The organism is Micromonospora sp. NPDC007230 (assembly GCF_042869115.1).
In the GTDB taxonomy this organism is placed as follows: domain Bacteria; phylum Actinomycetota; class Actinomycetes; order Mycobacteriales; family Micromonosporaceae; genus Micromonospora.
Genome location: NZ_JBIAFE010000009.1, coordinates 1 through 56,683, shown reverse-complemented (window position 1 = coordinate 56,683; position 56,683 = coordinate 1). Strand labels below are relative to the sequence as shown.

Here is a 56,683-nt window from a genome sequence, read left to right as displayed (position 1 = left end):
CGCCCACGCCGCGACCGGCACGAACACCGAGAGCACGACCGCACCAAGGACGGCGACGAGCCGGCGCACCCATTTGTTCCATGCAGACATGCCCTCATCCTCACCGATGGGGACAACCGGGACATGCCAGATGGGTGAGACAAGAAGCCACTGATACGGCGACGAGCGTCGCGGCGGTCCCTGTGCGTTGTCCCAGCCGTCCGACGCCGCCGACCTTGGTCCGCCGCTCAGAAATCCGCTGTTCGTCCGCGCTTGGACCGCGTTCGGCGCCATGCCGGCGGCGCCGCCACGTCCGACCGGGGCCGCCTCGATCAATCCGCGACGCGGCTCCGGCTCTGGTAGACGAGGTCCTGATAGTCGGGGTGGCGGGCGATCCAGCCCGCATAGAACGGGCAGGTCGGCAGCACAGGGAGGCCAACTGCGCGCGCTTCGTCCAAGGAGGTTCGGACGAGTGCGGCGCCGATCCCCCGACCCTCGTACCGGGGGTCCACCTCGGTGTGCACGAATGCGATCAAGTTGTTCGTTCGGATGTACTCCGCGAACCCCGCCAATGCGCCGTCGAGGCGGGCCTCATAGCGCCTCTCGGCAGGATTGTCGGTGACTTCGAGGGTCTCGCTCATCATGCGTCCTTCGGGTCGAGGGTCTCGCTGTTCGCCCCGAACCGAGTTACGCTCGCGGCACGTGCAACGACAACCACCCGTCCGCCGAATTTCATCCCGACTCCGTTTCCGGGGATTAGTGACATCGGCTGGGTCGGGCGACCAACGTCATCCCGCGAATCGCCGCCGGAAACGTCCTCATCGACGCCATCCCGCCCTTGATAGTCAAGACCGACGCCAGGCCGCGATCAACACCATCACCCGCCGGATCGCCCGCCGAGGCCCCGCCGCCCGCCAGCAGCGACGCACCACCACTAGTTGATCTCCTCAGACCCGCCCTTACAAAGCTTTGTCACTCTGTAACTGCACCAGCAGTACTTCGCACGCAATATCAACGGCTATCGGTGCCACAGCACCACAGGTGTGCCGTACGCTACCTCCTGGCCGGCCGACTGCTGGCCCGCTGATCTAGTGTCATGCCAGTTCAGCGGGTCTTGGTGCCTCGAACCGCGTGACCAGAGGAGTCGATGCAGGGATGACGGCAGGGCGACCGATGCCCACACAGGACGACGTGCTCGGGTACTTCAACACGCTGTCGAACTGGGGACGATGGGGCGACGACGACCAGTTGGGGACCCTGAACCACATCACCGACGACGTTCGGCTGGCGGCGGCGCGGGCCGTGCGCCACGGCAGGAGCGTGTCGTGCGCGTGGGAGGTTGCCGTACCGGAAGACATGGAGCGGTCGACGACGACGTACCCGTGCGCCGCCGACATGCCGGGTGCCGAGAACATGCCGGTGCCCGCCTTCCACGCCGACCGGCGCTGGGGCTTTTCGTCCGAGCGGCTCGGCATCACCTTCCACGGCAACACCCTCACCCACATCGACTCGCCGTGCCACATCTTCTGGGACGGCACGATGTACAACGGGCGGTCGCACTCGTTGGTCGACGCCGCAACGGGATCGGCGTGGGCGGCCGTCACGGCGGCGGCGAACGGGATCATCACGCGTGGTGTCCTGCTGGACATCGCGCGGGTCCGCGATGTGCCGTGGTTGGAACCCGGGCAGGGTGTGTTTCCCGACGATCTTGAGGAGGCCGAGCGTCGCCAGGGTGTGCGGGTGCGATCCGGCGATGCGGTACTCCTGCGGACCGGCTATGGCCGCGTCCGGCACGAGGCCGGTGCGGCCAGCGGTTTCACGCAGGCCGGCTGGCACGCGTCCTGCCTGCCGTGGCTGCATGAACGGGAGGTCGCGCTGATCGGCGCGGACACCCCCCAGGAGGTTCAGCCGTCGGGGTTCGAAGACGTGTTGATGCCGGTTCACGCCGTGAGCCTCGTCGCGATGGGTCTGTGGCTGCTCGACAACTGCGACCTGGAGGCGTGCGCGACGACGGCTGCCGAGCTCGGCCAGTGGGACTTCCACCTCGCAGTCGCGCCGGTCCGCTTCGCCGGTACGTCCGGCAGCCCGGTCAACCCGATCGCCACATTCTGACCGCGGGACTCGCGCCCGACGGTGTCGGCACCCTTCGCCGCCTGGGGGTCGATCAGCCCTGCGCTGGACGGGGCCGGGATCGCTGATCCCGACCCCTCGCCCGGCTGACGTCGGCGAAAGATTCTTCCCGCCGCTCTCCCGGCGTTCACGTCGCCGCCGCTAACATCGGTGACCATGAATTCACAGAGCATCACCCGCTCGCGATCCGGGCGGTTGGTCACGGCGTTCGCGCTCGCCGTGGCCCTGGTGATCGGCGTTGCAGTGGCAAGCACCTCCGCGTCGGCCGCGACCGCGCTCACCGTCGCCCAGGCGCTGGCTGCCCAGGACGGCCGCACCGCCACCGTCACCGGTTACGTCATCGGTCAACCGACGGCGACGAACACGGTGATCACCTCCGGCTACACCGCCGACACCGCGATCGCCATCGCCGACACCGCCGGCGAGACCAGTACGGGCAGGATGCTCTACGTCCAGGTCACGGCGCCGTACCGGAGCGCCTTCGGGCTGCTCACCAATCCGGGCCTGCGGGGCAAGCCGGTCACCGCGACCGGCACGCTGACCGCGTACTTCAGCCATGGCGGGCTGAAGGACCCGACCGCGATGACCCTCGGCGGTACCACCCCCAGCCCGACGCCGACCGCCTCACCCACCCCGACCGGCGGGCCGTATGACTCGACCTACTACGCGAGCGCGATCGGCAAGTCCGGTACGTCCCTGCGCGGCGCCCTGCACTCGATCATCAAGACTCAGACGAAGCTGACCTACGACCAGGTGTGGGAGGCGCTGAAGGACACCGACCAGGACCCGGCAAACCCCAACAACGTGATCCTGCTCTACAGCGGCCGCTCGCAGAGCAAGGCCACCAACGGCGGCGGCGTCGACGACTGGAACCGCGAGCACGTCTGGGCCAAGTCGCACGGCGACTTCGGCACCGCCACCGGCCCGGGCACGGACGTGCACCACCTGCGCCCCGAGGACGTCACGGTCAACTCGACGCGCGGCAACAAGGACTTCGACAACGGCGGCAGCGCCGTCGGCCAGTGCCCCGGCTGCTACACCGACGCCGACTCGTTCGAGCCGCGCAACGCGGTCAAGGGCGACGTCGCCCGCATGATCATGTACATGGCGATCCGGTACGAGGGTGACGACGGCTGGCCGAACCTGGAGATGAACAACTCCGTCGCCAACGGCACCACCCCGTACCTGGGCCGACTGTCGGCGCTGCTCGCCTGGCACCAGCTCGACCCGCCGGACGCCTTCGAGAAGCGCCGCAACCAGGTCATCTACGACCGCTGGCAGGGCAACCGCAACCCCTTCATCGACCACCCGGAGTGGGCCACCGCCATCTGGGGCTGACCCCTTCGCCGGGCCGCCCGGCACGTCGCCGGTCACCCGCCGGGGCCGTACGGACCCGGCGGGTGCGGGAACGACAACCGGGTGGCCCGGCCCGGCCCGGCCCCGCCGCGCGGCGGCTGCCTCCCACCGGCGGGCGCCTCGATCCTCGGAGATCCGCAGCGAGCTGGCTCTCTTGCTGCCGGGGCAGTGCGCCCATTGACGACCCGGCGCAGGTCTCATTCTGCTGTCGGCGCGTAGCCTGTCGCACGGTCACACCGGGCTCGACACGATCGCGCCGGAGGCTCCGGCCAGGGTCGACGTTCAGTAGCACACCGCTGCCGCCCGAGCGGACTGCCGGTTGTCATGACTGCTCGAACCGGCGGCGTTCGGCATCGGCATGGTTGCCGAGCCCGGCCGCGTTGACCTCGCCATTCCCGATGTGGCGGTGCCTTATTCGCGGTCAGCCCCTCCGGCCCGCGGATCCGGGTCTGGATTCCCCTGCTGCGGGACAGGTAACGGGACTTCCGCCGCCGACGTGTGACCCGGCGGCGGCGTCAGTGCGGCGGCGCCGCGGGCGCCCGTAGCCGGTGGCGCCTTACGGTAGTTCCCGCGCTGCGGGGGCATTCGTACGCCGCCGGGTCACGAGTGGGGCGGTTTCTGGCGCGGGCCGCGATAGGGCAGGGTGGCGCTGTAGACCACGTTGGTGGTGGTGCTGCCGAACGCGGCAAGTTCGTTGACGACCTGTTCGAGGTGCGCCATCGACGTCGCGGTCACCTTCAGCAGGTAGCAGTCCTCTCCTGTGGTGCGTAGGCACTCCAGAATCTCCGACCGTCGCTCGAGCAGCCGGTGCAGCGGTGCGTGCTGGCTGCCGGGATACTTCAGCCGGACCACCGCGAGTACGGCGAAGCCCGCCTTGGGTAGGTCGACCTCGGCGCGGTAGCCGGTGATCACACCGATCGCCTCCAGTCGCCTGACCCGCTCGCTGGTAGCCGAGGCGCTCAGCTTGACCCGGCGGCTGAGCTCGGTGATCGGCAGGCGGCCGTCGCCCTGCAACTCGGTCAGGATGGACCAATCGACGGCGTCAAGATTCTCGGCCATTACGCCAATCTACCGGCGGATCCACGGCGAAAGCCAGCAAAGGCAGGGAACAAGGTATTCCACGCCGGATCCGCGCTGGCTAGCCTGGGTAGCGTGCAAATCGGCGTGAACGTACCGAACTTCGCCCCGGGTACCGACCCCGGCATGCTGCGACAGTGGGCCCAGACGGTCGAGGATCTCGGCTTCGACCTGCTGATGGTTTCCGACCACATCGCGGTGACCCCAGACGTGGCCGAGAAGTATCCCGCGCCGTTCTACGAGCCGTTCACCACGCTGTCCTGGCTGGCCGGGGTGACCCGCCGGGTCCGGCTAGGCACCACGGTGCTCATCGTCCCGTACCGGCACCCGCTGCTCACCGCCCGGATGGCGGCGAACCTCAACCGGCTCAGCGACGACCGGCTCGTCCTCGGCGTCGGCGTCGGCTGGGCCCAACAGGAGTTCGAGGCGCTCGGCGTGCCGTTCCGGCGGCGCGGCGCGCTGACCGACGAGTACCTGCACGCCATACGCGACGCCTGGCGGAACACCGACGACTACGACACGGGCCCGATCCCGATCTGGGTCGGCGGCAACAGCGACGCTGGCATCCGTCGCGCGGTACGGCTCGGTGACGCCTGGCACCCGCTGCGGGTTACGCCCGGATGGCTGGCGGACGCAGCCGGGCGGCTGAAGGCCACCGCCGATGAACTCGGCCGCCCGGTGCCCGCGTTGACGCCGCGCATCAAACTCCGGGAGACCCGAGAAGCGGTCACCGCCCCGGACCGGCTCGCCGGTGTCGGCACCATCGGCCAGATCATCGCCGACATCGACCAACTTCGTCTGCTCGGCGCGGAGACGGTAGTACTCGACCCGTTCAACGGCGACTTGACCGAGATCCGCCAGCCCGAACGCGCCTGGCAGACCCTTGCGGCCGTGGCCGCGTACCACAAATCCCAGGAGGACCGATGACCCCCGACGACGAGAAGTTTCTCCGCCGAGCCGTTGAACTCGCCAGCAAGGCCGGGGCGTCCGGCGAACGGCCGTTCGGCTCGTTGCTGGTCGATGCGGACGGTAGCGTCCTGATCGAGGACCACAACACCGTTGTCTCCGACTCGGACATCACCGCCCACCCGGAACTGAAGCTGGCCCGCTGGGCCGCTCGCGAACTCGCCCCCGACGTGGCGGCCGCCACCACCATGTACACCAGCTGCCAGCCCTGCCCGATGTGCGCGACCGCGATCGCCCGGTCCGGCCTCGGCCGGGTGGTGTACGCCCTGTCCGCGGAACAGTTCGAGGAGGTCAAGCCCGCCATTCCGCCGCTACCCCCGGTGCGGTACGAGGGGCCGGCCCTGTTCGACGAGGCGCGCCAACCGATCGACAACTATTACTAGACCGCACTTTAACGGCACGGTGCCGTTCGTCCCAGTGTCACGCTCCTGCCCTACAGCGTGTCTCAATAGTCCGTTGAGTCATGAGACACCGCCCTTCTCGGGCGTCCCTGCCGCCGCGAATATTCGTGGCGGCAGGGTTCTTCCGTCATAAGGGCTGGTTTCACCGGCGCGTGGGCGCCGGCCAGGCGACGCGGTGAGGAACTCGTCGAAGGTGCGGATGGCGCATCGGTCGAGCTTGCCCTCGTGCGGTAACAGCCGCGGCTGAGGCGGCGGCCCACCCGCCGCAAGGGTGGGGTGCGGCTGGGCAGGTGTCGTACTCGCATGCGGGCCTCCAGCGACCGTCGTGGGGGCATCGACCTTCTCGAAGGATGATTCCCATTGACAGGAATCTTTATGAAGAGGCGCCGACCCCTTCGTGAAGATCGACCGGTAGTCGGGTCGGCGCGCCAGACGATTCAACGCTGCGGCCCCGCGCGGTCCCGAGCCAAGCGGGCAGGGCGGGTGCCGATGCGACGGCGGCAAGCGGCACGATGTCAGCCATGACCGTGCCAGTCCGTCCGCCGCTTGCCGTACTGGACGCGGTGCTGGAGCGGTTGACATATGTCAACGAGGAGACCGGGTACACCGTTGCCCGCGTGGCCACCAACCGTGGCAGCGATCTGCTGACCGTGGTCGGGGCGCTGCTCGGCGCGCAGCCGGGTGAGACGCTGCGGCTGCACGGGTGGTGGTCGTCGCACCCGAAGTACGGTCGGCAGTTCGAGGTCGACTCCTACTCCACGGTGCTGCCTGCCACGATTCAGGGCATCCAGCGCTATCTCGGCTCGGGCCTCGTGAAGGGTATCGGCCCGGTGTTCGCCGAGCGGATCGTCGCCCATTTCGGCCTGGATACCCTGCGAGTCATCGAGGAGGAACCCGCCCGCCTGGTGGAGGTGCCGGGGCTGGGGCCGAAACGCACGGCGAAGATCACCGCCGCGTGGGAGGAGCAGAAGGCCATCAAGGAGGTAATGGTCTTCCTGCAAGGTGTGGGCGTCTCCACCTCCCTCGCCGTGCGGATCTACAAGCAGTACGGCGATGGCTCCACCGACGTGGTCACCAAGGAGCCGTACCGGCTGGCTGCGGACGTGTGGGGCATCGGCTTCAAGACCGCCGACACTATCGCCCAGGCCGTCGGCATCCCCCACGACAGCCCCCAGCGGGTCATGGCCGGCCTGCAATACACGGTGTCCGAGGCCACCGACTCAGGCCACTGCTACCTACCTGCTCCCGAGTTGGTCGCCGGCGCGACGAAGATCCTCGACGTGCCCGCCGACCTCGTCACCCGCTGCCTCGACGACCTTGTCGCCGACGAGGGAGTCGTCCGCGAGACGCTGCCCGCCGGGGACGGGGAGGCGGTGCAGGCGGTGTACCTGGTGCCGTTCCACCGCGCCGAGCAGTCCCTCGCCAGTTCCCTACACCGTCTGCTGACCACCCCGGCCGACCGGCTGCCTCACTTCACGAATGTCGACTGGGGCAAGGCTCTGGCATGGTTGAAGGCACGCACCGGCAACGACCTCGCTGCCGAGCAGGAGCAGGCGGTCCGTCTCGCCCTGACTGCGAAGGTGGCGGTGCTGACCGGCGGGCCGGGCTGCGGCAAGAGTTTCACCGTCCGCTCGATCGTCGAACTCGCCGCCGCGAAGAGAGCCAAGGTCACCCTTGTCGCCCCGACCGGGCGGGCCGCGAAACGCCTGTCCGAGCTCACCGGGCATCCCGCCGCGACCGTGCACCGCCTGCTCCAGCTACGCCCCGGCGGCGATCCCTCCTACGACCGGGACAATCCCCTCGACGTCGACCTGCTCGTCGTCGACGAGGCCTCCATGCTCGACCTGATCCTGGCCAACAAACTCGTCAAAGCCGTGCCACCCGGCGCCCATCTACTGCTCGTCGGCGACGTCGACCAGCTCCCCTCCGTCGGTGCTGGCGAGGTCCTGCGCGACCTGCTCGCCGCCCCCACTATTCCGCGGGTGCGGCTGACGCAGATCTTCCGCCAAGCCGCCCAGTCCGGTGTCGTGACCAATGCCCACCGCATCAACGCCGGCCGCCCACCCGTGGTTCAGGGCCTGCCGGACTTCTTCCTGTTTGCCTGCGACGACACCGACGCCACCGCCGCCCTCACCGTCGACGTCGCCTGCACCCGCATACCGGCCAAGTTCGGCCTTGACCCGCGCCGGGACGTGCAGGTCCTCACTCCTATGCACCGCGGTCCGGCTGGTGCCGGCGCGCTCAACACGCTGCTGCAACAGCACCTCACCCCGCACCGCGACGGGCTACCGGAGCGGCGCGTGAGTGGGCGGGTGTTCCGGGCCGGTGACAAGGTCACCCAGATCCGCAACAACTACGACAAGGGCCAAGCGGGCGTCTTCAACGGCACCCTCGGAATCGTCACCGCGCTCTCCACGGAGGAGCAGACCCTCACCGTGCGTACCGACGAGGACGAGAGCATCGACTACGACTTCGACGAACTCGACGAACTCGCCCACGCCTACGCCATGACCATCCACCGCTCCCAAGGCTCGGAATATCCCGCCGTCGTCATCCCCCTCACCACCAGCGCCTGGATGATGCTCCAACGCAACCTGCTCTACACCGCCGTCACCCGCGCCAAACAACTCGTTGTCCTCGTCGGCTCCCGCCGGGCCCTCGCCGCAGCCGTCCGCACCGTCAGCGCCGGCCGCCGTCACACTGCACTCGACCACCGCCTCAGTCGCCTGTGACGGGAGTATCTGGGCGATCGAACGGGCCGCTGGGGCCGCACTGCGGGAGCACGACGCGCCGACCGAGTTGCATGACCACATACGGCTACTCGCCATACCTACGTCGACCGGTGGGACCGGTAGTCCCGGTCGGCTTCTGGGCGGTAGGTCGAAGCCCTCAACGACGCCCTCGCCGAGGAGTTGATCGTCGTGTCGGATGGCCTGGCGGGTGCGGGCCGCGTGTGGTGGTCGGCGGTCTGGCGCTCGCCGCGTTGGGCTTGGGAGCGCGTCCGACGGCGGTCGCGGATGCCGTTGGGCGGCCAAGGCCCGGCCAGGGGCTTTGGGGTCGTCTGGGTCAGACGGCTGCGCCGGGGCCTGGCAGCGGGTCGATGTCGTTTGCGTGCATCGGCTCGCCGCAGTGGGTGCAGCGCAGGTCGACACCGCTGACTTCGCCGCACGCGTGGTGGCGGTAGAGCACTGGCGGGCCGGTCTCGCCGGCGAGCCATTTGTCTCCCCAACGGGTCATGACCATGAGCAGGTCGACCAACTCGGTGCCCTTCTCCGTCAGGACGTACTCGTAGCGCGGTCGCCGGTCGTAGGGGCGGCGTTCGAGCACGCCCTGGTCGACGAGGTGGTTCAGTCGCTCGGTCAGGACTTTGCGTGAGATTCCGAGGTCGGCCTGGAGCTGCTCGAACCGGTTGAGCCCGACCCATACGTCGCGCAGGACCAGCGGTGACCAGGGCTCCCCGATGACGTCGAGAGTACGTGCGATCGAGCACGCCATTTTGCTGAAGTCCGTGCGTTGCATGGAACCAGCCTACCAATTGGGGTTTCCTTAGGGAACTGAAGTTGCTATGGTCACAGCGTCTCTTGAAGGAACCCCAGGGAGGATCACGGAGATGAGCAAGGTCATCAGCGCCCACGCGGTGTCGGTCGACGGTTACATCACCGGCCGCGGGCCCGGCGCCGGGCGTGGGCTCGGCGACGGGACGATGCTCTTCGACTGGTACTTCGACGGCGACACACCCAGCCAGGTGTTCGACGGCTTCAGGCTGAGCGAGCCCAGCACACGGGTCTTCGACGCCCTCGCCGGGCGCGTGGGCGCGGTCGTGGCGGGCCGCAACACCTATGAGGACTCCGACCATTTTGGAGGGGGCAGTCCCCACCCGACGGCCCGGCTGTTCGTCCTCAGCCACCGGCCCGCACCGGAGATCAGCGAGCGGCAGACCCTCGTCACCACCGGCATCGAGGACGCGGTCGCCGCGGCCCGCGAGGCCGCCGGCGACAAGGACGTCGGCCTCATGGGCGGCGGCGTCGTAACCGAGGCGTTGATAGCGGGGCTCGTCGACGAGATGGTCCTCCACCAGGTGCCAGTCCTACTCGGCGGCGGCCGGCCCTTCTTCCAGGCGCTGCCCAGGCATGTGCGACTCCGCCTCGTCGACGCCGTTCCGGCGCCCGGCGTCACCCACCTCCACTACAAGGTCGAGCGATGACCCTCGTCACCGGCAACGTCGCGTCGCGCGCCGACAACCACCGCCACAAGCCCACCCAGAACCCACGCCAGGAGATGACCACCATGCTCAACCCCGACGTGCGCCGCGTGCTCGACGGCACCCCGATCGCACACCTCGCCAGCGTCCTGCCCGACGGCGCCCCCCACTGCGTCCCTGTCTGGATCGGCACGCACGGCGACCACATCGCGATCCTCACCGGCCCGAGCACCCGCAAAGCCCGCAACCTACGCCGCGACCCGCGGATCGCGCTCTCCCTGGCACCAGCCGACAACCCGTTCCAACCGGTCATCATCCGCGGCCGCGTCATCGAGTGGCTCGAAGGCGACGCGGCCTGGATGATCGTCGACCAACTGGCCACCAAGTACACCGGCCATCCATACCCGCGAGACGAACAGCGCATCGTTGCCCTCATCGAACCCGAGCGACAGACGATAGGCGTCGCATGAGCCGATACGGGTCCATGGCGACTGCCCATCTCTTCACACGTCCGAGTGAACGCCGGGCATGCGGACGACGTGGAGGGCAGGTCGTGGTCGGCGCCGTTCGGGTCGCCTCCGCCAAGGGCGGCTGGCTCGTCAAACGCCGCAGACTACCCGGCTCCGCCGCCGTGGCGGGCGTCCGGTCGCGAGTAGACCGGCCGCCGTAACGGCGAATCGGATCAGGCGCGGCGCAGCCAGAACGTCAGGCCGAGGTCGGCGTCCTGGTGCGGCGTGGCTGCCCAGTCCGGCTCGCCGGGGCCGAACCGCACCGCGAGCACCTCGTCGGCGACCATGTCGCGGTGCTCGTCGAGCGCCGCGGCGACGTCGTTCTGGGCCGCTGCGTAGCGCAGCTCGATCCGGTCGGAGACTTCCAGCCCGCTGGTCTTGCGGGCCTCCTGGATCAGGCGGATCGCCTCGCGGGCGAGCCCGGCGCGGCGCAGCTCCGGAGTCAGCTGCAGGTCGAGCGCGAGCGTGGCGCCGGCCTCCGAGGCGACCGCCCAGCCTTGGCGCGGCGTCTCGGTGATGATCACGTCGTCGGGGCCGAGGGTCAGCGGCTCGCCACCGACGATCACGGTGGCCTCGCCGGCCGCGAGGCCCCGCTTGATGGCGGCGGCGTCGGCCGCGGCGATGGCCTTGGCCACGTCCTGCACGGCCTTGCCGAACCGCTTGCCGAGGGTCCGGAAGTTCGCCTTGGCGGTAGTGTCGACCAGCGACGCCTCGGAGGCGCTGAGCGGCAGGACCACGGCGACGTTGAGCTCTGCGGCGATCTCTGCGATGAGCTGCGGCTCCAGGTCGGCGAAGCCCTGTGCCGAGGCGAGCGAGCGGGCCAGCGGTTGGCGGGTCTTGACCCCGGACTCGGCGCGGGCCGTGCGACCCAGTTCCACCAGGCGTCGGGCCACCGTCATCTGCTCACCCAGTCGGGGATCGATCAAGCATTCGTCCACCTCCGGATACGCCGCCAGGTGCACCGACGGGGCGGCCGTCGGGTCCACCGCCACCACGATGTCCTGCCAGACCCGCTCGGTGATGAACGGGATGAGCGGCGCGAGCAGCAGGGTCACCGTTCGTAGCGCCTCGTGCAGGGTGGCCAGGGCGGCCGGGTCGCCGCGCCAGAAGCGGCGGCGGCTGCGCCGGACGTACCAGTTCGACAGGTCGTCAACGAACGCGGCGAGCAGCTTGCCTGCCTCCTGGGTGTCGAACGCGGCCATCGCCTCGTCGACCTGACGCACCAGGACGTTGAGCTCAGAGAGCACCCACCGGTCGAGCACCGGCCGGTCCGCCGGCGCCGGGTCCTCAGCGGACGGCACCCAGTTCGCCGTACGGCCGTAGAGCGCCTGGAAGGCGACCGTGTTCCAGTAGGTCAGCAGCGTCTTGCGGACCACTTCCTGCAGGGTCGTGTGACCCACCCGGCGGGATGACCAGGGCGAGCCTGCGGCGGCCATGTACCAGCGCACGGCGTCGGCGCCGTGCTGTTCCATCAGCGGGATGGGCTCGAGGATGTTGCCCAGGTGCTTGGACATCTTGCGGCCGTCTTCGGCGAGGATGTGCCCGAGACAGACCACGTTCTCGTACGAGGACCGGTCGAAGACCAGCGTGCCGACGGCCATGAGGGTGTAGAACCAGCCGCGGGTCTGGTCGATCGCCTCGCAGATGAACTGGGCCGGGTAGCTGCGCTCGAACAGTTGCTGGTTGCGGTGCGGGTAGCCGAACTGGGCGAAGGGCATTGCGCCCGAGTCGTACCAGGCGTCGATGACCTCCGGCACGCGCGTCGCCGTCGCGCCGCAGTGGCAGGTGAGGGTGACGTCGTCGACGAATGGGCGGTGCGGGTCGAGGTTCGACAGCTCCCGCCCGGTCAGCTCGCTGAGTTCGGCGAGCGAGCCGACACAGGTCAGGTGTTGCTGCGGGCAGCGCCAGATCGGCAGCGGGGTGCCCCAGTAGCGGGACCGTGACAGGGCCCAGTCGACGTTGTTGGTCAGCCAGTCACCGTAGCGGCCGTGCTTGATGGTCGCGGGGTGCCAGTTGGTGCGCTCGTTCTCGCGCAGCAGCTGGTCGCGGATCGCCGTGGTGCGCACGTACCAGGACGGCTGGGCGTAGTAGATGAGCGGCGTGTGGCAGCGCCAGCAGTGCGGGTAGCTGTGCTCGTACTGCTGCTCGCGGAACAGCAGGCCGCGGTTCTGCAGGTCGGTGACCAGCGGCGCGTCGGCGTCCTTGAAGAACATCCCGCCGACCAGCGGGATCTGCGTCTCGAACGTGCCGTCGGGGCGCACCGGGTTAACCATCGGCAGCCCGTAGGTCCGGCAGCTGGCGAGGTCGTCGGCGCCGAACGCGGGTGCCTGGTGGACCAGGCCGGTGCCGCTGTCGGTGGTGACGTAGGTCGCGAGTATGACGAGGTGCGCGTCCGGCACGTCGACCAGGTCAAACGGCCGCCGGTAGGTCCAGCGCTCCAGCTCCTTGCCGGTGAAGCTGTCGCCGGTGCGGGTCCAGCCGTCGAGGACCTGCTCCAGCAGCGGCTCGGCGACGACGAGCCGCTCGGTGCCGTCGGTCGCCACCACGTAGGTGACGTCCGGGTGTACCGCCACGGCCGTACTGGACACCAGGGTCCACGGGGTCGTCGTCCACACCAGTAGTGACGCCTGCCCGGCGAGGGGTCCCGAGGTCAGGGGGAATCGCACGAACACTGAGGGATCCGTGTCGTTCTCGTAGCCCTGCGCCAGCTCGTGGTCGCTCAGCGCGGTCTGGTCGCGTGGGCACCACGGTGCCACCCGGAAGTCCTCCACCAGCAGGCCCTGGTCGAAGATCTGCTTGAGCGACCACCAGACGGATTCCACGTAGTGTGGGTCCATGGTGCGGTACGCGTCGTCCATGTCGACCCAGTAGCCCATGCGCTCGGTCAGCTCGGCGAAGGCGTCCGTGTGTCGGGTCACTGATTCCCGGCATTTGGCGTTGAACTCGGCGATGCCGTAGGCCTCGATGTCCTGCTTGCCGGTGAAGCCGAGTTCCTTTTCCACCGCGAGCTCGACCGGCAGGCCGTGGCAGTCCCAGCCCGCTTTGCGGGGGACGTGGAAGCCCTTCATGGTCTTGTAGCGCGGGAAGATGTCCTTGAACACCCGCGCCTCGATGTGGTGCGTTCCCGGCAGCCCGTTGGCGGTCGGTGGGCCTTCGTAGAAGATCCAGTCGGGCCGCCCCTCGGTCTGCTCGAGGCTGCGCTTGAAGACGCTGTTGCTGTGCCAGAAATGCAGCACCTCATGGTCAAGGGTGGCCAAATCGACCTGCGCGGGCACGGTTCTGTACATCCGGTCGGTCCTCCGTCGGGCGCGCTGTCCAACGGAGGGACGAGGCCGGGCCCCGCGGTACCACCCTCCTTGGTCGCGTGAAACGCACGACCCGCTCATTCGGATGCAAGGTCAGTTCTACTCGGCCCGCGGGCCTTTCTTCCGACGGCTCCGGGGTGATCTTCCCGCCGGGCACGCTCCCGGGCTCACACCGCCCCCGAGTCGCTCCGAGCTGCGTCCGGTGGTACTCGTCCCCATCAACGCCTCTTGCGGCCCACACTTTACAACAGGCCGCTCCGCGCGGTCGTAAACGCCACCAGCCCGGCTGCCGTCCGGCGTTGTCCTGGCTCTCATGGCCGTCTGCCGTCACTGTCGAGCTCAGTGGCGGCGGCACGGGCAGCCGGATGCGGAGGCCGGGATCTCGCTGGCCGGTCCTACGGGTGTGGGCTACGCCCGCCGAAGTTCGAGCACAGGAATGGTGCGGACTCCAGCAGTTTGGCGTGCATACTCGCCAAAGCCTGGGTAGCGCCGCGCTTGCTCGGCGTAGATGCGGTCGCGTTCAGCGCCGGTCAGTTCGCGGACGGTCACCTTGTATGTCTCGGTTCCGCGTTCGACACTGCCGACACCGGCGGCGGCCAAGTTGTGGTACCAGTCCGGGTTGGTGGGTGCTCCACCCTTGGTTGCGAAGACGTAGATGACGTCCGGCTCGGTGTCGTGCGGGAGGTACATCGTCGGGTTGACGTGCTCCCGCCCGCTTTTGCGGCCGCGGTGATGCAACAGGACCAGCGGAGCGCCCTCGAAGCTCCCGCCAACCCTGCCCTCGCTTGCTCGGAACTCCGCGATGATCTTCGCGTTCCAGTCGAGCGTGTCGCTCATGTCGAACTCCAGTCGTTCACGATCTCGGGAGATCCGCTGAGACAGGATGATGGAAAGGCCCGGCGGCCGTTCCCGGCGATCAGGCCTTTGACCTGGCACTTCATGGTAGGTAGGCCCTCATCCCGGAACTGGGTGGAGACGAGCAAACCGGCCGGCTACGACACCTTTGCGTGGGCGTTCACTGCTCAGATCGTTCGGCGAGGGGGCGTCGGGCGGCACGGCCGCGCCGGCGATGTTCCCGCCCAAGTGGGCAACCGACGAGGTGCCCGGGATCAGCATAATGCTCGGCGAGTGCTGCTGCAGCCAGGACCGGACGACCGCCATCGAGGTCGCGCCACCCGCTTGGCGACCGACTCCAGCACGTCGACTGCAGCGGGAGAAGCCGCCGGGCGTGAAGTACGGCACGGACGCGATGTGCTGCTCGGGCGTCAACGCCGGCACCGGCTCGTCCGCCCGGTGATCGTGGCCGAGGTGCCGGGCGACGACGCCGGGGATTGCGTGTATCGCGGGCGTATCCAAAGTGCATACGCCACTGCAGCGGCCCTCCGTTTCTAACGGGTGCATGAAGCAGAGTGCATCCGTGTCAGCGCCGCCCCGCCGTACGCGCGGGATCTTGCTCGTCAGCCTGCTCTGCCGCTGACTCGACCAGATGGTCAAGAGCATCTTTGCTGCCCGCATCGGCTAGGTGCCGCAGCAGGCCGAGGTCACCGGTTTCGGCGGCTTGTTCGATCAGCAACGCGATGTCGTCATGGCCAAGCGGCTGATTCATCGGTGTTTTTCCCACGGCGGTTGCGGCGGAGCTGGCGTCGAGGCAGTGCCTCGGTCGCCGACATACCGTGATCCACCAACTACCTTGACAGCCACAGTACCCCGACCTACGGTGTAACCCGGGAGGTGAGGTATGAGCACCAACAAGATCACATCCGATCTGCTACGCGGGAACACCGACACGATGATCTTGCGGCTGCTGACGGAGTCCGACCGCTACGGCTACGAGATCGTCAAGCTGATCGCCGAACGCTCGCAGGGCGAATACGAACTCAAGGAAGCCACTATGTACTCCAGCGTCCGGCGCTTGGAGGCCGAGGGCGACATCACCTGGTACTGGGGCGACGAGTCTCAGGGCGGACGGCGCAAATACTTCCGGATCACCGACAAGGGCCGCGCGACCTACGCGCACAACAAGACCACCTGGGACTACGCCAAGCGCGTACTGGACACGCTGCTGTAAAGGGGACGAACACCAATGAACGACAAACTCAACGAGTACGTAGACGGCGTCTTCGCCCCTTACGAGGGCACCAAAAGCGTTGGCGAGCTGAAGACGGACCTGCTCGCCGATCTGCAGGAGCGATATCGCGAGCTGCTCGCCGAGGGCAAAGATGAGGCGGCGGCGTTCGAGCTGACCGTCGACAGCATCGGCGACATCGAGGAGACGGTGCGGGAGGTGTCGAATCTCTCGCGGGTTCTCGAGCGGCAGGTGGTTACGCGATTCGACGCGAGCGCCCTGGAGGGCAGCGACTTCGCCGGCGTCGCGGCGCGACAGGGAAGGTTCGGAGCGAGCGCGCTGCGCGGCTCCGACTTCTCCAACGCCGACCTCACCGGCAGCAAGTTCAAGAGCAGCGACATGCGAGACGTCAACTTCGACGGCGCCAACCTGACCGACGCGAACTTCACGACGTCCGACCTGTCGAACGCCAGCTTCCGCCGCGCAAAGCTGGTCCGTACCGACCTCAGCATGTCCGGGCTCAACGGCGTCCGGTTCGCCGACGCCGCGCTTACCGAGGTCGCGTTCCGCAAGACCGACCTGCGGAAGACCGTCTTCGAACGCTGCACGTTCACCGGCGTGGACTTCTCTGCGTCCGATCTGCGCGGCCTCAACTTCGACGGGGCGGCCTTCACCAGTGTGAAGTTCGACCGGGCAGGGCTTGAGGGCCTGTCGATGCGCGGGGCGATCCTGCGCGACTGCTCTTTCCGCGGCGGCTGGAGCAAGAGGTACTACAAGGCCCTACGCACCGTGAACTTCGACGGGGCGCGCATGGACAAGCTCACCTTCGCCGCGCTCAAGGGCTTCGGCGTCGAACCGGCCAACGTGACCGTCGAATAAGGAGACCTCACCATATGCAAACCCCACCCCTCGCGATCCAGGTTATGGGATTGCACAAGTCCTACGGCAAGCTCGAGGTCCTCAAGGGCGTGGACTTCGCCGTGGCCAGCGGCAGCATCTTCGCACTGCTCGGCTCCAACGGCGCCGGCAAGACCACCGTCGTGCGCATCCTGTCCACGCTACTCAAACCCGACGGCGGCAGCGCAAGCGTCAACGGATTCGACGCCGTTTCCCAGCCCGAAAAGGTCCGGGAGTCGATCAGCCTGACCGGACAGTTCGCCGCAGTTGACCAGATCCTCACCGGCCGCGAAAACCTGATCATGGTCGCCAAGTTGCGACAGGTGAAGAACCCCGGCCAGGTCGCCGACGGCCTGCTCGAACGATTCGGCCTCTCTGACGCGGGCGGGCGCCGGGTGGCGACCTACTCGGGCGGCATGCGCCGGCGCCTGGACATCGCTATGAGCCTCATCGGCGACCCGCCAGTCATCTTCCTCGACGAGCCGACCACCGGCCTCGACCCGGAAGCCCGCATCGAAGTGTGGAAGGAGATCAAGAGCCTTGCCGGCAAGGGCACGACGGTCCTTCTGACCACCCAGTACCTGGAAGAAGCGGAGAAGCTGGCCGACCGGATCGCGATCCTGCGCCAAGGCACGATCATCGTGTCGGGCACCCTGGCGGACCTGCGCCAGCTGTTGCCGCCCGCGAAGGCGGAACTCGTGGAACGCCAGCCCACCCTGGAGGAGATCTTCCTGTCGATCGTCGGCACCAAGGAGATGCAGCGATGAGCTCGCATGTCGTCAGCAACACCAACGTCATGCTCGGACGATCCATCCGCCACGTTACCCGCAGCATGGACACCATCATCACGGTCACGATCATGCCGATCGCGTTCATGCTGCTGTTCCGCTACGTATTCGGCGGCGCCATCCAGGCCGGTACCGACAACTACACCAATTACCTGATGCCCGGCATCCTGCTCATCGCCATCGCCAGCGGCATCTCCTACACCGGCTTTCGGCTGTTCAACGACATGCAGAGCGGCATATTCGAACGGTTCCACTCGATGCCGATCGCACGTTCTTCCGTCCTTTGGGGACACGTGCTGACCTCGATGGTGTCCAACGCCATCTCCGTCGTGGTCATCATCGGGGTCGGGCTCATCATGGGCTTTCGCACCTCGGCCGGTGTGCTGGCCTGGCTCGCCGTCGTCGGAATCCTAGCGCTGTTCACCCTCGCGCTAACGTGGGTCGCGATGATCGCCGGCCTGGCGGCGTCCTCGCCAGACGGAGCGTCCGCCTTCTCCTACCCTCTTGTCTTCCTACCGTTCATCAGCTCGGCGTTCGTCCCCACCGACACCATGCCCGGGCCGGTGAAAGCCTTCGCCGAACACCAACCGGTCACCTCCATCGTCAACACCATCAGGGCGATGTTCGAGCAGCAGCCGGTCGGCAACGACATCTGGATCGCCCTCGGCTGGTGCGCCGGCATCCTCATCGTCGCCTACGCCTTCGCCATGCGGGCCTACCACCGCAAAATCGCCTGACACCACAGGAAAGATGTCGCCCGCGGCGACCGCCAAGCGGCCGCCGCGGGCCCGGCAACGAGGAGGGGAAGCCGACCATCCAGGCATAACGCACACGGGCCACAACGTCGCCCCGGCGGGCCGCCAGTTCGCCAACTAACGGTAAGCCGTAGCCGAGGCGCTCGGTCCTGTGTGGATGATTGAACCGAACCTCGAAGGTGTCGGTGATCGTGACAAGGTCGACGAGGCCGTCAGTCGGCGACGTGTTCAAACCCTGGAGCTTCGCGCCCGCGATCCGGGCCGCGTTCGTGCTCGAGCGGGTCAACTCCTTGGCCAGCTTGCGGGTCGACGTGCACGGGTGTGTGCGCCATGACCGCATTGGGGAACGCCGTGGAGCGAGATGAAGACCGGGAAACAGCGGCCGGCGACGTCAGCCCGGGGTAGCGGTCTGCCTGGATGGCCACCAGTTTCGCTCGCCGAGCAGCACCGCCAGAGCGGGGACGAGCAGGGCCCGGACGAGGAACGTGTCGGCGAGCAGGCCCAGGGTGATCACGAAGCCGATCTGAAACAGCGCCTCCATCGGAACCGCCATCAAGGTCGCGAAGGTGGCGGCCAGCACGAGGCCAGCGGAGGTGATCACGCCGCCGGTTCGCTCAAGGGCCTCCCTCACTGCGCGGCGGGTCTCGTGCTGCCGGCGCTGTTCGCTGATCCGGCTGAGGAGAAACACGTTGTAGTCGACGCCCAGGGCGACGATGAAGATGAACGTGTACAACGGCAGGTTTGGGTCTGAGGCCGGCTGGCCGAGGATGTGGGTGAAGATAAGGGAACTGACGCCGAGGGCGAAGCCGAAGGAGAGGATCACGGTCGCGATCACGTAGAGCGGCATCACCACCGCGCGCAGGAGCAGAGTGAGGACGAGGAGGATCAGGGCAAGGCCGACCGGGACGATCAGCCTGGTGTCACGCCTGAGTGCCTGGCGGGCATCGTAGTTCTCGGCCACGGTCCCGCCGATCAGGACGGTCCGACCCTCGGCCGCGCGGTCAGCGATCTCGCGCAGCACTGGGACGGCGTCGGTGGCCCGCTCTGAGAACGGATCCATCCGCAGGTCTGCGTCAAAGATGACCAAGTTCGTCGCGGGCCTTCGCTGGCCTTGCGCCGCCGCACCCAGGAGGCCGCTGTCCGCCCCGACCGACCGGGCCACCGCGTGCATGTCGGCGATGGGTGAGTCCGTGCCTTCGGTGAGAGCGCTCTGGACCTTCCCGCTTGCCTCGTCGGCTACGACGATGCGAAGCGGCGCCGCCCGGCCGGGTGTGAAGTGGTTGCGGATCACCTGTTGACCGCGGACCGAGTCCGGCGCCTCGCGGAAGGACGCGGCGAAGTCGAGCGCCGGACGCCCGCCGATGGTGGCCAGCGCGCCCGCGGCGAGGAGAGCGGTGACCGCCGCGGCGATCACTGCGGGGCGTGCGTGAACAAGGCTCGCGACGCGCCCCCAGAACGTGACTGCGGGTGCGGCCTCGGGCTCGCGGCGGGGAATCGCGGGCCAGAATGCCCGTCGTCCGAGGGCGGTGAGCATCGCGGGCAGGAGCGTCAGACCGGCACAAACCATGATCGCGACGCCGAGGGCGAGGATCGGGCCCATCTCGCGCGTGGCGTTGAAGTCGGCAAGGGCGAGGACCAGCATCGCGCCGACGACGATCGCTCCGGCGGAGAGAATCGCCGGGCCGGTGCGCTGGGCGGCGGCGACCATCGCCTCCTCAACGTCCCGCGCCCGTCGCAGTTCGTCGCGAAACCGCGCCACGATCAGCAGACAGTAGTCGGTGCCGGCACCGAACATCAGCACGATCAGGATCGCGGTCGTCTGGCCGCTGACCTCGGTGAGGCCGGCGGCGACGAAAGCGTAGGCAAGGCCGGCGGCGACGAGATAGGCGACGGCGACGACGGCCAGCGGTACCAGAGCAATCAGCGGCGAGCGGTAGGTCGCGAGCAGCAGGAGCAGCAGTATGACGACGGTGACCGCCAAGAGGGTCCCGTTGATGCCTTTGAGCGCAGCACTTCGGTCGGCCTCAAAGCCGGCTCGGCCGGTGACGAAGGCCCGCAATCCGCTCTCGTCGCCGGTGGCCGGCGGGACGACCTCGCGGATTGCCGCGACGGCCTGCTCGCTGGCGGGCGTCGAGCCGTCGGTCATCAGGACTGTGCTCAAGATGACGCTGTTGTCGGGTGAGGTGAGCAGCGAGCCGCCCGGGCTCATGTCGAGCGGATCGGTCTTGCCGCACGCGCGCTGGTACGGGGTGGCGACCATCGTCAACTTCGGGATCGCGCCGGACCGGCACAGCGCGCGGGCGTCGGCGTCGGCGCGCTGCCCGTCGTCCGCTGTGATCCCACCCTCGCGGAAGTAGGCGATTACCGCCGCTGTCTCGCTGCCGCGCCGGAACTGCTCGTTGATGATCCGCTTGGCCTCCGCCGACTCCGACCCCCGGACGAGGAAGGTCTCGCTCTCGTCGGCGGCCCGTTCGCTGAGCTTGGCGTGTAGCGGCACCGCGAGCATCGCGAGCGCAAGCCACACCGCGATTACGACCCACCTTGACCGCCGACCGGTGGCGACTACGGAAGCCCTGGTGAGAGTGCGCATCGGGTCGCCGCCCTAGAGTCCGCCACCGACCCCCTCTATGTGGCTGACGGCGCCCTGCGCGATGTAGACATAGATCCTCGTCGGGTCGACCTCTATCGGCACGGGCTGGCTCTTGTCGTCCTCGCGCGCAACGACGATCTCGCAGCCGTGACGGCCCGCCTTCTCACGGGCCTCAGCGAGCTGCATTCCGAGCAGCTCCGCCGTATCGAAGGCATTCTTCGCGGGCCGGTACTGGCTGACGCCGCTGTTCTGTCCCGTCTCCACCATCGGGCATTGAAGCGCCGTCAAGTCGCGCTCCCGCCCCGTCGCCGTCCCGGAATCGTCGCTACATCCCGCCAGAGGCAGTGCCCCGACGGCGATCGCAACGGTGGCCGCAGCGACGCTGAGAAGTCGCCTGTTAACCCTCTGCCCACCCATAGCAGGGACGCTAGCGGAGCGAACCGTCTCGTTCAAGACAACTAACGTCTCCGATCAACAAAAGCAACGTTTCTAGCGACAGAGCTTTTGCCGCTCACAACCGGAAGTTCTTGACGATCCGCCAAAAGGGGAACATGCTACGTCTTAACCTTCAGGCGGTCGCACCACGTCGCTCCGACCGCGGGGCTGGTAGCCGCCGCATTGGGAGAGGAAGTGAGTGGCATGTGGAACGCCGCGCCGTCTGCGCGGAGTCTGAAGCGTCCTGGAATCGCCCTGATCGCGGTCGCCCTTGGGGCTCAGATGCTCGCCCCGGCGACCGCTGTCCAAGCGAAGAGCACCCGACAGGCTCCGAGTAGCATCCACCCGACGGCTGCTGGCCCATCGACAAGCACCAGGCAAGCTAGCAGCGCCCTCCCTGCGGCTCCTGCCCAGGAGGAGGGCAAGAGGATCCTCATCTACACCGGCACGACCGGGTATCGGCACACCGATGGAATCAACAACGGGCGCCCAGTGGTGCAGGCTGCTCTCACGGCCGCAGGCTACGACGTCGACTGGGAGAACTGCGACAACAACGGTGGCGGCCCGAACAACTGCGATAACCCGGACAAGAACCCCCGGATCTTCACGGACGGGAACCTGGCCCGATACGACGCGATCCTGTTCCTGAACGCGTCGTGGTCGTGGGCCGGCGGCGGGCGGCCCGGACCGCTCCTCGACCATGCCCAGCGCGACGCGTTGATCCGCTTCACCCAGCGCAGCGGCGGGATCGCGGCCGTGCACAACATGACTGACGCCGGCGCCGGCGTATCCGCGTGGGACTGGTGGGACGGCGGGCCGGACAGCGTCGTCGGCACGACGATGCGCGGCCACTCGAGCGGGTCGGCGACCGGCAACGCCGCAACCGTCCAGGTTGCCGACCACAACCACCTCTCCACCAAAGACCTGCCCGACACCTACAAGATCGCCGACGAGCATTACAACTTCGCCCGCAACGTCCGGGGCGACCACCACGTGCTCGCGACCTTCGACGAGCGCACCTACAACACCGGCACCTACTCAATGGGCCAGGACCACCCCACGACGTGGTGCAAGCTCTACGACGGCGGCAACGTCAAGGACGGCACCGGCACCCCGCGGCCCTACAACGATGGGCGGACCTGGCTGACCTCGCAGGGCCACTTCGGCGTGCGTTACACCGAGAACGGCGGCGACAACCCGCTGATCAAGCAGATCGTCGGAGGAGTGCGCTGGGTCGCCGGCGAGGGGAAGAAGACCGACTGCTCCGGCACCGTGTGGTCGAACTTCACCCGCACGACCCTGGTCGACAATGTGAACGGCCCGATGGCTCTCGACGTGGCGCCGGACGGCAAGGTCTACTGGACCGAGATCGGCCCCAAGCAGGGGTACGAGTCCGAGGGCTACGTGAAGATGCACGACCCGAAGGGCCCACCGAACAACTCGACCACAGTCGCGACGATCCCGACCCGCGCCGACCACGGCAACTCCGAGGACGGCGTGCTGGGAATGAGCCTGCAGCCCGGCTTCGACCTGTCGAAGCCGGACAAGAACGACATCTACGTCTACTACTCCCCGCGCAACCCCGGCGACTGGCCGACCACCGGCAACCAGCAGACGGTCGGCTACAACCTGGTCAGCCGCTTCACGCTGAACAAGACCGGCACCGCCTTCGAGCCGGCACCAGGCGGGCCGAAGCACCTGGACCCGGCACATCCATACATGGAGCGGCAGATCCTGCGCGTGCCCAAGGCGAAGATCTCCGGCAAACCCTCGGGCTTCCCGGGTGGCCCCACCGACAACGGCCCCGGCCATGTCGGCGGCGCGAGCCTGGTGTTCGACTCCGAAGGCAACCTCTACGTCGGCGTCGGCGACGACGTTTCCCCGAACGCGCCCGGCCACAACCGCTACACGCCGATGGACCATCGCGCCTCGGAGCGCTGGGACGCGCGCAAGACGGCGGCCAACACCGCCGACCTGCGCGGCAAGATCCTGCGCATCAAACCGCGCGAGGGCCCGCCGCAGACCCCAGGGCGCGCACCCGATCCCGGCCTGGGCAAGACCTATACGGTCCCGAAGGGCAACATGTTCGCGCCGGGAACCCCGAACACCCGACCGGAGATCTACGGCATGGGCTTCCGGCAGCCCTTCACGGTGCACACCGACCCCGCCAACCCGGGTTCGGTCGTCGTCGGCGAGTTCTGCCACGACAACTCGGTGGACCAGCCCGACCGCGCCCCGGCCGGCGTCTGCGAGTGGAACAAGGTCGACGGGCCCGGTTTCTACGGCTGGCCGTTCTGCGTCGGTGACAACTCGAAGATCAACACCACCTGGCGCTGGAACTACGAGGCCAACTCCTCGACCGGTCAGCAGTACGACTGCTCGCTCGACAAGCTCCCGTCCGACCTGAACTGGGCGCCGCCGGGCGGTACAAATTCGCAACCCACATTCCAAGGCCTCGATGCGATCCCAGGTCCCGCGAAACCAGCGACAGTCTGGCGCAAGTACCCCGGCAACCCCGGAAGCCAGGATCCGAAGGACTTCGGCGACCTGGGCGCAGGGGGGATGCAGCCGGTCACCGGCCCGGTCTACCGATACAAGGACAGCCGCGGTCCCGGCGCCTTCCCGGCCTACTACGACGGCTCCTGGCTGATCACTAACCGTGGCACCGACAACGGGTTCTGGAAGGAGGTCCGCCTGCGGCAGGACAACAACCAGATGCTCCGGGTCAACGACTGGCTGCCCGTCAACCACTTCGGCACGCCGAACAACAGCTTCGTGATCCCGACCAGATTCGGGCCCGACGGCGCACTCTACATGGGGCGCTGGACCTTCGGCTGTTGCCGCAACCAGATCAACCCCGAAATAAAGATGCAGCTGATCAAGATCGAGTTCACGCCCGAGGCCGACCAGTGCAAGGAAACCGATGCACCCACGGTCTCGCACCAGATTCAGGGCCAGGCCGATCCCGACCAGCAGAACACCTATATCGACTCGGCCACGCTGAGCCTCACCGCCAACGATGTCGGCTGTGCCGGCGTGGACAAGGTCGAGTACCGCGTCAACGGCGGCGCGTGGACCGCCTACAACGCGCCGGTACCGTTCAAGGACACGGGGAAGTACACAGTCGACTATCGAGCCACCGATCGCCTCGGGAACACCTCCAACCCGCAGAGCACCACCTTCACGGTGCGTGACAGCGGCGGGACGCTCCCCACGACGTGCGACATCAACGCCACGGGCACGCAGTGGAGTCCCGACAACTGCAAGATTGCCCGCGGCGGCACCATCACCTGGCACTTCAACGAGGCGGATGCGCGATTCCCGCACGACGTCTGGCTCGTGCCGCCCGGCGGCAATCCGGACCCGAACGGCGGCGACATCTTCCAGGTCACCAACGGGCCCGTACCGCCGGGAGGTCCGCCGGTCTCGTACACCTTCGATCGGGAAGGTACCTGGACGGTCATCTGCAGGCTCCACGCCGGCTACAGCAGCGGGCAGTGGTTCGGCATGATCGCGACAGTCACGGTCGGAGGAGGATGAGTTAAGGCTAACCGATTTGATTATCGATGATCAGTGATCATAGATTGGCCTGTGTGGAACGTTTTTCGGCTTTCCAGGGCCGGGAAGCGTGTCGGTGTTCACCCTGTGGCGTATCACGTTTGGGTTGGTTCGGGGAGGGTTCCGGTGGCGTGGGCTGGCGGTGAGGGCCGGTTTGTGGATCGGTGTTGAGGCGTTGAGTCGGTGAGCGGGAAGCTGCGGCTGGCTGAGGGTGAGGCCGCCCGCACCGCGTGTGCCCGCGCGTTGCTGCGCACGGGGGTGGACGAGGAGACCGGCGAGGTGCTGTCTCGGGCGGTGCTGGCGCAGCGGGTGGGTTGGTGTGCCGGCCTGGTGGCGGGCATGGTGGCCGCGCTGATCGGCGCGCATTGGAACCGCGTGGATGTGGAGGTGCTGGCGGCCGGGGTGGATGCGGGTGGGCGCAGGTTGCCGTCGAACGCGTGGATGGCGCTGCGGCGGCTGGGCTGGGCGGTGACTGCGCCTGGGGGTGTGAGGGTCAATGACCGGGTCGTGCGGATGGCGCAGGAGCAGGCGGGGCGTGCGCTGCGGTCGGCGGCGTGGCGTGCCGAGGTGACCGCCGGGGTCCTGGCGGCGTGGCCGGCCGATCCGCGCCAGCGCACCCCCACCGAGTGGGATCAGGTTCGGGCCTCGATCCCCGGCGGGCAGCATCTGCCGTCGAATGTCATCAAGGGCCGGACCCGGCAGGTCGTCACGTTCGCCAAGGCCAACGGCCGGCTGCCGGTGGACGTGTTCGAACTCGAAGGCGTCCCGCGGATTCCGCGGATGCTGCTGCTGGCCGCGTGTGATCGGCAGCAGGCCATCATCGAGCGCAGCGACACCGACCCGACGAGAGCGCTGCTGCGCTTGCAACTGCCCACCCGCCCGGATCCGCGGACGTATCGGGACTGGACGTGGGTGGCGTGTCCGATCAGGCTGCCGTCCACGGTTCCCGCGTCGGCGGTGCTGCACCTGCCCACCCTCCGCGTCACCGACGGCAAGGTGCGTGCCGACATGGCATACACGCATGCCGTGCCGAAGTCCCGGGCCACCGGCCACTCCGTGGCGGTCGGCGTGGACTGGGGCCTCAACACCCTCCTCAGCGCCGGTGCCCTACGACTGCACGCCAGCGGGCGGATCACGGCGTTGGGGGCGGGTGGACAGTTCCGGGCCGCCGGTGTCCTGGCCAAGCAGCACCGCCTCCGGCGCCTTTCAGAGCGGCTGCATGCGAAGGCCGACCACTACGCGCGGCTGCTCGGCGGCCGCCCCGACGAGCAGCTGAGAGCGAAACACGAGGTGCTGGCCGGCGAGATCCGCCACGTGTCCACCCGCCGCGCGAACCTGAACGACGCGCTCGCCTGGGCCGCCGCCCGCTGGACCGTCGACCAGGCGATCGCCGCCCGGGCGACCGTCATCTACCTGGAAGACCTGCGGTCGATGGAAGCGCGGGGCATGGGGCACAGCCTGAACACGCGCCTGTCCCAGCAGGTCCGCGGAAAGATCACCGACCGGATGCGGCACCTCGCCGCCGAGACCGGTATCGCCGTGGTCACCGTCCCCGCCCGCAACACCTCCAAACACTGCCCCCAATGTTTGACCCCGCTACAGCACCGTAAAGCCCCCGACCGGCCCACCACACCGGGATGGAAGTGGGCCATCTGCCCCAACACCGGCAGCTGTGGTTGGCAGGGCGACCGCGACCACGGAGCATGGCGGCGTATCGCCGCCCGTGGCCTGACCCATCAGGGCAAGGCCGTCATCGACAAGACCAGCGGGCAGATGGTGATCCGCTCGGTCGTGGACACGCTCGAAGCCGCAGCCGTCGTCACCCCCAGCACCTCCAAGACCAGTCGGAGAGACCGGTCGAAGACCGGCCCCACCCGGCACAAGCCACCACGCCCCGCGCCCAGGCGACGCAGGGCACCCTCCCCCACCCGGCCCCACGGTCAGGCGGGTAAGCGTCCGGAGGGACACGCACCAACGGACCGGAAGCTGCCCCGCGCAGCCCACCGACACCAGGACGTGAACACGATCAGCACACCCACCACCACCGGCCACCGGCCCCGAGGAGCCGCACTGGGCGCAGGATTCCATCTCCACGTCCATGCATCTCCACCACGATGGGAAACGATCCCGGAAACCCCATCCGGCCTAGGATCGCTAAGCTGATCAGGGACGCTTGATGGCCTGGTGGATCGGGCCCGGACACGCCGTCCAGGCCCGACCACCAGGCCCAGGCGGCCAGCAGCACCCGCCGATGTACGGACGACGTCAGCCCGCTGCCACGAATCATGGGCATTGTGATTCGGATAGAGGATCGAGCACGCTGTGAGCCTTCTTCGGATGGGCATGTCATCCGGCCAGGGCGATCTCGGCCCCTCGAGACCCAGCGGCGGACTGGGCAGCTCGGCGGCGCCGGTGGTAGTGAACGGTCAAGATACCGAGCAGCGGTCCCCAGGCGGCCAGCGGCAGGTAGGCGATCCAGAACGCGACGCTCTGCCAGCCCTCGGTGATCGGCGTGTCCGGGCTGCCGTTGAGCATCCGGCCAGAGGCCATCATGGCCAGCGCGTACGGGAAGATCAGCAGGGCGGTCGCACCGAGGCTGGCGGGGATGACGGCGGCAAGGGTCGGTACCCGGCGACCGCGCAGGCCCGGGATCCACCTCGGCCACACCTCGCCCCACTCACACACCAGCCCGAGGGCGAGGAATGCCAGCACCTCGCTGACCAGGCTGAGCGTGATGATGTACCAGACCCCTTCGAACAGGACCGGACCGTGGCCGAGCGGCGGGGCGTCCATGCGCTTCACGAGCGGAGCCTCGAAGACGAAGGCCGTGATCCGCCAGATGGTGGACGGCAGCGTGGTCAGGGCGGCGGCGTATGCGGCCAGCATGGCCCAGCGGGGCACCCCCACCGCCGTCCGGCCATGCAGCTTCCTCAGGACGGTGCGAGCGGTCATAGGGAAATCTCCTTGTCCAAACGCTGATCGTTGCGGATGGCCATGCACACCCCCGTGTGCCAGCGATGCCTAGCGTTGCTGTTTCAAGATCGCAGCCATGCCGAGCCCCACGCATCCCCTCGGGAGGGGACCGGATCACTCGCGCGAGGGAAGATCGACCTGGACCACACGGACGACGGACGAGGCCGATCTACCGTGGACACGAGGCACCGGCATGGCCCGCCTGACGCCAACCGGCTCCCCTGCACAATCGCCTCTCGGAGGATGCGCTCGGCGGGCGAGGCCCAGTCCCGCTGCCCGTGTCCGGCGCCGATCGCCTCGGTCAGCAGGGCCGAGAGCAGATCGCCCACCGGCAGGTGCAGCCCCGTGGTCGCGGCTCGATGTGACGCTTGCGAAACCGGTGCCGCCGCGCCGTCGCCTTGGTGGGCCGTCGCCTGTACGGTTCATGATCGCGCCAGTCACATCCCCGCAACGAGCCAGTGCTGGACGGCGACGGGCTATCGGTACCGCAGGCCAGCATGGCAGCGTGAACCGACCCAGCCCCGGCTTCCCCCGCAGCCGGCCTCGCGGCCGCCATCGGAGTACTGGTCCCGTTCGACCGGTTTATCGATGGCGTTGCTGGAACAATGGAAGGCGTGGGAACCACAAAAACTGCTATGCCTGCTATCTCGCCACTTGCTGGCGAGCCGATTAAGCGCGCCGATGCGGAGCGCCTCGCGGGAGTGCTGAAGGCATTCGCCGATCCTGCCCGACTGCGGCTGCTCAGTCTGATCCAGTCCGCTCCAGAGGGCGAGGCGTCCGTGAGTGACCTCACGGCGCCGCTGAAGCTCTCCCAGCCGACCGTGAGTCATCACCTTCGGATCCTCACCGAGGCCGGCCTGCTCAAGCGCGAGAAGCGCGGCGTCTGGGCGTACTACCGCCTCGTGCCGTCCGCGATCACGACGATCGCCGACTTGTTGACGCCACCCCGCAAGCGGGCGACGAAGAGGGCCCGCTGAGCGGCACGGTCGAGGACCGCGCCGCCGCGTGTGGTCCACCAGCGCTGCGGGCAGCGGTCAGGGTTCGGGCACCCTGATCCGCGCCGCTTCGACTTTGCACCGGCAACTGCGCCAGCTGGCCGGAATCGGACACTGCCGAGCCCAGGGCCACCATCCGAGCGCCAGCGGCGAGGAATCGCGGTGCGGTGGCCACCGTGACCCCGCCGGGGCCACACAGGACATGTCGCGAAATGGCCCGTGCAAAGCGGAGAACCAGCCCACGCCAAGCGACTCGGCTGGAAAAGCCTTGACCCAGCCGCAACCGGCGCCGCGCACTCGTTGCACTTCTGTCGCCTCTGACCAGCCACCTGACCCCGGGCCAGGATGCCGATACCCGCCAGCTGGTGCGGCTGCTCGACGACGTGGCCGTGGCCTGTCCCGGCGGGGTCGGCCGTCCGCGTAAGCGGTTGGACTCCCTGTCGGCAGACAAGGCGTACAGCTCTCGCGGCACCGCCCGCACCGCTACCGGCAGCGCAACACCATCGAACGGCTGATGAAGCGACGCAAGCAGTTCCGCGCTGTGGCTACCAGGTACGACAAGCTCGCCTGCCGCTACCGGGCCACCGGGCAGAACGTCGACATCCTCATCTGGCTACGAGCGAAACCAGACCGCCTCCCATGATCACGATTTGTACGGCAGCCCGGGTTCGTTATGTAGGTGGCCGGCGATGAGTTCTGGTGGCTTCGGGCTGGCCGGCGTGTCTGCGGGCATGGAGACGGCCGCCGGTTGATCATGCACTGTTTGTGAGGACAAGTGAAGATCGTGCGGCGGCCGCTGGACACAGCGTAGACGCCGACGGATGGCTGGCGGAGTTTGACACTGGGTTCGCACGAATCGCAGGCCGGTTCGCTCGGGTGGAGCCGCGCCGGCAGGCGCGGGCGTTCCTGCTCGGGTTGTTGTCGGATGTGGACAGCCGTTCCTGCTGGCAGTTGGCTGAGCAGGCTGGGGATGCCTCGCCGCACGCGATGCAGCGTCTGTTGGGTGAGGCCGTGTGGGACGCCGACGCGGTGCGCGATGATGTGCGGGGCTATGTGGTGGACGCGCTCGGCGATGCGGACGCCGTGTTGATCCTGGACGACACCGGTGACCTCAAGAAGGGCGTATACACCGTTGGCACCCAGAGGCAGTACACCGGCACGGCGGGCAGGATCGAGAATGCGCAGGTCGCGGTCAATCTGGCCTACGCCACCCCGGGTGGGTACACGCTGATCGACCGGGAGGTGTACCTGCCCAAGGCGTGGACCGACGACGCGGACCGGTGCGCCGCGGCCGGTGTGCCCACCGGGGTCGGCTTCGCCACGAAGCTCACCCTGGCCCGGCGGATGCTCGCCCGCGCCCTCGATGCCGGTGTGCCGGCCGCGTGGGCCACTGCCGACGAGGCCTACGGAGGTGACCGGCATCTGCGCCGGGATCTGCAACGCCGCGGGGTGGGCTACGTCCTCGCTGTGGCGAAAAGTCACCGGGTCACCGCCCGTGCCGTGGACGGGCCGCAGCGCGCTGACCGGCTCGCCGCCGGCCTGCCCCCATGGGCCTGGGACCGTCTGTCCGCCGGCGCCGGGTCCAAGGGCGAGCGACACTACGACTGGGCGTGGATCACCATCACACCCCCGGACGGCGAGGCCGCCGGGCAGCACACCCTGCTGGTCCGCCGCCGTATCAGCGACGGGGAGTTGGCGTTCTACCGCTGCTGGTCACCACGCCCGGTCCCGTTGCGGAGGCTGGTCGAGGTGGCTGGCACCCGCTGGCGCATCGAAACCTGTTTCCAGACTGGCAAGAGCATCGGCTTGGACGAGCCGCAGGTCCGCCGCTGGCACTCCTGGTACCGGCACATCACCCTGGTCATGCTCGCCCACGCCATCCTCACGGTGATCGCCGCCCGCGAACGCAACCAGCCGGCCACCAGCCAGGCGCTGATCCCGCTGACCCTCAACGAAATCCGCCGCCTGTTCACCAAGCTGATCACGAACACCGTCCGCCCGATCAGTCACTGGCTGGCCTGGTCACAATGGCGACGCCAACATCAGACACGCGCCAAGACCAGCCACTACCGGCGACGCGCAGCGATCCACCAGCCACATTAGCTGCCGACCAGCAGCGGATCCGCGGTCCTTCGCATCAGCCGAGACCGGCCGACCTCCTCAGTGAAGCCCCAACGCCGATAGAACGGCATCAGCTCCGGCTGGCAGACCAGCTCAATGCTACGCACGGCGGCCAGACGAGGATGCCCGACGACGGCATCCATCAGCATCGCACCCAGACCCGATCCCCTCGAACCAGGCGCAACAATCACGTCGAGCACGACCGCCAAGTACACCTCGTCGGTGATCACGCGGGCGAAGCCCACCAACCGCCCTGACGGCCCGCAAATCAGGGCAACGACGAGGTCGGACGCCGCCAACATCCGCGTGACGTCGCTGGTGGTCCGACCGGCCGTCCACCATGCAGAAGCGAACAAATCCATCAGATATGGCAGGCAGTCGACTCCGACCTCGTCCCGCACCTCGATCTCGGAGACGTCCACGACCACAGCATGCCAGGGCAGAACGGCAGCCGGACACCCACGACTCCCGGGCAGGGCGCCAACCACCGCCCCCTACATCGCCGGTCATCTACATAACGAACCCGGGCTGCCGTATTTGCCGCAGCCCTGGTCCTGATGGCGCTTTCCTACCGGCGGTAACGCCACTTTTGTGCGCCAATCAATGCCCGCAGGAACAGGACCCCGCCCGCCACGATCAGCCATTTCGCGAACTCGAAGAGCCGATCCGGGAACACCACGAAGATGAGCACAATCGTAAGTCCCATTTGCAGGACTGCTGCTAGCACTTCGGCGGTGTCCTGCCCGGCGTCCAGGGTTGCGGGCGCATCTGCACCGGTCCCTCAGTTGGCGCGGCTTGCGCAGTTGGCTGCGGCGGCGGCTTCAGGCTGGGAAGTCTCGGCCCGGAGGCAGACGTACACCCCCGTGCCGCTGTTGCCGAGTTCCTTGGCCAGCACCGAATTTCGCTCACCGGTAGCGGCGCGCTGGCGCAGCCCCTGAGCTGCGGCGGTGACGGCTGGTTTGCGGCCGGTGTAGACGTCGCGCTGCTTGTCACCGTGGGGTGCTCAGGTTTCGGTATCCGGGGTGCACGTGCGGGACGAGTCCCTGCTGGTCGGCGATTCGCTGCAGTAGGTTGGCGAGTTGGGACCGCTCGTCGGTGCTGAGGGCGGCGCAGAGGTCGTCTTCGTGGGCGGTGGCGATGGGCCGCATCCGCATCAGCACCTGCTCGCCATCGGTGGTGAGGTGCAGCGCGTGGTGACGGCGGTCGGTCTCGCCGGACCGCCGCTCGACAAGCCCCTTGCGCTCGAGTCCGTCGACGAGCGCGACGACCCGGCTCGGTACGACGCCGAGGTCCGTCGCGAGTGACCGCTGGCTTCGCCCGGGCTGGCTGGCGATCATGCGCAGCAGCCCGACGTCTGCCGGGGTCAACCCGAGTTCCTTCACCCGCTGGGCGAAGCGCTCGGCTGCGTGTGCGCCGAGCTGAGCCAGTAGGAACGCCGCTCCGTTGGGGCCGGCTTGCCGTCGTGAGGTCACCCAGATATGTTACACACAGGTGAACCGTTCAGTCTGGTGAACTGTTCACTTGCGAGAAGGGAGATCTGGAATGCCAGCCATCCGTTATCCCGATCTGGCCGGCAGGGTTGCGCTCGTCACCGGCGGTTCACGCGGCATCGGCGCGGCGACCTGCCGCGCCTTGGCCGCCAACGGCGTGCGGGTCGCCATCAACGGCCGGGACGAGGCGGCGCTCGCCGGCGTCGTGGCCGGCATCGCCTCCGACGGCGGCCAGGCCGTCGCCGTGCCCGGTGACGTCACCGACGCCACCACCGTGCGCCGCATCCGTGAGAAGGTGGAGGCCGCCTTCGGTCCGGTCGACATCCTCGCCACCATCGCCGGTGGGCAGGGCCGACCCGTACCTACCGTCGCCCTCGACGCCCAGCAGTGGCGCGCGACGGTGGAGTCGGAACTGACCTCGATGTTTCTCGCCGTGCACGAGGTGCTGCCCGGCATGGTGCGCCAACGAGGCGGCGCGATCATCACCATGGCCTCCAGCGCTGGACGCCAACCAAGCCAGGCCAACGCCGCGTACGCCGCCGCGAAGGCCGGTGTCGTCATGTTCACCCGACACCTGGCCAACGAGGTCGCCCAGCATGCCGTCCGGGTCAACTGCCTGGCCCCGTCCGCTGTCCGCAACGACCGCATGGAGCAAGCAATGAGCACTGAACAGCTCGACGAACTGGCCCGGCAATTCCCGCTGGGACGCATCGGCGAGCCCGACGACGTCGCCGAGGCGGTGCTGTTCCTGGCATCCGACGCGTCGTCCTGGATCACCGGCGTCACCCTCGACCTGACCGGCGGGCGGGTGATCGCATGACCACCACAAACGCAACCCAGCGCCGCCGCCACCAGACCGGGCCACCGCTCGGCGTCCTCGCCGTCGTGTTCGCGGGCCTGTTCATCGCCAGCCTCGTCCTCGGCACCCTGCTCGCCGGCGGCAAGCCCTACCCATCGCCGTTCGGCCCCGCAGCCGACATCCTGGCGTACTTCCGCGATCATCAGCGCGCAGTGCAGGTCAGCGGGGCGCTACAGTTCGCCGCCGCCATCCCGCTGGCCATCTACACCGCGACCGCATCCGCGCGCCTGCACCAACTCGGCGTCCGGGCACCCGGCGCGACCATCGCGCTCATCGGCGGGACTCTCTCCGCCGGATTCCTCGCCCTCTGCGGCCTGCTCGGCTGGGTCACCTCCCAACCCGAGGTGCTCGACGATCCGGCCCTCGTGCGCGGCCTGCAATACCTCACCTTCGCCACCGGCGGTGTCGGGCACGTGGTGCCGCTGGGTCTGCTGATCGCCGGCGTGGCCGTGCCCGGCCTCCTCGCTCGGCTATTGCCACGCTGGCTTGCCTGGTCAGGCCTGATCATCGCCGCCGTCGCCGAAATTGCCACCCTGAGCCTGCTCATCGACAACGCGGCCATTCTCCTCCCGATCGCCCGCTTCACCGGCCTCGCCTGGCTGATCACCGCAGGCATCCGCCTACCCCGGCAACGACCACCCAGAGCCGAGAACGTCGGAAACTGAGACTTGCCGGCTCTTGGAAAGGCCCAGCGGCTGCCAGCCTTACCGCCGTCGGGCCTTCCGCCTCGGCGGTGGAGTCAGCCCTCCTCGTACGCTGTCTCGCCGTGGCCGGTCGCCCGCCGTTTGGCTCTTGGCGGGCGGCTGGCCATGTGCTGGGGCTAGCTACCACACGAGCTGATCAGCCCGGTGATCGCGGTGGCGGCCGTAGCGAGGGCCGCGATGAGCGCGGCCAGCTCGCCGATCGTCGGTGCGCAGCGAGCCGAATCGCTGAAATTCCCCTCGCGGGAACTACCGGACCTCCAAACGGTCGTTAGTCTCATCGTCTTGCGTCTCTCCCTCCGCTGAGGCTGGGCGCAGGCCAGGGGCGGCACTCGCGGATCAGGCAGGGTGCCGCCCCTTCTGCACGGGCTGTCGTCGCCCGGGATCGTTGTGCGCCTGCCCTCAGCCCGGAAGCCCAGCCGTGCCGCTGGAGAAGGTCTGTCGAAAAAATCCTGCGGCCGATGTCGAACGGGCGCCGCCAGGTTCGACCCCTGGGCGGAGACGGGCCGGCCGGGTCATCGGCGGGCCGACGGAGACCAGGGAGTGGATCGATGACGAAGGTTACGACCGGGGCGACCATGTCGTTGGACGGCTACATCGCCGACGCGTCGCACGGTGGGTTCGAGTACCTCTTCCAGTGGTACAACAACGGCGACGTCGAGACGCCGACGGCGACGCCCGGCATGACGCTGCGGACCTCGGCGGCGAGCGCGAAGCACCTGCGCGACCTGACCGAACGGACGGGTGCGCTGGTGGTCGGCCGGCGGCTGTTCGACATGACCCAAGGCTGGGGCGGCCGGCATCCGATGGACGTGCCCGTGGTCGTCGTCACGCACACCGTGCCCGACGGGTGGGAGCGGGAGAGCGACTCGTTCGTGTTCGTCACCGACGGCATCGAGCACGCGATCGACAAGGCCAAGGCCATCGCCGGCAGCAAGGAGGTCGGAGTCAACGGCGGCACCATCGCGGCGCAGGTCCTCGAGGCCGGCCTGCTCGACGAGGTCCATGTCGACCTCGTCCCGGTCGTGCTCGGCGAGGGCATCCCCTTCTTCGCCGGTCTGAAGATCACCCCGGTCCAGTTGGATGGGCCCACGAGTGTCGTCGAGGGCAACGGCGTCACCCACCTCGCCTACCGCGTACGCAAGGCTGGCTGACCCCCGCCGACCGGCGATCCCCCGGCGCAGCCCCTCGCACTCCTCGCCACCGGTGCGGCGGGCACCGCCGGTGACGGTGAGGATGCCGGCTGGTCCACTTTCAATTGCGCGGCTTTCTCGGAGATCGGCGGGGTCTATGATCTGGACAAGGCGACCGCTGAAGTGCTCGACGAGCTGTATCACGGCACCTGGTTCAACGAGTCGCGTCGGCGCGAGAGCATCCTCGCGCGCGGCTCTCGGCGGCAGGCTGGTCCACGCCTGCCAGGGCGCCCCCAACATGTCCGGCAGCTGCGTCGTGTCCTTCGGCACCGAGGTAGAAACGATGCGCCGCGAACTGGCCGGCATGCGCACGCCCTGGATCGAGCGGACCTTGTCCCCGTCGACGTGACAGAACCGGTGGCCGCGCGCAGCCTCCCCGCGCCGCGCGCGGCCACCCCGGGAAACATCCGAGGAGTGGCGATGGCGACTGCCAGGGACACCAGCGGCCGGGTCGTGACGGTCCGGGACATGCTCGACGGCATCAGTACCTCGCTGAAGTACACCAACTACCAACTCGACACCGCCGGGATCGGCCATGAGCCCCACCCGTGGAACTGGACCGAGTCCGCCGGCCACTTCCGCAGCGTCCTCACCAAAGAAGCCGAACTCGCCGAACACATCGCCCGCACCATCGACCGCTGGGCCAAGACGAACGCGGACACCGACGCCGCAGACCTGGCCCGCGATGCGCGCCGCCTCCAAGGACCTCAAGGCCGCCGCCCGCAGCCTGGTCAACCTCGGGAAGAAGATGCGCGAGGTGCAGGCCTGCCTCGACGTCACCCAGTCGTAGTCCCATGCACACCCGCATCCTCACGGCGATCAACCGGCACGCGTGGGACCGCCAAGAACGCCAGCAACGACCGCCACACCGCCTCCAGGTACCAGTCGATGGCGTCCTGCTGGGCGCCCGGCCAGGTGCGCCACTCCTCGCGCAGGAGCATGCTCAAAACGATGCTCAGGTCGAGTTCACCGGACATCACCAACCGCTCGAACAGCACCGGCAACACGCTTCTCACATCCTCGCGGCCGCCGACCGTGTTGCCCAGGCTGATGGTCAGCGAGAAGAGGTCGTCGTGTTCGTCAACCAGCACCGAACCCCGGCATTGCGGGCAGCCCTCAAGCATCGCCCGGCGCGGATAGCTGGCGAACCCTCCCGAACACCCACGATCGCCGCCGCAAGCTCGCCTTCCATCGCTCGACCTTCTCATCCCGCAGCGTCGGCTCGGCATGCCCTCGCGAGCCGTCTCGTCCCCGTGGACGACACGAACTGCCAGCAACGAGGGGCGGCGTCGGTCAACGGCCGCAGCCCGGCGGTAGCCTCTCGGACGACCGCCGGCGACGGATCCCGCAACAGCGGAACCAGCTCCCCGGCACCGACAGCATCCAGCATGCGCAGACCCCTGACCGTTTGGGCGCGGACCTTGGCCAGCGGGTGGCTCAGCAGCGGCCGTGGCAGCGGAGCGTCCGCGGCCGAGCCGGTCTCGGCGAGTCCGGCGATCGCCCCCAGGAGCGGCTCCGCGACACTGACCGCGAGCCGGTAGTGCTCCCGCGCGTCGATGCCGAGGCGACGGGCCGCGTCCCGGGCCACCGCCCGCACCAGCGGCGCATCATCATCCAGGTGCACGGCAACGTCAGAGTCCTGGCCGACCCGGACCAGCCCGGTCAACGCCACCACCCGCACCTCGGACCGCCGCGACCCGGCCAAGCGGCGTAGGACATCAACTCGGCGGGTCCAGACCGCCTCACGGCAGGCCGCCTCCGCCGCCCGGACCCGAACTCTTGGCCTTCCCACGAGATGGTCGACGGGTGTATATGTATGTAAATCGATTTGCACAGCGGCAATGGATCGGCTCGCCACGCGCGGCCGGCGCTGTGACAGCGGTCGCCTGACCGCTGTCACAGCAGCTCACGCGCGGTTCTTCGAACAACTCGGTGAAGGAGAATGCGATGGCAGGTCAGAGAGGTCTCCGTCGGAGGTCGTTCCTCGTCGGCGGCATGGGAGCTGCGGTGCTGCTGGGTGGTGGTGCGTCGCAGTTCATGAACATGAGAGGGGCTTCGGCGGCACCGACAGGCAATCTGTATCAGGCGGCGCTGGCCAAGGGGATCCGGTACGGCTCCTCGGCCGCGACGTGGCAGGTGCAGCCGGACCCCGACTACGCGGCGCTGTATGCGCGCGAGAGTGGGATGCTGCTCACCGAGGACGACCTGCTGTGGTATCGACTCAAGCCGACGCAGACCTCGCCCCTGGACTTCAGCTACGGCGACCAAATCGTGTCGTTCGCCGCCGGCAACGCTCAGCCGGTGCTCGCGGCGCACCTGGCCTGGGATGAGGGACTGGGTGACGGGTGGGACCCGGACGCCCTTTACAACCTCAGCACCCAGGACGCGCGCGACCTTCTGTTCGGGACGATCCAGCAGGAGGTCACGCATTATGCCGGCCAGGTGAGGGCGTGGGTGGTGGCCAATGAGGTGACCGACGGGCGGCGCAAGGACGCAAACGGGTTCTGGACGGTCGAGCCCTGGTACCAGACGATCGGGCCGACCTTCGTCGAGGAGGCGTTCAACCTTGCCCACCAGTGTGACCCGAACGCTCTGCTCCTGATCAACGAGTTCGGATTCGAGACCGGATCAAACGCGGCGGCTCGGCGGACGTCGATGCTCAAGGCCATCGACTATCTGCAGAGCAAGAACGTGCCGGTGCACGCGCTGGGGATCCAGGCACACCTGAATGCGAACGGGTTCAGCCGGCAATTCGATACGGCGGCCTACCGGACCTTCCTGTCGGACGTCGCGGCGCGGGGGCTGTCCATTTTCATCACCGAGATGGATGTTCAGGACGACGGCCTGAAGGCCGACATCCCCAGTCGCGACGCGGGCGTGGCGGACGTGTACTCGCGATATCTGTCCGTGGCCCTCCAGGAGCCCGCGGTTAAGGTCGTGCTCAGCTTCGGGCTGAGCGACCGCTACACGTGGTTGCAGGAGGACTTCCCGCGCACGGATGGAGCCGCGCGCCGGCCGCTGCCCTTCGACGAGAACCTCCAGCCGAAGCCGGCCTACACCGCGATCCTGCAGGCCTTCCAGAACGCTCCGGCACGCACACCACTCTGATCGGACTCGGCAGGGTGCACTCCCAGGCTCTGACCGGCGCAAAGGCGCCGGTCAGAGCCGGCTCCCAAATAGCGGTGGCCACCCGGAGGGCTCCTCACGCGCCACCGGATCGACGCGGATCATCACAGTCGGTCGCCGTAGGTCTCCACGGCGTTGTCGCTGCTTACCCGCTGCCTGATCGCTGGCGGCAGCGACGCCAGGGCGTGCCGCGGGTCGTCGAAGTCCCAGTGCGGGTAGTCGGAGCTGAACATCAGGGTACGGTCCGCGCGAGCGATTTCGCAGAGCACGTGCAGGTGGTGGCGGCGCTTCGGCTCCGGGAGTGGCTGCGTCGTGAACCGGACGTGATCCACGATGTACTCGCTGGGCAGTCGTCTCACCCACGGCACCTCGTCGCGCAGGCCCTTGACGTTCTTGTCGAGCCGCCACATGACGTCGGGGATCCAGCCCAGCCCGCCCTCGGTGAGGATCACCTTGAGGTTCGGGAAGCGCTCGAAGACCCCGTGGCAGACGAGGCTGATCAGGTTCGCCTGGAACACCTGGCTGAGCCCGCTGTGCCACTCGACGTAGTACGTCGGCGTCCCGCCTGCCATTGGCGGGGAGGTGCGGAAGATGCCTTCGCCCGAGTTGGGGTGGACCGCGACCGGAATTCCCACCTCGTGCGCGGCCTCGTAGATCGGGTAATAGTGCCGCAGCCCCATCAGGATGCCGGTGAGCGGCAGCAGCACGCCGACGAAGCGCTCGTCCTCGGCCGCGCGCCGGATCTCCTGGGCCGCCAGCACCGGGTCCTGCGCACCGACCACGATGTAACCGCGGTACCGGCCGTCGGCATCGAACCAGGTCGTGGCCAGCCACTGGTTGTACGCCGAGGCGATCATAGCGGCGGCATCCGGGTCGGGCATGGCCCCGAGCCCGAGCACCTCGCCGCCGATGAGCACCGCGCGGTCGATGCCGTTGCCGTCGAGCAGCTGTTGCGCCGTGAAGGCTGGGTCGGCGCCCGGTGCGGACCCGTCCGGGGCGCGGGCGTCGTCGCGGAGCACCCCGGCCGGGTTGAGGTAGAGCATGTTCCGCGGGATCGACACCGCCTCGCGGTGCCCGATCGTGGTGAGGTTACGGCGCTCGTCGAGGCCCAGGCGACGCTGTGCGGCCTGGGACAGGAACGGCCGGAGCTCCCCGAGGCCGCTCTTGGTGATCGGGTGGACGTCGCAGTCGACGAGCCGGTAGCGGCTCGGTGCGGCCGCCTCGGCGATGGGTTGGTCGAGCAGGTCGGCCATGGGAGCTCCTGTCCGGACAGTCGTTGCGGAGATGGCTCGAAGCCGCCAAAGTTATGCTAAGCAAATCGATTGGCGAGGCGATAGACGAATCAGTGGGTGGGCCGCATGGAAGTTCGGGTCGGCAGCGTCGAGGAGGTGCGCCGGGACGGGTGCAGGATCGTCGAGGTGAACGGGCGGCCGGTCGGCGTCATCAGCATCGGCGAGGAGTTCTTCGCGATCATCGACAGGTGCCCGCACATGGGTGCGTCGATGTGCGCGGGCTCGCTGAGCGGTACCTTCGTCGCCTCTGAGCCGCACGAGTACGTCTACGGCAAGGCTGGCCGGGTGATCCGCTGCCCCTGGCACGGCTGGGAGTTCGACCTCGAGAGCGGCCGGTCGCTCCTGGAGCCGAAGCGCTTCGGGCTCAAGACCTACCGGGTCACCCAGCTGGACGGCGAGGTCGTGCTGCACGCCTAAGCATCACCGGGCACCGGGCTATCGGAGCTTGACGACCTGCCCCAGAGTCGAGGAACGGTAGCCGGCCAGCGCGACCTCCAGGGCGCGCACGCCGTCCTGCCCCGTCGCACACGGGTCCTCAATCACCCCTGCGCGCGCCGACGCGAGGAACGCCTCGATCATCGCCCGATCGGCGTCCTCGGCGAACGACGCCTGGCGCAGGCCCCGCGGACCGCCCTCGCGCGCGCTGATGACGTTCAGCGTCTCGGCCCCGTCGGTGATCTCCAGCGAGCCCTCGGTGCCGACCAGGCGGAGGTAGAAGTCGTAGTCGTGCGGGTGGTTCGCCGGCACCGACCAGCTCGGGTCGATGCTGCCGACCGCGCCGTTCTCGAGGCGCAACGAGACCACTGCGACGTCGTCGACGTCGAGGTTCCAGAGCAGCGACCCGGCCTCGGCCGACACCTCGGTCACCTCGAGCCCGCTGACGTGCCGCATGACGTCGGTGACGTGGACGGAGTGGTCGATGAGTGCACCTCCGCCGGCGGCCACCGGGTCGGTGATCCAGCCGGGGTACGCCGGGGGCAGCGGCGGGCGGCCGCGGTTGCCACCGACCAGGCCGATCAGATCGCCCAACCGGCCGTCGCGGACCGCCGTACGCGCACGCTCGACCATGGGCAGGAAGCGGGACACGAACGGCAGGTGCAGCTGCACGCCCGCGGCCGCACAGGCGGCGACCATCGCCTCGCCGTCCTCGACCGTCGTGGCGATCGGTTTCTCGCACAGGACGTGCTTGCCGTGGGCGGCGGCGAGCTCGACGTGGGCGCGGTGCTCGTCGTTGGCGCTGCACACCAGCACGGCGTCCACCTCGGGCGAGGCCAGCAGTGCCTCGGCGTCGCCGGTGAGTGGTACGCCGAAATCCTGGTGGATCCAGCGGGTGTGCTGGGGCTCGGGGTCGTACAGGCCCACGAGGCAGGCGTTCGGCGACTCGGTGAGCGCCCGCGAGTAGGCCCAGGCGTGGCCCATGTGGGCAGCGCCCAGGATCGCGACGCCGACCGGCTTGCGGCTCATCGAGGCTCCCAGGTGGTCAGGTCGATCGTCTGGCCGGTGCGGGCCGATTCGAGGGCGGCGAGTGCCGTGCGCAGCGATTCGACCGCCTCGACGGCGGGCACCGGCGGGGGTCCGCCGTCGCGGCATGCCTGGAAGAACGCGCTCAGCTCATGGGTGAACTCGCGGTCGCCGAGCACGTCCCACCACTCCGTGTCACCCTCGTGGGCGTGCAGTACGCCGCCCATCATGTGGTCGTAGTCCCACGACAGCCGGCCCTCGGTGCCGGTGATCTCCGCGCGGAGCTTGAAGCCGCGCGAGGCCGGGTGGGCCCAGCTGCACTCGATGTGCGCGATGGCGCCGTTCTCGTAGCGGACCGTCGTCAGGGTGTAGGTCAGCGCGCCCGCGCCGCTGTCGGCCGCCATGCAGTGCACGCGTACGGCGGGACTGCCGATAACCCACCGGGCGTAGTCGAAACTGTGCACGGCCTGGTCGAGCAGCGGCCCACCGGATGTCGCGGGGTCGGCGAGCCATCCCCCCTCGCTCCACCCCGGTAGCGAGGTCGTCGTCGAGTGGCTGAGCATACGTACGAGCCCGATTTCGCCCGATGCCGCCAGGTCGCGGGCGAGCCGGTGGTCCGGGCCGTAGCGGGCCACCTGCCCGATCGAGAGCAGGCCGGGCGCGGCCTCGGCGGCCGCGAGGACGCGGCGCGCCTCGTCCATGGTGCGCGTGATCGGCTTCTCGCACAGCACGTGCCGGCCCGCCTGAAGGGCGGCGATCGTGGCGTCGGCATGGGCGGTCGGCGGCGTGCAGATATCGACGATGTCGACGCCGAGGTCGAGCAGCGCGTAGAGGTCCGGCACGACTTTCGCGCCGTGCCGGTCGGCGATCCGCTCGGCCTTGCCCGGCACCGGGTCGGCAACCGCAGCCAGCCGGACGCCCGGGGAGTCGCGGTAGGCGTGCGCGTGGACGCCGGCGATCATGCCGGCTCCGAGCAGGCCGACCGTTAGCTCGCCGGTCACCACGCACTGGCCGCGATGGACGGCGCCTCGGTGTGGAGGTCGGGCCCGAAGAACAGGAACACCACGAGGTCCTCGCTTCCGGTGTTGGCGACCTTGTGCTCGCGGGTCGCTGCGTCGTGGGTGACCACCAGTTCGTCCCGGCCCGGCTCGCCGCCGTGCACCTCGTGCCCGGCGAGCCTGCCGTCACCGGTCCAGGCGAAGACGCTGTAGACGCCGGGCTCGCGCAGCCGGTGGACGCCGCCCGGTGGGACGACGAGACGCTTCCCGGCGTACTTGCTGGTGTTGTAGAAGACCCAGGTCTCCTCGCCATCGCCGTCCGCGCCGACGACGGGCTGCGGGCTCAGGTGGCGGTTCTCGTAGAACCATGGGTCGCCGTTCACCTCCCAGTCCACGAAGCCGAGCGGGAACCTCTCGCCGTGCTTCTCGCGGTCCCGCGGACGGACGTCCTTGAACAGCAGGTCCTTGGAGATGATCCGGCCGGCGTTCAACGCCTGGAACATCGACAGGACGTCGGAGTCCTCCTGCAACTCGAGGGTGAGAGCCGTGCCGGGGGCGTGCAGTACGCCGGACGGCACATGGAATCCCTCGCCGGCGACCTGCAGCTCCGCGCGGGCATGTCGAAGGATCAGGTCGCTGTTCCAGTCGGCGAGGTAGGGCAACAGCACCTCGTGCGCCGACTCCTCGGCGATCCACGGGTGCACGCCGAAGAACGTCTCCGGGTGCGCGCCTGGGTCGACACCCGGCAGGAAATGGTAGGACTCGTCCTTGGCGTTGCGGCCGACCAGCGACGCGAACTCCTGGGGCGGATGGATGTGGTAGGGCAGCCGGTAGGCGTAGTCGAAGATTTTCGCCAGCCGCCCCAGTCCTGCGGGGTGCGAGGCGGCGTACGCCGCGCCGAGGATCGCCGCCGGGTCGGCGGCCACGGCGTCGCGCAGCAGGATCCGCTCACCGTGCTCCCCCACGACGTGGCTGAGCCCCTCGTCTTCGGGGCCGACGCGGTTGTCCGCCTTCGTCGTCGAGGCGAGCCACCGCTCGCAGATCGCGCCACGTTCCCCGACGTCGTAGGCGTTCTCGGGAAGGCCCAGCCGCCGGCCCGGCGGCAGGAAGTCGCGCGCGACCCAAGCCGGCTCACACCTCAGCACGCCGTTTCCGGCTTCGAGCAGCCGGGTGAGCACGTCCCGGGCCGGATTCTCCGTCGCCACGATCAGCCCTTCACCCCGGTGAGGGCGATGCCCTGCACGAACTTCCGCTGGAAGACGAGGAACACGATGATCATCGGCAGGGCCGCGATCACCGACCCGGCGAAGAGCAATGTCCAGGACGTGCGGTTCTGCACCACGAACAGGGCGAGCCCCACGGGCGCGGTGATCTTTTCGGGGCTGGACAGGATGATCAGGGGCCAGAAGAAGTCCTCCCACGCCCCCTGAAAGGTGAAGATCGCGTTTGCCGCGAGCGCCGGTGCGCACAGCGGCAGCACGACGGACCAGAAGATCCGGAACTCGCTCGCACCGTCGATGCGGGCGGCCTCCAGCAGTTGGTCCGGAATCGAGAGCATGTACTGACGGATGAGGAAGATGCCGAACGCCGACACGATCCCCGGCATGATCAGACCCCAGTAGGAGTCCAGCCAGCCGTGCCCGCCGTTCCCCATCCAGTCGTTGCCGCCGAAGAACGGGATGTGCTTGATGATCAGGTAGTTCGGGATGAGCGTGACCTGGCCGGGAACCATCATCGTCGCCAGGAAGAGCATGAAGATCACGTTGCGGCCGGGGAACCGGCGCTTGGCGAAGCAGTAGGCGCACAGGGCGTTGAAGAAGGTCTGCAGCACGGTGATCGCGATCGCGACGAAGGCGCTGTTGGCGAACCACCGCCAGTCACCGTGTCCCTGGCCCTGCTGGGACTTGGTGAGGTGACCGACATCCAGAAAGCCCTTGTAGCCGTCCAGGGTCGGGTCCTTCGGTACCCAGTGCGGCGACGTGGAGAAGATCTCCCCCATCGGCTGGAACGACGCGCTGATCAGCCATGCGAACGGGGCCACGAACAAGATCGCGAGCGGGGTGAGCACCAGGTACGTGACCACCTTCTGCTGCCACCTGAACTGGATCCCGTTCCGCGGTTTTCGGGTCGGCGACCTTCGGTCTGGCGGAGCGGGCTCCGGCGCCGCCTGACGCAGGTCGACTCCTTCGACGACGCCGCTCATGCCTCGAAGCCCTGCCGGACAAGGCGCAGTTGGAGCGCCGTGAACACGAGCAGCATGAGGAAGAGCGCGAACGCCAAGGTGCTGGCATAGCCCATGTCGAAGTACTTGAACGCCCAGAGATACATGTAGTAGACCATCGTCGTCGTCTTGTTGACCGGTCCGCCGCTGGTCATCACGAAGATCTGGGTGAAGACCTGCAGCGAGCTGATGATCCCCATGACGAGCAAGAACAGGGTGGTGGGCCGGAGCATGGGGATCGTGATGTACCGCAGGCGTTGCCATACGCCGGCACCGTCGATGCGGGCCGACTCGTAGAGCTCGTTGGGGATCGCCTGTAGCCCGGCGAGGTAGACCACCATCGAGAAGCCGGTGCCCGCCCACACGCTCATCAGGATGACCGCCGGCATCGCGAGGTTCTTGTCCGACAGCCACAGCAAGGGGGCATCGATGATGTGTGCCTGCAGCAGGTAGTGGTTGAACAGTCCGTAGTCACCGTTGTAGAGCCACTTCCAGAGGATGGCGGAGACTACGAATGGGGTGACGACCGGAAGGTAGAACGCGGTCCGGAACAGGCCACGCAACCGCAGCGGCAGGTTGAGCAGAAGCGCCAGCAGCAGTCCGATCGCCATCGAGAGCGGAACCGAGGCGCCGCTGAAGTAGATGGTGTTCAGCACCGACTCGGTGAACCGCTCGTCGTGGATCATGTCGCGATAGTTGTCCAGGCCGACGAACGGCCTGTCCGGCTCGATGATGCTCCATCGGTGGAATGTCAGGTAGACGGCGAAGATCAGGGCGGCCAGCGTGAAGACCGAGAAGATCAGCATGCCGGGCAACAGGAAGACGTACGCCGACCGTTCCGTCCAGACCCGGGCCGGAAGGCCGCGCCGGTTCCGGTGCGGGATCTTGCGTCTGAGGCGTGGCCGAGTCCATCGCCCGCCGGTCTTCACAGGCGCCGCGTCCGTCTCGGTCGGCACCGGCGGCCGTGCCGTCGCCATCACCGTCTCCTTTCCTCCGTGCGTCACCGGGCCGGCCCGGCCCGGTGACGCATCGCCGGTGCTATGGCTGCTCGGTCAGTGGGCGAGGATCGCTCGGCCCTGCTGGGCGGCGTTGTCCAGCGCCTCCGCGGCGGTCTGGTCGCCATAGATGGCCTTGCCGAGTTCCTCGTTGAGGATGGTCTCGATCCGCGGGTATTTCGGATTGGAGACCGTGCTCGCGACGCCGCACGACATCAGGTCGGCGAAGGGCTTGAGGACCGGCTTCTCCTTGGCGAGGTCGGCGCTGCCGAGCAGCGACTTCGTCGGAGGCAGCAGCGTGCCCTCGGTCTTGTACGTCCAGTTGGCCAGGTTGTCGGGCTGCGAGAGGAACTCCATCCACAGCCACGCGGCGTCGGAGACCTTCGTCTTGTTGAACATCACCAGCGAGTCTCCGGCGATGGTGGTCTTGCATCCGGCAACGCCGTCGGGGAGCGGCGCCGCCGCCCATTTGCCTGTGATCTTGGGGTATTCGTCGGCGAGGGTGCCGGCGAACCAGGCACCCGCCACGTACATCGCCACGTCGCCCTTCGCGAACGCCACCCGGCCGTCGTAGGAGTTGGAGTTGAGGTAGTCCCGCGGGGAGTACTTGGCGAGGTTCACGTAGAAGTCGGCCGCCGTCTTGCCCTGGTCGCTGTCGAAGGCGATGTCCTTGCCGTCCTTGGTCAGCGCGTCGCCACCGGCCTGGTAGAGCCAGGGGTACCAGTAGTACGCCGACTCCGAGGCGAACATCTCGAAGCCGTACTTGCCGTTCGCCGTGTCGGTGAGCTTCTCTGCGGCGGCCTTGAACTCGTCCCAGGTCTTCGGCGGGCCGTCGATCCCGGCCTCTTCGAAGCGGTCGGTCCGGTAGAACAGACCGGTCGTCTCGCCGTCGAACGGCAGTCCCCACATCTTGTCGTTCCAGGTGACGAACGTCCTGAAGCCATCGACGTAGTTGTCCGGCTTCACGATTTCGCTGCGCTCCATGTAGCCGCCAAGGTCGACGAGCGCCCCTCTGGCGGCGTAGTCGCTGGTGTCGCTTGCGTTGATGTAGGCGACGTCTGGGGCGGTGTTGCCGGCGATGCGGGTGCTGAGCACCTGCTGCGCCTGTTCCGCGGGGGCGTTCTCGAATTTGATCGTGATGTTCGGGTGCCGCTTGTGGAACTCGGCGGCCATCTGCTTCATCTGCGGTTCGTTGCCGACCCAGGAGAAGAACGTCACGGTCTGCGGCGAGGCCGGGTCCTTCACCGGACCTGAGCCCTTGCCGATGCCGGTGTTCGGCTCCTTCCCATCGCTTCCGCACGACGTGAGGCTCACCGATGTCGCGAGCGCCAACGCAACGATTGCCGCGGTCTTCCAGGACTTATGGAACCTCACCACGCCTGCTCCCTACTACTCGCTCAGTGGAAGTTACGGAGCCTTGAACGGATGCAAATCGATTGGCTAGTTGGCGGGCAGTCTCGCCAAGGACGGGGCATTTGTCAATGGATTCGGGTGAGCTCTGTCACGTTGTGACGGCCCCGAGATCCCTGGGAGCGCGGCTGCGTGTCCGCCCGAGCGGTCCGATGGAGCGGTGCCGTACCGGCGCCGGTAGGCACGACCGAAGTGCGAGAGGCTGTTGAAGCCGGCGGCGTGACACACCTCGGTCACGGACAACGAGGTCGACGCGAGCAGGGAACGGGCGAACCGCAGACGGCGCTCCTGCAGGTAGAGCTGGAAGGACGAGCCGGTGTACTCCCGGAACCGCTCGCTGAAGTAGTTCGACGACAAGTGCGCCCGCCGGGCGGCGTCGGCGAGCGAGATCGGCTCGCGAAAGTGCCGGTCGACGAAGCGGACCGCGGCCCGCAGTTCATCGGACCCGCCGAGGCGGTGGTCGGCGACCGCGGCCTCGACCAGTTGGCGCCGCGCGAGCTCGACCACCAGGCATCCTACGAGCGCCTCGACCAGTCGTGCGCTGCCCAACCGTGGCTCCTCAAACTCTGCCTGGAGCCGGCGCAGGTCGACTTCCGCATCGAGGAAGTCGTCGGTCTGCCACGGGAGGTCACCGACCGAGGGCGGCCCCAGCCCGGCGAGCTGTCGTTCCATGAGCCCCGGGTCGATGACGGTGTTGTAGCAATCGAGCGGCTCGTGACCGATCGGCCGGATGGCGTGGAAGTCCGCGGGCGACAGCAGGAAGGCACTCCCCCGGCCGATCGGTCGCGGGGCGCCGTTCACCACGTGCTCAGCCACCCCTGAGACCACCAGGCACAGTTCGTAGTAGTCGTGCCAGTGCACGCCGACGGTGCGTAGCCGTGGCCGCATCACCCGCGCACCGCTGTCGGGAAGGAGCAGCGACTCGCTGCTGAACCGCTCGACCAGGTCGGTCATGGGACGACCCCAAATCGTTTTGCTGCCAGGTCTCCCAGTAGGATACGGCTATGTCGAGGAGCGAGGCAGCGTCCGATCAACGCTCGCGCGTGACGATCGCGCAGGTCGCCAGCCGCGCCGGGGTGAGCCCCACCACCGTCTCCCACGTGTTGTCCGGCAAGCGCGCGGTCGCAGTCGCCACCCGAGGCACCGTGATAAACGCGATCCGCGAACTCGGGTACCGGCCGAACATCGTGGCCCGCAACCTGCGGACCCGGCAGTCGCACATGATCGCGGTCGTCGTCCCCGACATCACCAACCCGTTCTACGCCGTGCTCACCCGAGGCCTGGCGGACGCCGTCGACGCCGCCGGGCACGGGACATACGTCTGCAACACCGACGGCCAGCACGACCGAGAGCGCAGGTTCTTCCAGGACGCCTTGGACCGCGGAGTGGACGGCATCGTCTTCGCGTCCGGCGAGACCGCGTCGCAGGTCACGTTCGGGGAGGCCGACAAGCAGACTCCCATCATCTGCATCGGTGACCAGCTCGACCATCCCCTCTGCGACGCGGTCATCCCTGACGATGAGACCGGCTCTCGCGCTGCCGCCTCCTTCTTGGCCTCACGCGGCTACCAGCGGATCGCAATGATCCAGGGCCCGCCTCACTACGGCGCGGCGCGCACGGCGGGCTTCCGTTCGGCGATGCAGGCCGCGAAGCGGAAGGTTCCCGCCGAACGGATGGTGCGCGGCGATTGGACCCGCAAGGGAGGCTACGAGGCCATGAAGACGCTCATGGCGCTCGAGGTCCGACCTGACGCCGTCTTCTGCGCGAACGACCTGATGGCGATCGGAGCGCTCGACGTGGCCCACGAGTTGGGACTGTCCGTCCCGCAGGACGTGGCCATCGTGGGCTTCGACGACGTCGACGCCGCCACAATCGTGACACCGGGGCTGACCACGGTCCGCAACCCGGCGTACGAGGCCGGCGGCACAGCCGGCGACCTGCTGATGAGCCGGATGTCGGGCCGCTACACCGGTGCCGGACGGACTGTCGTGCTGCCCTGCCCGCTGATCGAGCGCGGCACGGCCTGAGTGGCGACCGACCACAGTCACGGCTCCGGGAACGTCACGACCGCCTTCACGAACCCATCAGGCTTCTCGCGCAGCGTGGCGAAGGCGGTGTTGATCTCCTCGAGTGGGAAGCGGTGGCTGACGACGCCGTCCATCGACAGCACGCCGCCGGCGAGGAGGCGCATGCCGACCGACATGCCGCGCATGATCACCGCGACGTCACGGAAGTGGGCGTTGACGACCCTGAACGCCATCCAGTTCCAGTAAGCAAGCGGGATGGTGCGATCGGCGCCCTGATGGAAGCCGACGATCGCGATCGTGCCGCTCATCCGGGTGGTGTCACCGCACACCGTGAGGGCGCGTTGAGTGCCCGTGCACTCGAAGGTGATATCGGCGCCGCGCCCGCCCGTGAGGGACCGTACGACGTCGGGCAGCGACTCCTTCGTCACGTCAACGGTCCGCGTGGCGCCGAGCCGGACGGCGCGCTCCAGGGCGTCGGCGCGCGCGTCGGCCACGATCAGGTGCCGCGGGCCGCGCAGGGCGGCGAGCTTCTGCACCAGGTTCCCCATGAATCCGGCCCCGATGATGACCACGTCGTCGCCTAGGCGGACGTCGGCGGCCTCGACGGCGTTGACGGAGCAGGCGATCGGCTCCGCGAGCGCCTCGTCGAGCCGGCCGTCGCCCGCCGGGAAGCAGTACGCCGCGCGCACCGCGACGTACTCCGCGAAGCCGCGCTCGGTGACCCAGACGCCGACCCGGTCCCCGACCGCCGGCACGGTTACCTCGGCGCCGATCTCGACGACCACGCCGCTGACCTCGTGGCCCGGGTACCGGACCTCCCCCACCGGCGGACCGGTCAGCCACGGCTCGAGCTCCGACGCGCACACGCCCGAGGCCACGACGCGGACCAGCACCTCATGCGGCTCGATCGACGGAACCGGGACCTTTTCGACCTCGAAGGTCTCGCGCCCACGCAGCGCCGCGATCCTCACGGCAGCTCCCCATCGTGGAAGACCACGATCGCGTAGACACCCAGCGAGTCGAGGCGTACGACGTGCGCACCCTGCTCGCGGACCACCTTCAGCGGCGTTCGCGTCCCGTCGCTCGCCACCACGGTCGCGTGCTCCCGGTCTTTCGGCAGCCGCACGCGCAGCGGGACATCGGTGAGCGCGCGCACCGCGTCGACATCGCGGTCGTAGTCGTAGTTGACCAGGTGCAGCGCGTAGGAGCCGTCGGCCAGGTGCTGGACGTTCGCGGCGGCCGACACCGTGGTCTCGACCTGCCGCCCGTGCGGAAGCAGCTCGTCGAGCACGGCGCGGCGCGCGGTGCGGACACCTCCGTGCCGCGGGAGGGAGCTTGCCACCCGGTCGGTGACGACGACCGTCCCGCCGGCCGCGAGGTATCCCTCGACGGCGGCGACCTGGCCCTCGGTCAGTGCGAAGACGTCCGGCAGGATCACGGTCGAGTACCGCAGCAGCGCCTCGGTGCTCGAGCGGTCCGCAGCGGTGACGCCGTCCGGCCAGATCACCACGTCGTAGGGCACCGCGGCGTCCGAGAGCGTCTTCGTCACGACGCGATACGGCACCACCACCGACTCATCGCGCGCGTTGGTGGTGTTGTCGCCGGCGTCCGCCTTGCCGATCAGCTCGCGCGTGCTCTCGACGCTGAAGACGACCGCGACGTCGTTGGCGGTCCGGCGCGCGAACAGCTGCTCGTGGTCGGCCAGGAACGCCTGGATCCCGCTGGCGAGCTCGTGGGGCGCGTAGAACGAGTCCTCGATGACGCTGCCCATCCAAGAACCGTAGGGCACCGACATGTTCGAGCCCATCGCCGCCGCCTCGAACAGCGAGAGCCGGAAGAGGTCGTATCCCTTGCCCTTCCCGAGCAGGTCAATCAGCTCCGGAACAACACCGCCGTACGGGTTCTCGACCACTACGACATCCTTGTCACCGGCGAACGCCGCGACGTACCGGTACCAGTCCGGCTGGCGGTACGTCGTGTTCCGCATCTCCGTGATGACCAGGTCGACGTCGTCGGCGAGGGCGAGGTACATCGGCTCGAGGTTGAAGAAGTTGCCGGAGACGATGATCTCGCGGCCGCGCGACCGCGCGTACTCGCGAGCGTAGTCGGCGAGCTCGGCGAAATGCCTCTTGATCGACAGGCACTGGAAGGCGTAGTAGTCGCCGAACAGCGGCGTCGACTCGCGGTCCGACTTGAAGTCGTAGCCTTGCGCGAGCAGCCAGTCGCCGTAGTGGAAGGTCTCGAGGTCGACCCCGTCGAGCACGACGTCCACCTCCGAGGGCTTCAGCCCCTGGAGGTGGGCGCGGAAACCCTTCATGCAGTCCTTGCAGAAGCAAGCGCCGTACTGGAATGCACCCATCGGCAGCTCGGCCTCGTCGAGCTGGATCCCGTCCACACCGGCATCGACCTGGATCCTGATCACTGCCTTGAGGTACTCGCGCCAGACCGGGTTGTTGCGGTCCATGTAGAAGCACTGGTGCTCGCGATCCGGGCACTCCACCCAGTGCGCATGGCAGGGCCGGCCGTGGATGTCGCGGACCACGCACTCCTCGATCAGGTCGGTGACCGGGTCACCGTCGGAGTTCACCAGCCCGCCGGGGAAGTAGTGTTCGATCGGCTTCCAGAGCTTCGGGTAGCGGTTGGACGAGAACTCACGCAGCCCCATCCAGTCGCGCTTTCCCACGCCGCGAAGCTCATTGAGGGCGAGGACGGCGTCCTCCTGGTCGGTCAGCTCGACCGGGAACTCCCAGCCCTGGGCCTCGAAGATGATGCCCAGCACCTTGATGCCCCGCTCGTGACAGGCGGCGATGAACTCGCTGTCATTGACGAAGCCGTAGAAGCGCGAGCGGGCGTCGACCGGGCCGAACGCCTCCTGCTCGAGGTACGGCAGGGCCAGCGAGCCACCGCCCATGGCAGACCACACCAGCACGGTGGCGCGGTAGTCGACGAGCTCGTCGACCATTCGCAGGCGGCGGGGCGGGAGACTCGGGTGGTAGCAGTGCTGGCGGGGGAACCAGGCATCGAAGTAGACACCGCGGTGCATGGGCGGGGCCCTCCTGGGCGGTCGATCAGACGTGGACGTGCGGGGCGAGGGTGCGGTGTGCGATGGTCAGGCCCTGGCGGATGCGGCCGGGGTCACCGCTCCAGACTGGGTCCTCGTGCTCGACGGAGACGACACCCTCGTACCCGTGCTGGTGGAGCGCGTCGATCAGGCGCCGCCAGTCGACCTCACCGAGGCCGGGGATGCGGTAGCGCCACCACCCGCTCTTCCAGGGCTGCTTGTCGAGCACCTGCCCGAACACCCCATAGCGGTTGCGGGCGGCGGCGTGCACCTCGACGTCCTTGGCCTGAACGTGCAGGATCCGGTCGGCGTGCGCCTCGAGCGCCGCCAGTGGGTCGATGCCGAGCCAGACCAGGTGCGAGGGGTCGTAGTTGAGCCACAGCCCGAGGTCGGCCATCCAGCCCCAGAGCTCGGGCGAGTACGCGAGGTTGGCCGGATAGCCGTCGGGATGCCAGCCCTCCATCGGGCAGTTCTCGATCATGAGGCGTACGTCGCGGGCCGCGGCGTACTCGACCAGCGGCGGCAGCACCTGCTCGGCCAGCCGGAGGTTCTCGGCCACCGTGAGCGTCACGTCGCGGCCGACGAAGGTGCCGACCAGGCGCACGCCGAGCAGGTGGGCGGCGTCGATGCACCGGCGCAGGTGCGCGTGCGTCGCCTCGCGAACCTCCCGGTCGTCATGCAGGTTGTTCTCGTAGTACGCGAGCGCCGACAGAGTCAGGCCGTTCCGGTCGAGGATCGCGGCGACCCTGTCGGCGTCGGCCTGCCCGAATGCCTCGACGTTCAGGTGGCTGGACTCCCAGTCGCGGCCGGGCCGGTCGGGCCAGGCGGCGACCTCGAGGGCGGCGTACCCGTGGCCGCCGGCCCACCGGGCGATGTCCTCGAGCGACTCGCCGGGCAGGCAGGCGGTCAGAAGTCCCAGTCTCATGTGCCGAACCTCACGCGCGGGCGGGTGCGTTCGCGTAGTCGTTGCCGGCGAGGTCGACCCCTCGGGCCAGCCAGATCTTCCAGCCTTCGTTCTGTGGGACGTCCTGCATCTTCACCGAGCTCGGGAAGTACCGCATGGTGTAGCCGGTGCGACGGGTGGCGCTGGTGTTGGCTCGGGCGCCGTGGACGATCCGGCCGTCATGCATCGAGAACTCGCCGCGCTGCAACTCGAAGTAGACGGCCTCCGCCTCGTCCACACCGGCGAGCTCGGCGTGGAAGGTCTGCTCGGTCATGTCGGTGGGCCGGTAGTTGTCCGAGAACCCGCCGTCCAGGTGCGAGCCCGGAATGACCCGCATGCAGCCGTTCTCCTTGAACGAGCCGCCCTCAAGGGCGAGCCAGATCGTGACGATGTTGTCGTAGTCGTCGAAGCGGCCCTCCCAGTACGCGCTGTCCTCGTGCCAGGGGGTCGCCCGGCCGGTGAAGGGGTCCTTCGAGATGAAGTGGCTCGACCAGAGGGCGATGTTCGGGCCGACCAGCGGCTCGACCCAGTCGAGAACCTCGTCGGAGAGCAGGTGATCCAGCAGCCGCTCGTCGTGGTAGTGCGGCGTGTCGAGCTCGTCGGAGAGCTTGTCGCCCCTGGCTTCGAGGTGCTCGTTGAAGATCAGCTCGAGCCGCGAAAGGCGATCCTCCGGGAGCAGTTGGCGGCCGGGCAACAGATAGCCGTTCTCGCGGAAGAACGCCACATCGGCGTCGGTCAGGGTCTCAGTCATCGCGGTGGCGCCTTTCCGGGTACGGGTGTTCCGGGGACAGGGGCGAGGACGACGCTACGGCGCGGCGCCCCGGGGCCACGACACCTATCTTCGGCTGGGCTCGATTTATCTTCCGAATGCCGCCCCGCCCGACGTCGTCCCGGGGCGTGATCAGCCGTTCTCCAGGGCTCGGATGATCTCGATGAAGAGCTCCATGTCCTGCACGTAGTCTTCCGGGGTCGTCTTGGGCGTCGCACCTGTGGTGACCGCCTCGTGGAAGTGTTCGAGCTCATAGGTGTAGGGGTCCTTGAGGTGTGGTCGCCGCACGGAACGCTCGTAGGAGTCGCCGTCGGTGAGCTCCAGATGCAGCGTCGTCGGGAAGTGCCGGACGTAGGGCGTGTCGTACTCCACCTTCATCGTGCCGCTCGCGCCGTACACCTCGATGTAGGTGTCGTAACGCAGCTGGTCGTCCACCCCTGTCTCGTAGGTGACGACGAAGTCGCCGTAGTCGAGGAGCGCGACGAGGTAGCCGCCGTTGCGCCACATCTTCGCTGCCGAGACCTCCTTCGGGCGGCCGAGCAGCTCCCGCATGGCGGAGAGGTCGTGGCTGCCGAGGCCGCAGAGCAACCCGTAGGTCCACTCCAGCTCCTGGGGAACGTCGCCCAGCGCCTCCTTCACGAGCGCCGAGCGGCGCGCCCACTTCTCGTCGACCGCCTCCTGCGGGACGTCGTCCGGCCGGTCGACGTACGACGTCTGGTCGACGATCAGCCGGTTTTCGCCGATCACGTCGTGGACACGCACGTAGCGGATCGGGCCGAGCTCGGGCAGCTTCTCGACCGCCTCGGTGAACGCCGGTGCGAAACGCCGCATGTAGGCGACCATCACGGTCTTCCCCGACCGGTCGCGCGCCGCGATGATCTCCTGTGCCTCGCGGGGGCTGAGGCACATCGGCTTCTCGACCAGTACGTCGAGACCCGCGTCGAGGGCCGCGACCGTGCAGTCCGCGTGGTACTCGTCGCTGTTGAGCACGACCACGCAGTCCAGGCCGCCGGCGGCGAGCATCTCGCGGAAGTCGGTGTAGCGGTGCTTGACCCGATAGCGAGCGCCCAGACGCTCCAGCAGGCCCGGCGAGATGTCGCAGATCGCCGCGAGCTCGTAGCGGTCGGGCAACGACTCGATGACGGGCAGGTGGATGACCTGGGCGACCTCGCCCAGTCCGATCACGCCGACGCGCAGCTTGCTCAAGTGTGTGCCTCTCTCAGTAGTGGTGACCGGTAAGGGCGACCGGTCAGCGGCCTGGGGAGAACGCGGCGTCGAACGACGCCGCAGGCGGCCCGATTCGCCGCCGGGGAGCGCACGCACGGGTGCTCCGTCGGGCATTGGTCAGACTGCGGTCCAGCCGGCGCCCGCTGCCGGGGATCGCTCAACGGCGTCCAGCACCCGCTGGACCTGGAGGCCGTCGGCGCCTCGTAGGTCGCGAGCGCGCCGCCGTCGGTGCGCCCGAAGAACACCGCGGCGTCGTCGACGTTGACCTCGCCGGACTCGGCGCCGCCGCTCGCACTCAGCCCGGACGTCACCTGTGCGAGAGGACGGCGCTCGACGAAGCGGGTGAGGTGGCCCGAGACCTCGGTCAGGCGCTGGCCGGTGAGGAACTGGGAGAGGTCGACGACATGTGCGCCGAGCGCGCCGGATCCGGCATTGTCCTTCTGCAGTCGCCAGACCAGCGGGAACTCCGGGTCCACAATCCAGTCCTGCAGGTGGTGAGCACGAATGTGGCGAACCGTGCCCACGGCGCCTTCCTCGACGAGCCGCCTCGCGTAGGCGAGCGCCGGTGTACGCCGGTAGTTGAATCCGACGGAGGACAGGGCGCCTCGCGCTTGTGCCGCCTCGGCCGTGGAGTTCATCTGCTCGGCCTCGGCGACGGTGTTCGCCAGCGGCTTCTCGCACAGCACGTGCTTCCCGGCCTCCAGGGCCGCGATGGCGATGTCGGCGTGGTGTCGCCTGGCGTGCAGATGTCGACGACCTGAACATCGTCCTGGTCGAGGACCTGCCGCCAGTCCGTCGTCCAGTCCGCCCACCCCATCTTGTCGGCGGCCGCTCTGGTGGCGGACTCGGTGCGGTCGCAGATCACGCTCATCGCCGGGCGGACCGGCAGGTCGAAGAACCGGTGCGCGTTGCGCCACCCCTGGGAGTGAGCGGCACCCATGTACGCGTAGCCGATCATCGCTACTCCGAGCTCGGACCGCGGGCCGCCGGGCTGAGGCGCGCTCATGATCTCTCCTTCGGACCCCGGTGCAAATCGGTTTGCTAAACGAAGACGCTAAGGGGTGCGCACCGTGCGGTCAACGCAGTCAACCGGTCAGACGGGCGGGTCGGTTCCGTGCGATGAACGCCACAGCGCGGCGTACGCTCCGTCGGCGGCGACCAGCTCGTCGTGCGCGCCGAGCTCGGTGACGCGCCTGCCTTCGACCACTGCGACCCGATCGGCCGCGTGCGCGGTGTGCAGGTGGTGGGCGATGGCGATCACCGTACGGCCCTGGAGCAGGCGGCCCGCGAACCTCAACGACGCGCTCGCGTGGGCCGCCGCCCGCTGGGCCGTGGACCAGGCCATTGCCGCCCGGGCGACTGTCATCTAGACGAGTAAGTCCTAACTCAGGATGGGGCTGCGGACGCAGCGAAGGGTGTTGATGATGCGTTTGTGACGACAGACATCAACACCCTTCTCACCGCACTGTACGTGAAGATCGACGACTGGCTCGGGCGGCCTGCCCGCGCTGGACGACCGCCGAAGTTGACCGATGCCGAGTTGTTGACCCTGGCCGTGGCGCAGGTGTTGCTCGGGGTGCGTTCCGAGGCCCGCTGGCTACGGTTCGTGCCCCGACACCTGCCTGGGGCATTTCCCTACCTTCCTGGCCAGTCCGGCTACAACAAGCGGCTACGCGCGGCGTTGCCGCTGCTCAAGAAGGCGATTCGGGCGGTAGCCGTGGACACCGACCTGTGGACCGATGGTGTGTGGTTGGTCGACTCCACCCCGGTCGAGTGCGCCCGTTCCCGACCCACCGTCAAACGCTCGCA

The 56,683-nt window shown here is 68.3% G+C and carries 52 protein-coding genes and 3 pseudogenes (1 of these 55 cut by a window edge); 24 read left to right on the top strand and 31 right to left on the bottom strand.

All coding sequences use genetic code 11. From position 1 onward, the window contains the following. A protein-coding gene (locus ACFYML_RS14845) for a hypothetical protein (RefSeq protein ID WP_387421112.1) crosses the window boundary here: on the bottom strand, positions 1 to 90 show its start. Its footprint begins 147 nt before the window's first position; the window shows 90 of its 237 coding nt (coding positions 1-90); its start codon is at positions 88 to 90; the stop codon falls past the left edge of the window. A gap of 221 nt (positions 91 to 311) precedes the next feature. Next, positions 312 to 710: a GNAT family N-acetyltransferase gene (locus ACFYML_RS14840; RefSeq protein ID WP_387421312.1), complete on the bottom strand. Its 399-nt coding sequence runs from the start codon at positions 708 to 710 to the stop codon at positions 312 to 314. Between the two features lie 442 nt (positions 711 to 1,152). On the opposite strand from ACFYML_RS14840, the gene ACFYML_RS14835 reads away from it, so the two are divergent. Beyond that, on the top strand, positions 1,153 to 2,091 hold the full coding sequence (locus tag ACFYML_RS14835; RefSeq protein ID WP_387421111.1) for a cyclase family protein: 939 nt from the start codon (positions 1,153 to 1,155) through the stop codon (positions 2,089 to 2,091). Positions 2,092 to 2,265: 174 nt separating this feature from the next. After that, positions 2,266 to 3,447, top strand: coding sequence for an endonuclease (locus ACFYML_RS14830; RefSeq protein WP_387421110.1), 1,182 nt, complete (start codon positions 2,266 to 2,268; stop codon positions 3,445 to 3,447). 618 nt (positions 3,448 to 4,065) lie between these two features. On the opposite strand, the gene ACFYML_RS14825 is transcribed toward ACFYML_RS14830, so the two are convergent. Further along, positions 4,066 to 4,524: an Lrp/AsnC family transcriptional regulator gene (locus ACFYML_RS14825; RefSeq protein WP_387421109.1), complete on the bottom strand. Its 459-nt coding sequence runs from the start codon at positions 4,522 to 4,524 to the stop codon at positions 4,066 to 4,068. Positions 4,525 to 4,617: 93 nt separating this feature from the next. Here ACFYML_RS14825 and ACFYML_RS14820 point away from each other — a divergent pair, with 93 nt between their 5' ends. From ACFYML_RS14820 to ACFYML_RS14810, 3 genes are all read left to right on the top strand, one after another. Then, positions 4,618 to 5,469: an LLM class flavin-dependent oxidoreductase gene (locus tag ACFYML_RS14820; RefSeq protein WP_387421108.1), complete on the top strand. Its 852-nt coding sequence runs from the start codon at positions 4,618 to 4,620 to the stop codon at positions 5,467 to 5,469. Beyond that, positions 5,466 to 5,891, top strand: coding sequence for a nucleoside deaminase (locus tag ACFYML_RS14815; RefSeq protein ID WP_387421107.1), 426 nt, complete (start codon positions 5,466 to 5,468; stop codon positions 5,889 to 5,891). The genes ACFYML_RS14820 and ACFYML_RS14815 overlap by 4 nt, the downstream gene beginning before the upstream one ends. A gap of 530 nt (positions 5,892 to 6,421) precedes the next feature. Continuing rightward, positions 6,422 to 8,641, top strand: a complete 2,220-nt coding sequence (locus ACFYML_RS14810; protein WP_387421106.1) for an ATP-dependent RecD-like DNA helicase — start codon at positions 6,422 to 6,424, stop codon at positions 8,639 to 8,641. 334 nt (positions 8,642 to 8,975) lie between these two features. Here the strand turns inward: ACFYML_RS14810 and ACFYML_RS14805 are convergent, their stop codons facing one another. After that, positions 8,976 to 9,428, bottom strand: coding sequence for a winged helix-turn-helix transcriptional regulator (locus ACFYML_RS14805; RefSeq protein WP_387421105.1), 453 nt, complete (start codon positions 9,426 to 9,428; stop codon positions 8,976 to 8,978). A 91-nt stretch (positions 9,429 to 9,519) separates the two neighbouring features. On the opposite strand from ACFYML_RS14805, the gene ACFYML_RS14800 reads away from it, so the two are divergent. Next, on the top strand, positions 9,520 to 10,113 hold the full coding sequence (locus tag ACFYML_RS14800) for a dihydrofolate reductase family protein (RefSeq protein WP_387421104.1): 594 nt from the start codon (positions 9,520 to 9,522) through the stop codon (positions 10,111 to 10,113). Next, positions 10,110 to 10,580, top strand: a complete 471-nt coding sequence (locus ACFYML_RS14795) for a PPOX class F420-dependent oxidoreductase (protein ID WP_387421103.1) — start codon at positions 10,110 to 10,112, stop codon at positions 10,578 to 10,580. The genes ACFYML_RS14800 and ACFYML_RS14795 overlap by 4 nt, the downstream gene beginning before the upstream one ends. A gap of 212 nt (positions 10,581 to 10,792) precedes the next feature. On the opposite strand, the gene ileS is transcribed toward ACFYML_RS14795, so the two are convergent. Both ileS and ACFYML_RS14785 read right to left on the bottom strand, forming a co-directional pair. Continuing rightward, on the bottom strand, positions 10,793 to 13,906 hold the full coding sequence (ileS, locus tag ACFYML_RS14790; RefSeq protein ID WP_387421102.1) for an isoleucine--tRNA ligase: 3,114 nt from the start codon (positions 13,904 to 13,906) through the stop codon (positions 10,793 to 10,795). A gap of 426 nt (positions 13,907 to 14,332) precedes the next feature. Next, a complete protein-coding gene (locus ACFYML_RS14785; RefSeq protein ID WP_387421101.1) occupies positions 14,333 to 14,761 on the bottom strand; it encodes a nitroreductase family deazaflavin-dependent oxidoreductase in 429 nt (142 codons plus the stop codon). Between the two features lie 166 nt (positions 14,762 to 14,927). Between ACFYML_RS14785 and ACFYML_RS14780 the strand changes: the two genes are divergently transcribed. Next, positions 14,928 to 15,221, top strand: a complete 294-nt coding sequence (locus ACFYML_RS14780) for a hypothetical protein (RefSeq protein WP_387421100.1) — start codon at positions 14,928 to 14,930, stop codon at positions 15,219 to 15,221. A gap of 123 nt (positions 15,222 to 15,344) precedes the next feature. On the opposite strand, the gene ACFYML_RS14775 is transcribed toward ACFYML_RS14780, so the two are convergent. Next, positions 15,345 to 15,530, bottom strand: coding sequence for a hypothetical protein (locus tag ACFYML_RS14775; protein WP_387421099.1), 186 nt, complete (start codon positions 15,528 to 15,530; stop codon positions 15,345 to 15,347). 132 nt (positions 15,531 to 15,662) lie between these two features. Between ACFYML_RS14775 and ACFYML_RS14770 the strand changes: the two genes are divergently transcribed. Genes ACFYML_RS14770 through ACFYML_RS14755 form a run of 4 tightly spaced genes read left to right on the top strand, consistent with a single transcriptional unit; the run spans position 15,663 to position 18,411 of the window. Continuing rightward, positions 15,663 to 15,992 carry a PadR family transcriptional regulator gene (locus tag ACFYML_RS14770; RefSeq protein WP_357447030.1) on the top strand — a complete coding sequence of 110 codons (330 nt, stop codon included), beginning with the start codon at positions 15,663 to 15,665 and terminating at the stop codon, positions 15,990 to 15,992. A gap of 15 nt (positions 15,993 to 16,007) precedes the next feature. After that, a complete protein-coding gene (locus tag ACFYML_RS14765) occupies positions 16,008 to 16,868 on the top strand; it encodes a pentapeptide repeat-containing protein (RefSeq protein ID WP_387421098.1) in 861 nt (286 codons plus the stop codon). A 14-nt stretch (positions 16,869 to 16,882) separates the two neighbouring features. Beyond that, positions 16,883 to 17,653 carry an ABC transporter ATP-binding protein gene (locus ACFYML_RS14760; protein ID WP_387421097.1) on the top strand — a complete coding sequence of 257 codons (771 nt, stop codon included), beginning with the start codon at positions 16,883 to 16,885 and terminating at the stop codon, positions 17,651 to 17,653. Then, the gene (locus tag ACFYML_RS14755; RefSeq protein ID WP_387280468.1) at positions 17,650 to 18,411 is read left to right on the top strand and encodes an ABC transporter permease; all 762 of its coding nucleotides are present in this window, start codon (positions 17,650 to 17,652) and stop codon (positions 18,409 to 18,411) included. Before ACFYML_RS14760 ends, ACFYML_RS14755 begins: the two co-directional genes overlap by 4 nt. Before the next feature lie 409 nt (positions 18,412 to 18,820). On the opposite strand, the gene ACFYML_RS14750 is transcribed toward ACFYML_RS14755, so the two are convergent. Then, positions 18,821 to 20,953: an MMPL family transporter gene (locus tag ACFYML_RS14750; RefSeq protein ID WP_387421096.1), complete on the bottom strand. Its 2,133-nt coding sequence runs from the start codon at positions 20,951 to 20,953 to the stop codon at positions 18,821 to 18,823. A gap of 78 nt (positions 20,954 to 21,031) precedes the next feature. After that, positions 21,032 to 21,307, bottom strand: coding sequence for a hypothetical protein (locus ACFYML_RS14745; RefSeq protein WP_387421095.1), 276 nt, complete (start codon positions 21,305 to 21,307; stop codon positions 21,032 to 21,034). A 351-nt stretch (positions 21,308 to 21,658) separates the two neighbouring features. Between ACFYML_RS14745 and ACFYML_RS14740 the strand changes: the two genes are divergently transcribed. After that, positions 21,659 to 24,994, top strand: a complete 3,336-nt coding sequence (locus tag ACFYML_RS14740) for a ThuA domain-containing protein (RefSeq protein ID WP_387421311.1) — start codon at positions 21,659 to 21,661, stop codon at positions 24,992 to 24,994. A gap of 201 nt (positions 24,995 to 25,195) precedes the next feature. Continuing rightward, positions 25,196 to 27,175: a zinc ribbon domain-containing protein gene (locus tag ACFYML_RS14735; protein ID WP_387421094.1), complete on the top strand. Its 1,980-nt coding sequence runs from the start codon at positions 25,196 to 25,198 to the stop codon at positions 27,173 to 27,175. A gap of 183 nt (positions 27,176 to 27,358) precedes the next feature. On the opposite strand, the gene ACFYML_RS14730 is transcribed toward ACFYML_RS14735, so the two are convergent. Then, a complete protein-coding gene (locus tag ACFYML_RS14730) occupies positions 27,359 to 27,964 on the bottom strand; it encodes a hypothetical protein (protein WP_387421093.1) in 606 nt (201 codons plus the stop codon). Positions 27,965 to 28,620: 656 nt separating this feature from the next. Between ACFYML_RS14730 and ACFYML_RS14725 the strand changes: the two genes are divergently transcribed. From ACFYML_RS14725 to ACFYML_RS14715, 3 genes are all read left to right on the top strand, one after another. After that, a complete protein-coding gene (locus ACFYML_RS14725) occupies positions 28,621 to 28,962 on the top strand; it encodes an ArsR/SmtB family transcription factor (RefSeq protein WP_387421092.1) in 342 nt (113 codons plus the stop codon). 532 nt (positions 28,963 to 29,494) lie between these two features. Then, positions 29,495 to 29,623, top strand: coding sequence for a hypothetical protein (locus tag ACFYML_RS14720; RefSeq protein ID WP_387421091.1), 129 nt, complete (start codon positions 29,495 to 29,497; stop codon positions 29,621 to 29,623). A gap of 182 nt (positions 29,624 to 29,805) precedes the next feature. Further along, on the top strand, positions 29,806 to 31,083 hold the full coding sequence (locus ACFYML_RS14715; protein ID WP_387421310.1) for an IS701 family transposase: 1,278 nt from the start codon (positions 29,806 to 29,808) through the stop codon (positions 31,081 to 31,083). On the opposite strand, the gene ACFYML_RS14710 is transcribed toward ACFYML_RS14715, so the two are convergent. The 3 genes from ACFYML_RS14710 to ACFYML_RS14700 form a co-directional block, all read right to left on the bottom strand. After that, positions 31,080 to 31,523: a GNAT family N-acetyltransferase gene (locus tag ACFYML_RS14710; RefSeq protein WP_387421090.1), complete on the bottom strand. Its 444-nt coding sequence runs from the start codon at positions 31,521 to 31,523 to the stop codon at positions 31,080 to 31,082. The genes ACFYML_RS14715 and ACFYML_RS14710 overlap by 4 nt on opposite strands. Positions 31,524 to 31,669: 146 nt before the next feature. Beyond that, entirely contained in the window at positions 31,670 to 31,807 is a 138-nt protein-coding gene (locus tag ACFYML_RS14705) for a hypothetical protein (RefSeq protein ID WP_387421089.1), read from the bottom strand. A gap of 283 nt (positions 31,808 to 32,090) precedes the next feature. Next, positions 32,091 to 32,573: a MarR family winged helix-turn-helix transcriptional regulator gene (locus tag ACFYML_RS14700; RefSeq protein WP_387421088.1), complete on the bottom strand. Its 483-nt coding sequence runs from the start codon at positions 32,571 to 32,573 to the stop codon at positions 32,091 to 32,093. A 70-nt stretch (positions 32,574 to 32,643) separates the two neighbouring features. Between ACFYML_RS14700 and ACFYML_RS14695 the strand changes: the two genes are divergently transcribed. From ACFYML_RS14695 to ACFYML_RS14685, 3 genes are all read left to right on the top strand, one after another. Beyond that, positions 32,644 to 33,411: an SDR family NAD(P)-dependent oxidoreductase gene (locus ACFYML_RS14695; RefSeq protein ID WP_387421087.1), complete on the top strand. Its 768-nt coding sequence runs from the start codon at positions 32,644 to 32,646 to the stop codon at positions 33,409 to 33,411. Continuing rightward, positions 33,408 to 34,115, top strand: coding sequence for a DUF4386 domain-containing protein (locus tag ACFYML_RS14690; RefSeq protein ID WP_387421086.1), 708 nt, complete (start codon positions 33,408 to 33,410; stop codon positions 34,113 to 34,115). The genes ACFYML_RS14695 and ACFYML_RS14690 overlap by 4 nt, the downstream gene beginning before the upstream one ends. Positions 34,116 to 34,702: 587 nt before the next feature. Further along, positions 34,703 to 35,305, top strand: a complete 603-nt coding sequence (locus tag ACFYML_RS14685; RefSeq protein WP_387421085.1) for a dihydrofolate reductase family protein — start codon at positions 34,703 to 34,705, stop codon at positions 35,303 to 35,305. 815 nt (positions 35,306 to 36,120) lie between these two features. On the opposite strand, the gene ACFYML_RS14680 is transcribed toward ACFYML_RS14685, so the two are convergent. Together ACFYML_RS14680 and ACFYML_RS14675 are read right to left on the bottom strand one after the other, a co-directional pair. After that, on the bottom strand, positions 36,121 to 36,435 hold the full coding sequence (locus ACFYML_RS14680; protein ID WP_387421084.1) for a hypothetical protein: 315 nt from the start codon (positions 36,433 to 36,435) through the stop codon (positions 36,121 to 36,123). 113 nt (positions 36,436 to 36,548) lie between these two features. After that, on the bottom strand, positions 36,549 to 37,049 hold the full coding sequence (locus tag ACFYML_RS14675) for a hypothetical protein (RefSeq protein ID WP_387421083.1): 501 nt from the start codon (positions 37,047 to 37,049) through the stop codon (positions 36,549 to 36,551). Between the two features lie 302 nt (positions 37,050 to 37,351). Between ACFYML_RS14675 and ACFYML_RS14670 the strand changes: the two genes are divergently transcribed. Further along, positions 37,352 to 38,452, top strand: a complete 1,101-nt coding sequence (locus ACFYML_RS14670) for an endo-1,4-beta-xylanase (RefSeq protein ID WP_387421082.1) — start codon at positions 37,352 to 37,354, stop codon at positions 38,450 to 38,452. A 122-nt stretch (positions 38,453 to 38,574) separates the two neighbouring features. On the opposite strand, the gene ACFYML_RS14665 is transcribed toward ACFYML_RS14670, so the two are convergent. Further along, positions 38,575 to 39,723 (bottom strand): amidohydrolase family protein, encoded by a 1,149-nt coding sequence (locus ACFYML_RS14665; protein WP_387421081.1) that lies wholly within the window; start codon positions 39,721 to 39,723, stop codon positions 38,575 to 38,577. 105 nt (positions 39,724 to 39,828) lie between these two features. On the opposite strand from ACFYML_RS14665, the gene ACFYML_RS14660 reads away from it, so the two are divergent. Further along, a complete protein-coding gene (locus ACFYML_RS14660) occupies positions 39,829 to 40,179 on the top strand; it encodes a Rieske (2Fe-2S) protein (protein WP_387421080.1) in 351 nt (116 codons plus the stop codon). A gap of 18 nt (positions 40,180 to 40,197) precedes the next feature. Here ACFYML_RS14660 and ACFYML_RS14655 read toward each other — a convergent pair whose 3' ends face one another. The 7 genes from ACFYML_RS14655 to ACFYML_RS14625 all read right to left on the bottom strand — a co-directional run bounded on the left by ACFYML_RS14655 (position 40,198) and on the right by ACFYML_RS14625 (position 47,801). Further along, a complete protein-coding gene (locus ACFYML_RS14655; protein WP_387421079.1) occupies positions 40,198 to 41,226 on the bottom strand; it encodes a Gfo/Idh/MocA family protein in 1,029 nt (342 codons plus the stop codon). Then, positions 41,223 to 42,224 carry a Gfo/Idh/MocA family protein gene (locus tag ACFYML_RS14650; RefSeq protein ID WP_387421078.1) on the bottom strand — a complete coding sequence of 334 codons (1,002 nt, stop codon included), beginning with the start codon at positions 42,222 to 42,224 and terminating at the stop codon, positions 41,223 to 41,225. Before ACFYML_RS14650 ends, ACFYML_RS14655 begins: the two co-directional genes overlap by 4 nt. Next, positions 42,221 to 43,426 carry a hypothetical protein gene (locus ACFYML_RS14645; RefSeq protein ID WP_387421077.1) on the bottom strand — a complete coding sequence of 402 codons (1,206 nt, stop codon included), beginning with the start codon at positions 43,424 to 43,426 and terminating at the stop codon, positions 42,221 to 42,223. Before ACFYML_RS14645 ends, ACFYML_RS14650 begins: the two co-directional genes overlap by 4 nt. Positions 43,427 to 43,428: 2 nt before the next feature. Continuing rightward, positions 43,429 to 44,304, bottom strand: coding sequence for a carbohydrate ABC transporter permease (locus tag ACFYML_RS14640; protein WP_387421076.1), 876 nt, complete (start codon positions 44,302 to 44,304; stop codon positions 43,429 to 43,431). 116 nt (positions 44,305 to 44,420) lie between these two features. Beyond that, the gene (locus ACFYML_RS14635; protein WP_387421074.1) at positions 44,421 to 45,419 is read right to left on the bottom strand and encodes a carbohydrate ABC transporter permease; all 999 of its coding nucleotides are present in this window, start codon (positions 45,417 to 45,419) and stop codon (positions 44,421 to 44,423) included. Between the two features lie 75 nt (positions 45,420 to 45,494). Next, on the bottom strand, positions 45,495 to 46,814 hold the full coding sequence (locus ACFYML_RS14630) for an ABC transporter substrate-binding protein (protein WP_387421073.1): 1,320 nt from the start codon (positions 46,812 to 46,814) through the stop codon (positions 45,495 to 45,497). A gap of 63 nt (positions 46,815 to 46,877) precedes the next feature. Further along, a complete protein-coding gene (locus ACFYML_RS14625; protein ID WP_387421072.1) occupies positions 46,878 to 47,801 on the bottom strand; it encodes a helix-turn-helix domain-containing protein in 924 nt (307 codons plus the stop codon). Positions 47,802 to 47,890: 89 nt separating this feature from the next. Between ACFYML_RS14625 and ACFYML_RS14620 the strand changes: the two genes are divergently transcribed. Continuing rightward, positions 47,891 to 48,874 carry a LacI family DNA-binding transcriptional regulator gene (locus tag ACFYML_RS14620; protein WP_387421071.1) on the top strand — a complete coding sequence of 328 codons (984 nt, stop codon included), beginning with the start codon at positions 47,891 to 47,893 and terminating at the stop codon, positions 48,872 to 48,874. A gap of 17 nt (positions 48,875 to 48,891) precedes the next feature. Here the strand turns inward: ACFYML_RS14620 and ACFYML_RS14615 are convergent, their stop codons facing one another. The 8 genes and pseudogenes from ACFYML_RS14615 to ACFYML_RS14580 all read right to left on the bottom strand — a co-directional run. Beyond that, the gene (locus ACFYML_RS14615; RefSeq protein ID WP_387421070.1) at positions 48,892 to 49,845 is read right to left on the bottom strand and encodes a zinc-binding dehydrogenase; all 954 of its coding nucleotides are present in this window, start codon (positions 49,843 to 49,845) and stop codon (positions 48,892 to 48,894) included. Further along, positions 49,842 to 51,917, bottom strand: coding sequence for a hypothetical protein (locus tag ACFYML_RS14610; protein WP_387421069.1), 2,076 nt, complete (start codon positions 51,915 to 51,917; stop codon positions 49,842 to 49,844). The genes ACFYML_RS14615 and ACFYML_RS14610 overlap by 4 nt, the downstream gene beginning before the upstream one ends. Positions 51,918 to 51,942: 25 nt before the next feature. After that, positions 51,943 to 52,860 carry a sugar phosphate isomerase/epimerase family protein gene (locus ACFYML_RS14605; protein WP_387421068.1) on the bottom strand — a complete coding sequence of 306 codons (918 nt, stop codon included), beginning with the start codon at positions 52,858 to 52,860 and terminating at the stop codon, positions 51,943 to 51,945. A 10-nt stretch (positions 52,861 to 52,870) separates the two neighbouring features. Continuing rightward, the gene (locus ACFYML_RS14600) at positions 52,871 to 53,629 is read right to left on the bottom strand and encodes a phytanoyl-CoA dioxygenase family protein (protein WP_387421067.1); all 759 of its coding nucleotides are present in this window, start codon (positions 53,627 to 53,629) and stop codon (positions 52,871 to 52,873) included. A 150-nt stretch (positions 53,630 to 53,779) separates the two neighbouring features. Further along, the gene (locus ACFYML_RS14595) at positions 53,780 to 54,853 is read right to left on the bottom strand and encodes a Gfo/Idh/MocA family protein (RefSeq protein ID WP_387421066.1); all 1,074 of its coding nucleotides are present in this window, start codon (positions 54,851 to 54,853) and stop codon (positions 53,780 to 53,782) included. Next, the gene (locus tag ACFYML_RS14590; RefSeq protein ID WP_387421309.1) at positions 54,850 to 55,512 is read right to left on the bottom strand and encodes a Gfo/Idh/MocA family protein; all 663 of its coding nucleotides are present in this window, start codon (positions 55,510 to 55,512) and stop codon (positions 54,850 to 54,852) included. Before ACFYML_RS14590 ends, ACFYML_RS14595 begins: the two co-directional genes overlap by 4 nt. 30 nt (positions 55,513 to 55,542) lie before the next feature. Next, positions 55,543 to 55,814: pseudogene (locus ACFYML_RS14585) on the bottom strand (Gfo/Idh/MocA family protein); the annotation flags it as partial. Positions 55,815 to 55,967: 153 nt separating this feature from the next. After that, positions 55,968 to 56,150, bottom strand: a pseudogene (locus ACFYML_RS14580) (hypothetical protein); the annotation flags it as partial. A gap of 156 nt (positions 56,151 to 56,306) precedes the next feature. On the opposite strand from ACFYML_RS14580, the pseudogene ACFYML_RS14575 reads away from it, so the two are divergent. Beyond that, positions 56,307 to 56,683: pseudogene (locus tag ACFYML_RS14575) on the top strand (IS982 family transposase); the annotation flags it as partial.

Bases quoted from the DNA above. Each gene is read 5' to 3' on its own strand.
- ACFYML_RS14605 (WP_387421068.1), bottom strand. From the start codon at position 52,860: ATGAGACTGGGACTTCTGACCGCCTGCCTGCCCGGCGAGTCGCTCGAG.
- ACFYML_RS14610 (WP_387421069.1), bottom strand. From the start codon at position 51,917: ATGCACCGCGGTGTCTACTTCGATGCCTGGTTCCCCCGCCAGCACTGC.
- ACFYML_RS14690 (WP_387421086.1), top strand. From the start codon at position 33,408: ATGACCACCACAAACGCAACCCAGCGCCGCCGCCACCAGACCGGGCCA.
- ACFYML_RS14685 (WP_387421085.1), top strand. From the start codon at position 34,703: ATGACGAAGGTTACGACCGGGGCGACCATGTCGTTGGACGGCTACATC.
- ACFYML_RS14590 (WP_387421309.1), bottom strand. From the start codon at position 55,512: ATGAACTCCACGGCCGAGGCGGCACAAGCGCGAGGCGCCCTGTCCTCC.
- ACFYML_RS14660 (WP_387421080.1), top strand. From the start codon at position 39,829: ATGGAAGTTCGGGTCGGCAGCGTCGAGGAGGTGCGCCGGGACGGGTGC.
- ileS (WP_387421102.1), bottom strand. From the start codon at position 13,906: ATGTACAGAACCGTGCCCGCGCAGGTCGATTTGGCCACCCTTGACCAT.
- ACFYML_RS14835 (WP_387421111.1), top strand. From the start codon at position 1,153: ATGCCCACACAGGACGACGTGCTCGGGTACTTCAACACGCTGTCGAAC.
- ACFYML_RS14805 (WP_387421105.1), bottom strand. From the start codon at position 9,428: ATGCAACGCACGGACTTCAGCAAAATGGCGTGCTCGATCGCACGTACT.
- ACFYML_RS14810 (WP_387421106.1), top strand. From the start codon at position 6,422: ATGTCAGCCATGACCGTGCCAGTCCGTCCGCCGCTTGCCGTACTGGAC.
- ACFYML_RS14765 (WP_387421098.1), top strand. From the start codon at position 16,008: ATGAACGACAAACTCAACGAGTACGTAGACGGCGTCTTCGCCCCTTAC.
- ACFYML_RS14625 (WP_387421072.1), bottom strand. From the start codon at position 47,801: ATGACCGACCTGGTCGAGCGGTTCAGCAGCGAGTCGCTGCTCCTTCCC.
- ACFYML_RS14740 (WP_387421311.1), top strand. From the start codon at position 21,659: ATGTGGAACGCCGCGCCGTCTGCGCGGAGTCTGAAGCGTCCTGGAATC.
- ACFYML_RS14705 (WP_387421089.1), bottom strand. From the start codon at position 31,807: ATGGGACTTACGATTGTGCTCATCTTCGTGGTGTTCCCGGATCGGCTC.
- ACFYML_RS14665 (WP_387421081.1), bottom strand. From the start codon at position 39,723: ATGGCCGACCTGCTCGACCAACCCATCGCCGAGGCGGCCGCACCGAGC.
- ACFYML_RS14785 (WP_387421101.1), bottom strand. From the start codon at position 14,761: ATGAGCGACACGCTCGACTGGAACGCGAAGATCATCGCGGAGTTCCGA.
- ACFYML_RS14730 (WP_387421093.1), bottom strand. From the start codon at position 27,964: ATGACCGCTCGCACCGTCCTGAGGAAGCTGCATGGCCGGACGGCGGTG.
- ACFYML_RS14830 (WP_387421110.1), top strand. From the start codon at position 2,266: ATGAATTCACAGAGCATCACCCGCTCGCGATCCGGGCGGTTGGTCACG.
- ACFYML_RS14695 (WP_387421087.1), top strand. From the start codon at position 32,644: ATGCCAGCCATCCGTTATCCCGATCTGGCCGGCAGGGTTGCGCTCGTC.
- ACFYML_RS14720 (WP_387421091.1), top strand. From the start codon at position 29,495: ATGAAGCGACGCAAGCAGTTCCGCGCTGTGGCTACCAGGTACGACAAG.
- ACFYML_RS14635 (WP_387421074.1), bottom strand. From the start codon at position 45,419: ATGGCGACGGCACGGCCGCCGGTGCCGACCGAGACGGACGCGGCGCCT.
- ACFYML_RS14775 (WP_387421099.1), bottom strand. From the start codon at position 15,530: ATGAATCAGCCGCTTGGCCATGACGACATCGCGTTGCTGATCGAACAA.
- ACFYML_RS14770 (WP_357447030.1), top strand. From the start codon at position 15,663: ATGAGCACCAACAAGATCACATCCGATCTGCTACGCGGGAACACCGAC.
- ACFYML_RS14655 (WP_387421079.1), bottom strand. From the start codon at position 41,226: ATGAGCCGCAAGCCGGTCGGCGTCGCGATCCTGGGCGCTGCCCACATG.
- ACFYML_RS14755 (WP_387280468.1), top strand. From the start codon at position 17,650: ATGAGCTCGCATGTCGTCAGCAACACCAACGTCATGCTCGGACGATCC.
- ACFYML_RS14725 (WP_387421092.1), top strand. From the start codon at position 28,621: ATGCCTGCTATCTCGCCACTTGCTGGCGAGCCGATTAAGCGCGCCGAT.
- ACFYML_RS14815 (WP_387421107.1), top strand. From the start codon at position 5,466: ATGACCCCCGACGACGAGAAGTTTCTCCGCCGAGCCGTTGAACTCGCC.
- ACFYML_RS14600 (WP_387421067.1), bottom strand. From the start codon at position 53,629: ATGACTGAGACCCTGACCGACGCCGATGTGGCGTTCTTCCGCGAGAAC.
- ACFYML_RS14760 (WP_387421097.1), top strand. From the start codon at position 16,883: ATGCAAACCCCACCCCTCGCGATCCAGGTTATGGGATTGCACAAGTCC.
- ACFYML_RS14825 (WP_387421109.1), bottom strand. From the start codon at position 4,524: ATGGCCGAGAATCTTGACGCCGTCGATTGGTCCATCCTGACCGAGTTG.
- ACFYML_RS14795 (WP_387421103.1), top strand. From the start codon at position 10,110: ATGACCCTCGTCACCGGCAACGTCGCGTCGCGCGCCGACAACCACCGC.
- ACFYML_RS14800 (WP_387421104.1), top strand. From the start codon at position 9,520: ATGAGCAAGGTCATCAGCGCCCACGCGGTGTCGGTCGACGGTTACATC.